44 protein-coding genes (1 of these 44 only partly in view) are annotated in these 57,671 nt (G+C 44.4%); 21 read left to right on the top strand and 23 right to left on the bottom strand.

Features of this window, described 5'->3' with window-relative positions; translation table 11 throughout:
• Window positions 1-936, top strand: the 3' portion of a protein-coding gene (locus tag L3V33_RS04830) for a L,D-transpeptidase family protein (protein ID WP_237289437.1). Its footprint begins 60 nt before the window's first position; only the last 936 of its 996 coding nucleotides appear in the window; the start codon falls outside the window, past its left edge; the stop codon is at window positions 934-936.
• Window positions 937-1,082: 146 nt separating this feature from the next.
• Here the strand turns inward: L3V33_RS04830 and L3V33_RS04825 are convergent, their stop codons facing one another.
• The gene (locus L3V33_RS04825) at window positions 1,083-1,349 is read right to left on the bottom strand and encodes an Lpp/OprI family alanine-zipper lipoprotein (RefSeq protein WP_004732066.1); all 267 of its coding nucleotides are present in this window, start codon (window positions 1,347-1,349) and stop codon (window positions 1,083-1,085) included.
• 361 nt (window positions 1,350-1,710) lie between these two features.
• Between L3V33_RS04825 and L3V33_RS04820 the strand changes: the two genes are divergently transcribed.
• On the top strand, window positions 1,711-3,042 hold the full coding sequence (locus L3V33_RS04820; RefSeq protein ID WP_171307585.1) for a DEAD/DEAH box helicase: 1,332 nt from the start codon (window positions 1,711-1,713) through the stop codon (window positions 3,040-3,042).
• Between the two features lie 168 nt (window positions 3,043-3,210).
• Here L3V33_RS04820 and L3V33_RS04815 read toward each other — a convergent pair whose 3' ends face one another.
• Window positions 3,211-4,458 (bottom strand): SGNH/GDSL hydrolase family protein, encoded by a 1,248-nt coding sequence (locus L3V33_RS04815; protein ID WP_237290171.1) that lies wholly within the window; start codon window positions 4,456-4,458, stop codon window positions 3,211-3,213.
• Between the two features lie 589 nt (window positions 4,459-5,047).
• On the opposite strand from L3V33_RS04815, the gene L3V33_RS04810 reads away from it, so the two are divergent.
• Window positions 5,048-5,989, top strand: a complete 942-nt coding sequence (locus tag L3V33_RS04810; RefSeq protein WP_237289435.1) for a triacylglycerol lipase — start codon at window positions 5,048-5,050, stop codon at window positions 5,987-5,989.
• 39 nt (window positions 5,990-6,028) lie between these two features.
• Entirely contained in the window at window positions 6,029-6,922 is an 894-nt protein-coding gene (locus L3V33_RS04805; RefSeq protein ID WP_237289434.1) for a lipase secretion chaperone, read from the top strand.
• 165 nt (window positions 6,923-7,087) lie between these two features.
• On the opposite strand, the gene L3V33_RS04800 is transcribed toward L3V33_RS04805, so the two are convergent.
• Window positions 7,088-8,731, bottom strand: a complete 1,644-nt coding sequence (locus tag L3V33_RS04800) for a methyl-accepting chemotaxis protein (RefSeq protein WP_237289433.1) — start codon at window positions 8,729-8,731, stop codon at window positions 7,088-7,090.
• A gap of 461 nt (window positions 8,732-9,192) precedes the next feature.
• On the opposite strand from L3V33_RS04800, the gene L3V33_RS04795 reads away from it, so the two are divergent.
• The 5 genes from L3V33_RS04795 (at window position 9,193) to L3V33_RS04775 (ending at window position 15,254) form a co-directional block, all read left to right on the top strand.
• The gene (locus L3V33_RS04795) at window positions 9,193-10,014 is read left to right on the top strand and encodes a phosphate ABC transporter substrate-binding protein (protein ID WP_004732042.1); all 822 of its coding nucleotides are present in this window, start codon (window positions 9,193-9,195) and stop codon (window positions 10,012-10,014) included.
• A gap of 111 nt (window positions 10,015-10,125) precedes the next feature.
• Window positions 10,126-11,055, top strand: coding sequence for a phosphate ABC transporter permease subunit PstC (pstC, locus tag L3V33_RS04790; protein ID WP_004732040.1), 930 nt, complete (start codon window positions 10,126-10,128; stop codon window positions 11,053-11,055).
• A 15-nt stretch (window positions 11,056-11,070) separates the two neighbouring features.
• The gene (pstA, locus tag L3V33_RS04785) at window positions 11,071-11,934 is read left to right on the top strand and encodes a phosphate ABC transporter permease PstA (RefSeq protein ID WP_004732038.1); all 864 of its coding nucleotides are present in this window, start codon (window positions 11,071-11,073) and stop codon (window positions 11,932-11,934) included.
• A 90-nt stretch (window positions 11,935-12,024) separates the two neighbouring features.
• Window positions 12,025-12,774, top strand: a complete 750-nt coding sequence (pstB, locus tag L3V33_RS04780; RefSeq protein ID WP_004732036.1) for a phosphate ABC transporter ATP-binding protein PstB — start codon at window positions 12,025-12,027, stop codon at window positions 12,772-12,774.
• A 335-nt stretch (window positions 12,775-13,109) separates the two neighbouring features.
• Window positions 13,110-15,254 carry a GGDEF domain-containing protein gene (locus L3V33_RS04775; RefSeq protein ID WP_237289431.1) on the top strand — a complete coding sequence of 715 codons (2,145 nt, stop codon included), beginning with the start codon at window positions 13,110-13,112 and terminating at the stop codon, window positions 15,252-15,254.
• A 137-nt stretch (window positions 15,255-15,391) separates the two neighbouring features.
• Here the strand turns inward: L3V33_RS04775 and L3V33_RS04770 are convergent, their stop codons facing one another.
• From L3V33_RS04770 to L3V33_RS04745, 6 genes are read right to left on the bottom strand one after another with little or no spacing between them, the layout of a single operon-like run.
• The gene (locus L3V33_RS04770) at window positions 15,392-17,074 is read right to left on the bottom strand and encodes a BatD family protein (RefSeq protein ID WP_237289429.1); all 1,683 of its coding nucleotides are present in this window, start codon (window positions 17,072-17,074) and stop codon (window positions 15,392-15,394) included.
• Between the two features lie 2 nt (window positions 17,075-17,076).
• The gene (locus L3V33_RS04765; RefSeq protein WP_237289427.1) at window positions 17,077-19,083 is read right to left on the bottom strand and encodes a VWA domain-containing protein; all 2,007 of its coding nucleotides are present in this window, start codon (window positions 19,081-19,083) and stop codon (window positions 17,077-17,079) included.
• A complete protein-coding gene (locus L3V33_RS04760) occupies window positions 19,076-20,098 on the bottom strand; it encodes a VWA domain-containing protein (protein WP_237289425.1) in 1,023 nt (340 codons plus the stop codon). The genes L3V33_RS04765 and L3V33_RS04760 overlap by 8 nt, the downstream gene beginning before the upstream one ends.
• Window positions 20,091-20,576 (bottom strand): DUF4381 domain-containing protein, encoded by a 486-nt coding sequence (locus L3V33_RS04755; protein WP_146456311.1) that lies wholly within the window; start codon window positions 20,574-20,576, stop codon window positions 20,091-20,093. Before L3V33_RS04755 ends, L3V33_RS04760 begins: the two co-directional genes overlap by 8 nt.
• Complete coding sequence (locus L3V33_RS04750) at window positions 20,573-21,499, bottom strand: DUF58 domain-containing protein (protein WP_237289424.1); 927 nt, start codon at window positions 21,497-21,499, stop codon at window positions 20,573-20,575. Before L3V33_RS04750 ends, L3V33_RS04755 begins: the two co-directional genes overlap by 4 nt.
• Window positions 21,500-21,509: 10 nt before the next feature.
• Entirely contained in the window at window positions 21,510-22,466 is a 957-nt protein-coding gene (locus L3V33_RS04745; RefSeq protein WP_237289422.1) for a MoxR family ATPase, read from the bottom strand.
• Between the two features lie 458 nt (window positions 22,467-22,924).
• On the opposite strand from L3V33_RS04745, the gene L3V33_RS04740 reads away from it, so the two are divergent.
• The gene (locus L3V33_RS04740) at window positions 22,925-24,841 is read left to right on the top strand and encodes a methyl-accepting chemotaxis protein (protein WP_237289420.1); all 1,917 of its coding nucleotides are present in this window, start codon (window positions 22,925-22,927) and stop codon (window positions 24,839-24,841) included.
• Window positions 24,842-25,048: 207 nt separating this feature from the next.
• Window positions 25,049-25,249: a hypothetical protein gene (locus L3V33_RS04735; protein ID WP_017091765.1), complete on the top strand. Its 201-nt coding sequence runs from the start codon at window positions 25,049-25,051 to the stop codon at window positions 25,247-25,249.
• Between the two features lie 250 nt (window positions 25,250-25,499).
• Here L3V33_RS04735 and malK read toward each other — a convergent pair whose 3' ends face one another.
• A complete protein-coding gene (gene malK, locus L3V33_RS04730; protein WP_010431455.1) occupies window positions 25,500-26,612 on the bottom strand; it encodes a maltose/maltodextrin ABC transporter ATP-binding protein MalK in 1,113 nt (370 codons plus the stop codon).
• Between the two features lie 664 nt (window positions 26,613-27,276).
• On the opposite strand from malK, the gene malE reads away from it, so the two are divergent.
• The 3 genes from malE (at window position 27,277) to malG (ending at window position 31,015) form a co-directional block, all read left to right on the top strand.
• Entirely contained in the window at window positions 27,277-28,461 is a 1,185-nt protein-coding gene (malE, locus tag L3V33_RS04725) for a maltose/maltodextrin ABC transporter substrate-binding protein MalE (protein WP_004732013.1), read from the top strand.
• Window positions 28,462-28,541: 80 nt separating this feature from the next.
• Window positions 28,542-30,113 (top strand): maltose ABC transporter permease MalF, encoded by a 1,572-nt coding sequence (gene malF, locus L3V33_RS04720; protein WP_004732011.1) that lies wholly within the window; start codon window positions 28,542-28,544, stop codon window positions 30,111-30,113.
• 11 nt (window positions 30,114-30,124) lie between these two features.
• A complete protein-coding gene (malG, locus tag L3V33_RS04715; RefSeq protein ID WP_004732010.1) occupies window positions 30,125-31,015 on the top strand; it encodes a maltose ABC transporter permease MalG in 891 nt (296 codons plus the stop codon).
• Window positions 31,016-31,596: 581 nt separating this feature from the next.
• Here the strand turns inward: malG and L3V33_RS04710 are convergent.
• The 4 genes from L3V33_RS04710 to L3V33_RS04695 all read right to left on the bottom strand — a co-directional run bounded on the left by L3V33_RS04710 (window position 31,597) and on the right by L3V33_RS04695 (window position 35,783).
• A complete protein-coding gene (locus L3V33_RS04710) occupies window positions 31,597-31,869 on the bottom strand; it encodes a hypothetical protein (RefSeq protein WP_171307599.1) in 273 nt (90 codons plus the stop codon).
• A 272-nt stretch (window positions 31,870-32,141) separates the two neighbouring features.
• Window positions 32,142-32,645, bottom strand: coding sequence for an acyl-CoA thioesterase (locus L3V33_RS04705; protein ID WP_237289411.1), 504 nt, complete (start codon window positions 32,643-32,645; stop codon window positions 32,142-32,144).
• A 427-nt stretch (window positions 32,646-33,072) separates the two neighbouring features.
• A complete protein-coding gene (locus tag L3V33_RS04700; protein WP_237289410.1) occupies window positions 33,073-34,695 on the bottom strand; it encodes a peptide ABC transporter substrate-binding protein in 1,623 nt (540 codons plus the stop codon).
• Between the two features lie 194 nt (window positions 34,696-34,889).
• Window positions 34,890-35,783, bottom strand: coding sequence for a DMT family transporter (locus L3V33_RS04695; protein ID WP_146456291.1), 894 nt, complete (start codon window positions 35,781-35,783; stop codon window positions 34,890-34,892).
• Window positions 35,784-35,881: 98 nt separating this feature from the next.
• Here L3V33_RS04695 and L3V33_RS04690 point away from each other — a divergent pair, with 98 nt between their 5' ends.
• Entirely contained in the window at window positions 35,882-36,670 is a 789-nt protein-coding gene (locus L3V33_RS04690; protein ID WP_054545835.1) for a helix-turn-helix transcriptional regulator, read from the top strand.
• 260 nt (window positions 36,671-36,930) lie between these two features.
• Here the strand turns inward: L3V33_RS04690 and L3V33_RS04685 are convergent, their stop codons facing one another.
• The 4 genes from L3V33_RS04685 to L3V33_RS04670 form a co-directional block, all read right to left on the bottom strand.
• A complete protein-coding gene (locus L3V33_RS04685; protein ID WP_017094616.1) occupies window positions 36,931-37,140 on the bottom strand; it encodes a hypothetical protein in 210 nt (69 codons plus the stop codon).
• A gap of 204 nt (window positions 37,141-37,344) precedes the next feature.
• A complete protein-coding gene (locus L3V33_RS04680; RefSeq protein ID WP_237289408.1) occupies window positions 37,345-38,478 on the bottom strand; it encodes a lipocalin-like domain-containing protein in 1,134 nt (377 codons plus the stop codon).
• Window positions 38,478-41,012 (bottom strand): ABC transporter permease, encoded by a 2,535-nt coding sequence (locus L3V33_RS04675; RefSeq protein WP_237290170.1) that lies wholly within the window; start codon window positions 41,010-41,012, stop codon window positions 38,478-38,480. Before L3V33_RS04675 ends, L3V33_RS04680 begins: the two co-directional genes overlap by 1 nt.
• 8 nt (window positions 41,013-41,020) lie before the next feature.
• The gene (locus tag L3V33_RS04670) at window positions 41,021-41,719 is read right to left on the bottom strand and encodes an ABC transporter ATP-binding protein (RefSeq protein WP_237289406.1); all 699 of its coding nucleotides are present in this window, start codon (window positions 41,717-41,719) and stop codon (window positions 41,021-41,023) included.
• 518 nt (window positions 41,720-42,237) lie between these two features.
• Between L3V33_RS04670 and L3V33_RS04665 the strand changes: the two genes are divergently transcribed.
• Complete coding sequence (locus L3V33_RS04665) at window positions 42,238-44,187, top strand: methyl-accepting chemotaxis protein (RefSeq protein ID WP_171327922.1); 1,950 nt, start codon at window positions 42,238-42,240, stop codon at window positions 44,185-44,187.
• A gap of 89 nt (window positions 44,188-44,276) precedes the next feature.
• A complete protein-coding gene (locus L3V33_RS04660) occupies window positions 44,277-46,061 on the top strand; it encodes a GGDEF domain-containing phosphodiesterase (RefSeq protein WP_237289404.1) in 1,785 nt (594 codons plus the stop codon).
• 353 nt (window positions 46,062-46,414) lie between these two features.
• Here the strand turns inward: L3V33_RS04660 and L3V33_RS04655 are convergent, their stop codons facing one another.
• Entirely contained in the window at window positions 46,415-48,319 is a 1,905-nt protein-coding gene (locus tag L3V33_RS04655; protein ID WP_237289402.1) for a 5'-nucleotidase C-terminal domain-containing protein, read from the bottom strand.
• Between the two features lie 371 nt (window positions 48,320-48,690).
• Between L3V33_RS04655 and L3V33_RS04650 the strand changes: the two genes are divergently transcribed.
• From L3V33_RS04650 to L3V33_RS04640, 3 genes are all read left to right on the top strand, one after another.
• Window positions 48,691-49,533 (top strand): ABC transporter ATP-binding protein, encoded by an 843-nt coding sequence (locus L3V33_RS04650; protein ID WP_237289400.1) that lies wholly within the window; start codon window positions 48,691-48,693, stop codon window positions 49,531-49,533.
• Window positions 49,530-50,492, top strand: a complete 963-nt coding sequence (locus L3V33_RS04645) for an ABC transporter substrate-binding protein (RefSeq protein ID WP_237289398.1) — start codon at window positions 49,530-49,532, stop codon at window positions 50,490-50,492. Before L3V33_RS04650 ends, L3V33_RS04645 begins: the two co-directional genes overlap by 4 nt.
• A gap of 101 nt (window positions 50,493-50,593) precedes the next feature.
• Window positions 50,594-51,541, top strand: a complete 948-nt coding sequence (locus L3V33_RS04640; protein ID WP_237289397.1) for an iron ABC transporter permease — start codon at window positions 50,594-50,596, stop codon at window positions 51,539-51,541.
• Between the two features lie 21 nt (window positions 51,542-51,562).
• Here the strand turns inward: L3V33_RS04640 and L3V33_RS04635 are convergent, their stop codons facing one another.
• Entirely contained in the window at window positions 51,563-52,552 is a 990-nt protein-coding gene (locus tag L3V33_RS04635) for a zinc-dependent alcohol dehydrogenase family protein (protein WP_237289395.1), read from the bottom strand.
• Window positions 52,553-52,572: 20 nt separating this feature from the next.
• A complete protein-coding gene (locus L3V33_RS04630) occupies window positions 52,573-53,361 on the bottom strand; it encodes a phytanoyl-CoA dioxygenase family protein (protein ID WP_237289393.1) in 789 nt (262 codons plus the stop codon).
• A gap of 595 nt (window positions 53,362-53,956) precedes the next feature.
• On the opposite strand from L3V33_RS04630, the gene L3V33_RS04625 reads away from it, so the two are divergent.
• Window positions 53,957-55,147: a GGDEF domain-containing protein gene (locus tag L3V33_RS04625; protein WP_237289392.1), complete on the top strand. Its 1,191-nt coding sequence runs from the start codon at window positions 53,957-53,959 to the stop codon at window positions 55,145-55,147.
• On the opposite strand, the gene L3V33_RS04620 is transcribed toward L3V33_RS04625, so the two are convergent.
• On the bottom strand, window positions 55,134-56,015 hold the full coding sequence (locus L3V33_RS04620) for a DMT family transporter (RefSeq protein WP_237289390.1): 882 nt from the start codon (window positions 56,013-56,015) through the stop codon (window positions 55,134-55,136). The genes L3V33_RS04625 and L3V33_RS04620 overlap by 14 nt on opposite strands.
• 185 nt (window positions 56,016-56,200) lie before the next feature.
• Entirely contained in the window at window positions 56,201-57,532 is a 1,332-nt protein-coding gene (locus L3V33_RS04615; RefSeq protein WP_237289388.1) for an MFS transporter, read from the bottom strand.
• Between the last annotated feature and the right edge of the window lie 139 nt (window positions 57,533-57,671).

The raw sequence follows: 57,671 nt of genomic DNA, 5'->3' as shown, positions 1-57,671 counted from the left end.
GCTTTGCTTACTGTGAGAAAGACTTTGTTCCCTCTGGTAACAACTCTACTCGCAGGCGCGATGATTCCGTCGTGGGTGTCTGCTGCAACTTTTGAGTTGCCACCAAAAGAAAGTCGCATTGTCGGAAGAATACAACAACATGAAGTGGCTGCGGGCGAAACGTTGGCCATCATTGCTAAGCAATACGACATTGGTTTTCTCTCTTTAATGGCGGCAAACAAAGGCGTCGATCCTTTTCTTCCTGCTGAAGGTTACGTATTAAGTATTCCTAGCCGCTTGATTCTGCCGGATACACCGAGAAAAGGCATTGTGATTAACCTTGCCGAGTTGAGGTTATACTACTTTGAACCTGAGAAAAATCAGGTGCATGTATTTCCTGTTGGGATTGGTCGAGTGGGGCGAGATACGCCTGAGATGATCACTAAGATAAGCCAAAAAAGACCCAACCCGACCTGGACGCCTCCAAACTCAATTCGTAAAGAGTACTTAGAGAAAGGGATCGAGCTACCAAGAGTCGTTCCTGCTGGGCCGGAAAACCCTCTGGGCGAGTATGCGCTGCGGCTTGCTTATGGCGCTGGTGATTATCTGATACACGGCACCAATAAAGATTTTGGGATTGGCTTACGAGTCAGTTCCGGGTGTATTCGTATGGAACCTAAAGATATTGAGTGGCTTTTTGCACAGGTTAGTCGTGGTGAGAAAGTCACAATAATTGATGAGCCGATCAAAGTGTCTTTAGAGCCAGATAGAAGTGTGTTTGTTGAAGCTCACGAACCATTGACGCGAAGCGACGGCTCTAAGAAGTTATTGCAAATCCCCGTTGAATTAAAATGGTGGCTTGAAGATGCAGACCTACCAAATTCAAAAGCGAAAGCAGTCATCTTTGCTCAAAATGGTGTGCCTGTTGAAATTGCGCCACCTGTGATTGAGTTCTAATTTGCTCGGTTGTGAGTAAAGCCCCATAGCCTTCTTTTTCTTTTCCCTCAATAAAAAAACACCACCTCGAAAGAGGTGGTGTTTTCAATTTACTGCATGTATATACGTCTTTTGAAATCTACAGCTTCATTGAGTTTCTATCTCAATTACTTAGTGTAAGACTCAGCAATGTTATCGATACGGTCGTTAGCACGATCCGCTTCTTCTTTTGCTGCCATAGCCGCAGCCGATGCTTCTTGAGCTTTCATTTCAGCAGCCGCTTTGTCACTCTTAAGTGCTTCTACTTCGCTGCTTAGCTCAGCAACTTGGTTAGTTAGTTGGTCCATTTCTGATACTGCTGCTTCTTCAGGCTCTGAAGAACAACCAGCTAAAATAAATACTGAGGCTGCAGCTGCGATTAACGTCTTATTCATAAGAACTCCTTGCTTATTTATCATCAAAAGATGCGCTATACATTCTTTATCATATAGTCGCTTCATTAATGATTGTAGCGACTAATTTTTTAACTGCAAAAACAATAACTAAAGAAACTGCTTAATCTTTGAGGTAATTAGCTAAGCGTCACGTTCTGTCTCACTTCTGAGAGTAGGGGGTTCGAGGCCGTTTTGATACTACTTTGGAGAGTGCTCCCTTTGTTAGCAACGCATACAATGTTCTAGTTAACATCAGATAAAAGGATAAATTTACTGTGATCTCTATCCTTATAAAGTACTTTCGCGGTATCATGTCACGTTAAATTAATTTTATTCAATACCATCATGACTGGAGAGTCCTTTGCACTTTAAAGATTTAGGCTTAGATAACCGCTTACTGAAGAACTTAAAACATTACGACTTCAAGAAGGCGACAGAGATCCAATCAAAAGCGATCCCTGTTGCTATTGCTGGTAAGGATCTATTGGCTTCATCAAAAACGGGATCAGGTAAAACATTGGCGTTTGTGTTGCCGATGATACATAAAGCATTAAAAACAAAAGCGTTTTCTGCTAAAGATCCTCGTGGTGTAATTTTGGCTCCTACTCGTGAGCTAGCAAAACAAGTTTACGGCGAGCTGCGTAGCATGCTTGGCGGTCTGTCTTACGAAGCCACACTTATTTTGGGTGGTGAAAACTTTAACGACCAAGTTAAAGCCCTGCGTAAGTACCCTCGTTTTATTGTTGCGACTCCAGGTCGTCTGGCCGATCACCTTGAGCACCGCTCACTGTTTTTAGATGGTGTTGAAACGCTAATTCTTGATGAAGCTGACCGTATGCTGGATTTAGGCTTCGCGCCTGAATTGCGTCGCATTGCGAATGCAGCTAAGCACCGTCGTCGTCAAACGTTGATGTTTTCTGCGACGCTTGATCACGCTGAAGTGAATGGCATTGCAAATGAAATGCTAGACGCACCTAAGCGTATCTCTGTTGGTGTTTCTAACGAGCAGCACCTTGATATCACTCAGAAATTCTACCTTTGTGACCATCTCGATCATAAAGAAGCGATTTTGGATCGTGTGATTGAAGAAGCTGAATACCGTCAGGTGATGATCTTCACTGCAACTCGTGCCGATACTGATCGTTTAACGGATAAGTTAAACGAGAAGAAGCTTAAAGCCGTTGCATTGAGTGGCAACCTAAACCAAACGCAACGTAACGCGATCATGAGTCAATTTGAGCGTGCGGTTTACAAGATCTTGGTAACAACCGATGTTGCTTCGCGTGGTATCGATATTCCAAACGTAAGCCACGTTATCAACTTTGATATGCCTAAGCATACAGAAGAGTACGTGCACCGCGTTGGTCGTACTGGTCGTGCGGGTAACAAAGGTGATGCAATCTCTTTGGTTGGTCCAAAAGACTGGGACAGCTTTAAGCGTGTTGAGCTTTACCTTCAACAAGATCTTACTTTCTCTGTGCTTGACGGTCTAAAAGGTAAATTCAAAGGTATTAAGCCTCGTAAACCTGCTTTTGCTAAAGGCGGACCTGCGAAGAAGAAGACCAGCACTCAAGTTAAGAAAACGCCGAAGAAACCAGTTAAGCGTGATAAGAGCTTCCACCAAAATGTGGCAGTGGGTGATACCGTGTTTATCCCTAAGAAGAAAGTCGCACCAAAAGTGGATGACGAGTAATCAACTTGCGTGACCCAAAAGCTGATGTTTATAAAACTGATCTTTATAAAAGTTAACGTAAATAAAAACCGCCAATGATGGCGGTTTTTTTGTACCTGAACTTCGTGTAAGCCCTTAGCTTCTGGTACTTACAGACGGTATTTGATGATACTCGACGAGGTTTCCTCGTTAGAAATCAAAGGTAGAGAATGAGTACGCCAAGATATGGTCTGCGATGTATTTATGAGTAGCCGTCGTTGGATGCGTAACTCCCCAGAACACATAACTATCAGAGCCGTATGTGGCACAGTCATTGGTTAAACTATGACTGCGTAAATAGTCGGTTGATGAGCTTCTGTTGATATTTAGGCAAGCGTCACTCGCATTTCTAAAGCCATGCTGCTCAGGGTTATCGGTAATACTCGCGAAGAGTGCACTTGCATCGAATAACACCACGTTTTTCCCCATACCTTGATAATATTCGGCTTGGGCTTTGATGAATTGGTTGAATTCTAATATCTTGCCACGAACTTTAATGATCTCTTGCTCGGTCGAGTATTTAAATTGCGGCGCTTTGGTCGCATCGGGCAATGTGAACAACAAGATATTGTTCGCTCCAGACTCTGTTAATCGAATCAAAGCGCTGCTGAAATCAGCTTTTACATCAGCGACTTCTCGGTCGTAGTTCATGAAATCATTCAGACCAAACTCCAAAGTGAATAACGAGTTCTCAGGGCGATAATTTTTAGCCACTTTCATGTAGGTTAAGTAAGACGTGACTTGATCATAGACGCCAGTCAGTGCGACGTATTGATTGGTTCCTGCTGCGCCACCCACGGCCCAGTTATAAAGAGGAACGTCTTTCGCTTTGGCTAAATATTCGGTCCAGACTAAACCGTTTGAAAAGTGTCCTAGAAACCATGAGTTCGCATTTGGGAAAACCCATTGAGAGCCATTAAATAGGTTGCCAGTGTCAGAGAGGCTATCACCAAAAGTGACAATGCGATTGATGGTATTGGTTTGAACAGCGTTATCGTTGGTCCAGATGGAGTGATTGTAAGAGAAGCGATTGTCTGCGGCAAAGTAGGTAATGTCAGCGGCGTCATGTTGGATGCCGAGAGTCTGCTCACAACGCTGTTTGATTTCAGACTGTGGGGTATCACTGTAGAACATGTTCTTGAAAGAAACGGAAGACCACCAATATCCGTTGACCGTGTAATCGTCGCCGTTTTCTTTTTTCGCCCATTTCCAATCGGTGGCTGCAGAGTCGTGCGATGCATCGGTTCGATACCAACATCGAACATAAGAATAAGTTTCTGAACCTTGTGTGCTGAGCACTTGTGCTGATGTCATCGATTCTGGTGTCGGTATCGAGTCATCTGCAGCATAAGCCCCAAATGGTATGGTTAACGCGAGTATTAAAGCCGTATTTTTCATCACTGTATTCTCTTTGATATTTAGTGAGCCAAACAAAAACGTTGTTACTTGTTGTCTATTGCTTGTTACCTATTGTTTGTTGCCTCTTGCCTCTTGCCTCTTGCTTGTTGATAAGTGGATAAGTAAATAACTGGTACGACCTATATCGAAAATCAATAATTATCGTCAATACATTCAGGTTGTTGGCGTTCCATAATTGGTATAAGTATCAACTTTCCAACGACTTTCTAATTGAAAAATAATCAACTCGAAGCGAGAGATTTATCATTTAATATTCGATTTCTGAGAGCTACTACTCGCCAGTTTGTCGGCGTAGATCTAAAAGAGGTGAGCCGTTTTCGTGAATGTCGGGCTTATCTTTGGTCAAGATAATTGAAGTTTTAGCATCATTGGTTTTCGTTAAATGTTAATTTAATCAATAACTTATGGCGTGGACGTTTGGGCTGGTTCTAATTTGTCTAATGTTCATCACAACTGTTTAATTCAAGTTCAATATCACAAATATCAAGTTGTTATTTTCTGTTTTATAAAATCATCTACTACGGTTCTCCTTACTCATCAGAGGTCTAATCTGTTTAAGGAAAGAGCATTGAAAAAGATATTAATTTGGACGATAGCCTGCCTATCCAGTTTTGGTGTCTATGCCGGAACGAGCGCATCGGCGTTAGAAGCCAGCGGATACACGGAAACGAAATATCCCATTATGTTGGTACATGGTTTGTTTGGTTTCGATACATTAGCGGGTGTCGACTACTTCTATGGCGTACCTGAATCCCTAACCAAAGATGGTGCGAGCGTCTATGTCGCTCAGGTATCAGCGACCAACAGCTCTGAAGTGCGTGGCGAGCAATTGCTAGCTCAAGTTGAAACACTGTTAGCCGCGACCGGGGCAAGTAAGGTGAATCTGGTCGGTCACAGCCATGGCGGACCGACAGCACGTTATGTAGCATCAGTTCGTCCTGATCTGGTTGCCTCGGTGACAAGCATTGGTGGCGTCCATAAAGGATCTAAAGTTGCCGATTTCGTGCGTGGAAGCGTATCAGAAGGCTCAGCTGCGGAAGGTATTGCGGTTAAGTTGGCTGGTGGATTGACTACGCTCATCAACCTGTTATCTGGTGGAACGGATCTTGATCAAGATGGCCTTGCTTCCCTTAAAGCGTTGACCACTGAAGGTTCGCTTGCATTCAATCAGTTTTACCCTGAAGGCGTTCCGACGTCAGCGTGTGGTGATGGTGAATGGCAAGCAAACAACGGTGTTTATTACTATTCATGGACAGGATCTTCCACTTTTACCAACCTTCTTGATCCTACCGACGGAGCGATGACAATCCTTGGTCTAGCCTTTAATGAACCTAATGACGGGTTAGTGGGAGCGTGTAGCGCGCATTTGGGCAAAGTGATTGGTGATGATTACAAAATGAACCACCTAGACGAGATTAATGGGTTGTTGGGTATCCATCATCTCTTTGAGACTGATCCCGTGACGCTATATCGCCAACACGCAAATCGATTGAAGTTGGCTGGCCTGTAAGTCGCGCTGCCCATAAGTTAAGATCATAAGGAAAATATAATGAAAAAGACCGCCATTTTGTCGATAACCACGATAGCCCTGATGAGCACAGCGGCGGTCTTTTTATATCTAAAGAAGGAAGATACAAGTTCATATAATAACAACGAACAAAGCGCTTCTTCATTGAAGGTTAGCTCTCAACAAGATACCGAAATCGATAGTGCGTCAGCCAAAGACATGATGGAATATTTCGTGTCAGGCAATACCGAATTAACCCTTGAAGATATTCGTGACAATGTGGCAAAACACCACGAGCAATCCCAAGCTACGACTGTCGATGAAGCACTGTTTGCCAAGTATCTTGAGTACAAGTCGGCACTGACATCATTAGACGTGCAATTTGACACCACATCAATATCCGCTGAGGACCTACGCGCACTGAATCAAGCGTTGCTCGATCTCCAATCTCAATTTTTCAGTGAGAGCGAGATAAGTATTCTATTTACCCATGACAACAGAATGAGGGAAATCGCTTTAGAAAAGCTACTTCTAAAACAAGAAGGGCTAGACGAATCAGAATATCAGCAAAGGCTTGAGTCTTATCTATCTGAGCAGCCAGATTACGTTCAAACGAGCCATCAGAATCAGGTATTGCTCCCACAGCTATCCAGTTCAGAGGGTCTAGACGAACAAGGTAAATACTTGAAGAGAAATGAACTGGTCGGCGAAGAAGCGACGCAGCGGCTGGAAGCGCTTGATCAACAAAGAGAGAGCTTTGAAGGAGCTTTAGAAATTTACTTTGTTGAACGAAATGACATTTTGAATGACTCAGCACTCTCAGAAATTGAACAAAAAGAGACGATTGCCCAGCTTAGAGAAGCTCATTTTCAGCCACAACAGCTTAGAAGGGTAGAAGCGATTGAAAGAATCAGAGCTGCTGAGCTCGGTCAGTAAGGTTTGCTGAGTCAGTAGAGGGTCTATCAAAAATAAAAAACCAGTCACGAGGACTGGTTTTTGTTATGAGGTGAGTTGTAACGTAAATAAAGCTAAGTGTCTTTATTTCTCAAACCCTAAAATTTATGCGTTAAACCTTACTCCCTTAACTTAATACCTTAAACCCTATACCTTAAAATAATCCAACTGCTGCTTTTGCTGCTCGGCAAGGTTAGATAGCTCGTGGCTTGCTGCAGCGGCTTGGGTAATGCCGGTTACGTTTTGGCTTACTAGGCTGTAGATATTTGAGATATTACGGTTGATGTCTGCAGTGACTTGGCTTTGTTCTTCTGCGGCAGAGGCAACCTGAGTGTTGATTTCTGTCATGTCGGTTACTGAGTTAGCAATACCAGAAAGGGCTGCGCTCACCTCGCCTGAGAGCGTTTGGTTGTGTTCTAACATAGACAGTGAACTGCTCATGCTTTCATTGGCGTTGCCCGATTGAACTTGCAAACCTTCGATGATCGCTTGGATCTCTTTGGTTGAATCTTGTGTGCGGGCCGCCAGCATTCGAACTTCATCGGCTACAACTGCGAAACCACGGCCACTTTCACCAGCACGAGCTGCTTCGATTGCTGCATTAAGCGCAAGGAGGTTAGTTTGCTCTGAGATGCTTTGAATCACCTCTATCACTTTACCTATTTGCTCTGAGTGCTCTTTTAGCGTACCTACAACGTTTGCCGCTTCGCTAAGCTGAATCGCCATTTGCTCGTTTGCTTGGTTGCTCTCATTAAACAAGCTCATGCTTTGCGTCGCCATTTCATCCGCTTGCTTAGACGCTGAATCGGCTTGTACTGCGTTCTCGTTAACGTGTGCAGCTGTGCTCTCAAGTTGGTTCACGGCAGAAGCAACTTGCTCCACTTCTTGCTTCTCTTGGTCTGAGTTAGCGCTTGATTGCGTCATTACTGCTGCCAGTTCTGTAGAAGCAGATGCCACTTCGATACTGATTCGAGAAAGCGAACTTACCGTGTCGCGCAATTGCTCAATCGACTTGTTGACGTCTTGGGCAAGGCGAGAGATCTCGTTATCGCCATACTCTTCAGCTTTAACCAGCAGGTTGCCTTTGGCTACTTCACGCATGGTTTCTTGGATATTGCTAAGCGGCTTAACAATAATGCCAGCCAGCGTCCAACTGATGATTAATGCGATAGAAAGAATCACTAGAAGGGCAATGGTTGCCGTATTTAGTGTGCTGGTGTGTTGTTGGCCATTGATGTCGACTTCTTGAGTGGCAAGCAAGTTGAGCTTTTTAGAAAGCGTGTTGATTGCTTGCACCATGTCATTACCCGCGTGACGGTATTGGTCAATTGCGATCTGATAGCGGTTATCAAAATCTGAAGCGAGTGATGCATCGCCGTGTTTCGCTCTTAATAGAGGAAGCATGGTGGTGCGAGAAAAGTCAACGTAGTGATTCATCGCTTTGCTCATTGCGGCTACTTCATCTTGCATGCCTGGTACGGTATCAAGCGAGTTCAGTAGACGAGTATTTTGGTCACGTTTTTGATTTAGCGTTTCGACAAGCGTTTTGACGTCGTCAGGATTAAATAAGCTATAGATAGCCTTGATGCGCATGCCGTAGCTGTTGTCGACGATTTCGCTAAGTTCTTCTTTATGTAGAATCAGTTGATCTGTTGCTGTTGATACATCTTTAAAAGCATTTTCCAGTTTGTCACCACCGATAATGACACCCGTCAAAAGTAGTACGACGGAAAAGAGTACTGGAATCAGAATTTGTATTTTGATTGATAAGCCACTGAGAAGTTGGCGCATGTATTGTCCTTCTTTGAATAAGTAAATGAGCAGAAGCAATTGTTATTATTGTTATTAACCAGTGATTCTAACTATTGAGAATGACAATTCAATCAGTAATAGATGCTATTTTTATATATGCGATAGATATTTCATAAATTCTGATTATTTATCGTACAAACAAGGCTTTAGCCATTTTTAAGATAGGGTTATTTGACGAGGAACCTTGTGCGGTATTAGGTAATGACAGGGGGCGAGATATTGAGCGGTTTGGCTTAAATAAGTTGGAATGAATATTCAGTGCCTATGAGTGAGGCTAATTTATTGCTTCAAGGCTATTTGGTAGGGGGAAAACAAGAAAATAAATTGTAGTTGTCATATAGGCTTCAATTAAGTGAAACACAACTGTCACATTCGGATTCTAAAGTAGGCCTCGTTCAAGCAAAACATTACGGCAATAACGCCACTAAAGGAAATTTGTGATGAAAAAGACAGTTATCGGTGCAATCGCACTACTAGGCGCTCTAACAGTGAATACAGCTTCAGCTAAAGAAACTATCTCTGTAGTTGGCTCTAACAGTGCTTCTCCACTGGTTGAAGTTTTTGCAGAAACCTACATGAATAAAGGCGAACCAGTGTTCATCGAAATTCAAGCACCAGGTTCTTCTGCAGGCATCAAAGCAGCAAAAAATGGAAGTGCTGACCTTGGTATCTCTTCTCGTGACCTAAAAGAAGAAGAGAAAACAGCTGACCTGAAAGAGCTCGTCATCGCTCGTGACGGTATCGCAGTTGTTGTTAACCCAAATAACGAAGTATCTGCTCTTACAGCTGAGCAAATCACTTCAATCTACAAAGGCGACATCACTAACTGGAAAGATGTTGGTGGTGCTGACAAGCCAATCGTAGCAATCACTCGTGATACTGCATCTGGTACACGTGGTGCATTCGAAGACATCATGAAGCTTAAGAAGAAGATTGGCGACAAGAAAGTATCGGCTATCTCTCAACGTGCACAAGTTGCAAACGGTAACGGCGCACTTAAAGTTTCTGTAGCAAGCAACCCATACGCTATCGGCTTCATCTCTCTTGGTACTGTAGATAACACAGTTCAAGCTCTAACTATCGATGGCGCAGCAGCATCAGTTGAGAACGTAAAGAACGGTTCTTACAAAGTTGCTCGTCCTTTCCTAGTTCTTTACAAAGCCGGCGCTCCAACAGCTGAAACTCAACAATTCCTAGATTGGATGGTTGCAGATGAAGCTCAAGCTATCGCTGACAAGAAAGGCTACATCACAGTTAACTAATCTTAACTGACCAACACTTAATTATTGCTCAGCCTAACTTAGGCTGAGCCTTTTCTTTCAACTTTGTCTATTTCGAGCTCTTGTTGAGCCACAAAGTTTGAGATTTTATATATGACCATCGCAAATAGTGAAAAGCTTATGAATACTGAAGCGACTCAAATCAACAAGCCAAGTCTACGTGCTAAGAAGCGCATCGACTGGAGAGAAAGAATCTTCCACGGCTTGTTCTTATCGAGTGCTGTAATCGGCATCGTATCACTAGCCGTTATCGCTTACTTTATCGTTGCAGAGAGTATCCCTGCATTCCAAGAGGCTGGTGTTTCTGGCATCGTTCTGGGTGTGGATTGGTTACCTCCAGCTCTATTCGGTGTTGCAACAATGATTGTTGCATCGATTGTTTCGACACTTGGAGCTGTAGTTGTTGGTGTACCAGTTGGTGTATTAACCGCTATTTTTATTGCTGAGATTGCTCCAAAGCGTCTTGCCGATATTATTCGACCAGCAGTTGAGCTTCTAGCGGGTATCCCGTCGGTAGTTTACGGCTTCTTCGGTCTAGTAATCATCGTTCCTATGATTCAGAACATCTTCCAAGTACCAGCGGGTAACACTATCTTCGCGGGTATCATTGTTCTGGGTATCATGATTCTTCCTACCGTTATTACGGTTTCTGAAACTTCGATCCGCGCTGTACCTCGTACGTACAAAGAAGGTTCACTGGCACTGGGTGCTTCGAAAATCTACACGATTTTTAAGTTACTCGTTCCTGCTGCACGTTCAGGCATTATGACGGGTGTGATTCTGGGTATCGGTCGCGCACTTGGCGAAACGATGGCAATCATCATGGTGATGGGTAATGCGCCAGCAATGCCAGAAGGTATTTTGGATTCGGCTCGTACGCTAACCGCAAACATTGCTATTGAAATGTCTTACGCAAGTGGTATTCACGCGAGTGCACTTTACGCAACCGGCGTTGTGCTTCTGGTATTCATCATGATGTTAAATGGTGCTCTGCTTTATCTTAATCGTGAAAAAACGAAGTAGGCGAGGATAAGTAATATGGATCGCGTAAAACTAAAACAAGCACGTCAAATGAAAGATAATGTCTTGAAAGGCTTTATCTGGGCGGCAGCAGCAGTCACCGTTGGTTTCTTATTCTGGATCATTTGGTACATCTTATCGAATGGCCTGCAATACGTAGACTGGAACTTCATTACCGACGACTACACTCGTACCGGTGAAGAACGTGGTATTTTCCCAATGATCATCGCCACGATCTACATGGTTATCGCATCGATTGCAGTGGCGGCGCCACTCGGCATTATGACGGCGATATACCTAACCGAATACGCTAAAGTGGGCAGCAAACTGGTTAAAGTGATTCGTTTCTGTACCGAATCTTTAGCAGGTATTCCGTCGATTATCTTTGGTCTGTTTGGTATGACCTTCTTTGTTTCGATTCTCGGTCTTGGCTTCTCGATTTTGTCGGGTGCATTAACGCTGAGTATTCTAATTCTTCCTGTAATCATTCGTACTACAGAAGAAGCATTGATGTCAGTACCACAAACTTATCGTGAAGGCTCATACGGCCTTGGCGCTTCAAAAATCTACACTATCTGGCGTTTGATCTTACCAAGCGCAATGCCAGGTATCTTAACTTCGGTCATTCTTAGTATTGGTCGTGTAATTGGCGAATCAGCACCTGTGTTCTTAACAGCAGGTATGGTGGCACGTGTTCCTGAATCGGTATTTGATTCTGGCCGTACACTAACGGTTCACCTATATAAGCTGACAACAGAGCTATTTACTATCGATGAGTGGAACCAAGCCTACGGCACGGCAACAGTCCTAATCGTATTGGTTCTCTTGATCAACATGGTTACAAAACTGATTGCGAGACGCTTCAACACGGCAACTTACTAAGCTCATTAGCTGGCTCAACAATAAAAAGAGCCTCCGTGATAAAGAAAGCATCAAGTTAGACACGAATTTAAGAATTTAGAGAAGACGAAAATGAACAAATTTGATATTGAGAACCTAGATCTGTTTTACGGTGACAACCAAGCGCTTAAGTCTATTAATCTGCCAATTCCAACACGTCAGGTAACGGCTTTGATTGGCCCATCTGGTTGTGGTAAATCGACACTGCTACGTTGTTTAAACCGCATGAATGACCTAATTGAAGGCGTTACTATTAAAGGTAAGCTGGATATGGATGGCACGAACATCTACGGTAACATTGATGTGGCTGACCTGCGTATTCGCGTAGGTATGGTATTCCAAAAGCCAAACCCATTCCCAATGAGCATCTACGAGAATGTAGCTTACGGCTTACGTGCTCAAGGTATCAAAGACAAGAAACACATTGATGAAGTAGTAGAAAGCTCACTACGCAGTGCGGCACTTTGGGATGAAGTGAAAGACCGTCTTAAAGCACACGCGTTTGGTTTGTCTGGTGGTCAACAACAGCGTCTATGTATCGCTCGTACCATTGCAATGGAGCCGGATGTAATCCTGATGGATGAGCCTACATCGGCACTCGATCCAATCGCGACACACAAAATTGAAGAGTTGATGGAAGATCTGAAGAAAGACTTCACTATCGTTATCGTAACGCACTCAATGCAGCAAGCGCGTCGTATTTCAGACCGCACGGCTTTCTTCCTAATGGGAGAGCTTGTAGAGCACAACGAAACGAGTGTTATCTTCAGCGAACCAAAAGATGATCGTACTAAAGGTTACGTAAACGGTGACTTTGGTTAATTCGATTAACTCAGTGCTGTTTTAGGTTTTTAAAGGGCAGCACGCTAACTGAAACGCAGGTTAGATAATCGAATAGATCGACAGAATTATCACTATAACTATAAGCGATGGAAGTTTTGCCCCACTCTAATGTGGGGCTTTTTTATGTCGTTAAAAAAGTCTTAATGTCGATGAAATTTTGGGCAGGAAATCCCATTTTTGTCGTCCTTCTCATGCTTGTGATAATGTAAAAAGTGAAATTGCGACCCGCTTAACATCTCATTTTTAGTTACATTGATTGCATATCAAGGCTTCGGTATTTTTGCTTCAATCTCATTAGCCAATGGACGGAAGCTGTGCCTGTTAAAGCCTTTGCAAAACAAATATCTGCTACTCGCGACCATCGTCTGTTGGCTGAATCTCTTTTTGGTTACCTTGTTGAGGTACTTTCTCCAAAAGGGATAGGAGTATTTGCCGAGCCAACACCAGAAGGCGATTCGTTACCTTTGTTTTCTTGCGGTAAGCTAACCTCCCTCGACAAGTATCCCTCAACCTTTTGGCCTTGGGTTTCGCAGTTTGATACCGCGGATGGTGTGCTTCCAATGTCTATCAATACTTGTAAGTGGGAACACATGGAGGTGCTGGGTGGTGAGTCGTTCATCATGATGCTCGACAACGCGTCTGCCTGCAGAACTTATTTAATTGTTCAAAATTGCAATGCTCAGCAGATAAACCAAACCTTCGACCAAGATCTTGATGTCCTTCAGCTAGCCGCAGCTCGCTGGCAGTGTATTCGTGCGGAAAAGAACGCTGCGCTGGAGATAAAATACAGAGACACACGTGAAGCGCAGTATCTTGATGAGATAAAGCTACGTGAGCTATTTGTAGAGAACATGAAGTTGGTTCATCAGGTTGCGTTAGAGCTTTCTAATCCTGAGTCGTTGGATGCATTGTATAAAGCGTCAGTAGAAGCCGTGCGCGACCGTCTAGGCTTTGACCGTGCGATCTTCATGTTACTCGATATGAAAAAGCGTTGCTTTAGCGGCACTTATGGTACTGATGAGGCTGGTAAAACCAACAGCGAACATCATACTCAGTACGACTTACATCAACTTGAAGCCGAATACATTGAGGCGTTGTCTGACAATCACATCAACCTAGTTATTATTGAGAAAGCGCCGCTATACACCGAAGGCAAAGTCGTAGGGCAAGGTTGGAATGGCATGTTGATCTTACGTGAAGGAGATAAACCCGTCGGTTGGATTGCAATGGACAATTATATTCACCGTTCACCCATCACTAATTATCAAAAGCAGATGCTTGAATCATTCGGATCTCTGCTTTCTCAGATCTACATTCGCAAGCGTCAAGAACAAAACATACGCATGTTGCACTCAAGTATGGTGGAGCTGTCTCGTTGCGATAGCGTCAGTGAAGTGTGCAAATCGGCGGTAAGCTTTGCGATTCAGCATTTAGGCATTGATCGATTGGCGGTTTTCCTCACCGATAAAAATTGCAGTTACATGCAAGGCACGTGGGGCACTGACATAAAAGGCGACATTGTCGATGAATCTTATTATCGCTCTGAGCTGGTGGAGCGTGACATTGTTGCAGCAGCTCGCGCTTGTCCTAATCAAGTCGCCTTTGAAGAATCGGTGCCTATCTATCACGATTTCAATATTGTGGGAGTCGGTTGGACGGCAATGACGATGCTCACCACCAATACGGGTGAGCCGATTGCGTTTATAGCCGCGGACAATTTGTTAACTCGCAGCCCTTTAACCTCACAACTGCGTGAAGTGATACGTATCTTCGCTTCTAGTTTAGCTGAGGTGCTACAGAGAACCATGGCGCAAGAGGAGCTCAAAAAGCTTAATGAGACGCTCGAGCAAGAGGTCAGTAAGCGCACTCAAGAACTTGAACGAGCCAATGAGCAGTTGGATATCATCTCTAAGCTTGACCCTCTGACACGTCTTGGAAATCGGCGTATGTTGTCGCAGGTGTTAGATGATCTAAATTGCGACGATCAAGGGGCGTTTGCCATACAAAATGAAGTCACATTCGGATTGATTCTTGTCGACCTTGATCATTTTGGTTTGTACAACACGGTTTATGGGCATACGGAAGGTGACGCTGCTCTGCGCACTATCGGCAAGATACTTAATGCCCATGTTCATAGCGATAAGGAAACCTTTTGTCGTATTGGCGGTGAGGAGTTTATGTTGTTGATGATCGGCACTCATCACTCTGAAACTAAACAGCGTGCAGAGTCGATCAGAAAATGCATTGAAGAGGCGAAGATCCTTCATTGTGAAAGCAGCACTAGCCAATACTTAACCGCATCTGTCGGTTATGCTTCAATCACCTCTGATCAACGCCAATTCGACTTCGATCTACTGTATGGCAAGGCAGACAAAGCTTTGTATCAAGCCAAAGATTCAGGGCGAAATCGAATTGTCTCTGCTCTAAAGCGAAGAAAGGTCGCGACGCCACTGATTTAATCTGGCGTTTATTTTTCCCTATCTCAAAAACGACTGAAGCCGTGATGTTCACAATGTGGTCATCACGGCTTCGTTCTTTTTTGTTTACTTAGATTTTCTGCTTAATTAGCTTTCTGCTTACTTAGAACGCTGGTTAATTAAAGTCTTTCTAATGTGCTCTTGTGTGCTTTGTTCGTGATGCGTTTTGGTTTCTTAACCGCTTTGATTGCCTCAGAAGGATCCCATGACTGACTTGGTGAGCCAGCTTCAGCATAGAGGCTCTGATTTAGCTTGGTGAGCTCAGCTTCGATCACTTCTATTGTCTCGTCACTCAAGTCTGGATTTTCTGCTTTCCATTGCTCAAACAAGGTTCTCGTCTTCACACCGTCTTTCATTTTCAGAGCGGCAATAAGCGCTTCTGCCGTATCGGATTGACGTTCATCTTTTTGCTTTGGTTTTACTGCTGTACCGCGGCGTGACCAGAAGTAAAAAGCAACCGCAGAGCTAATTATCCATAAAGCAGCAAATAGCGCAGTTAGGTAAGGCCACATTCCAGGGGTTTCAACGGTAACAATCGTCGGGCTAGCTTGCTGAGTTGGTGTCTCCATAACCGGCGTTGGCGAGCTTGAGCTAGCGCGTTCACTTGCCTGAACCGACAACTCAAGACCAAGAGCTTTACTGGTTTCTTGTGATTGTGAGTATGTGTTAAACCAAGCTTGAGAAACATCAGGAAGCGAGATATTTCCAGCCTCTTTCGGAATCAAGACTTGCTTGTAAACAACGACAGCATCACCGGATTGGGTGGTGCCAAATTGCGGTTTTTCTTCATAAACACGCACCGTTTTAGGGTAGGTGATATTCAGTTTTGGCAGTTGGTGCTGCGTTAAGTTGCTAGCCGTCATAGTAATGGTTCGAGTTAACGAATCACCGGCTTCCATTTCAATCTTCTGTTTGTCGTCACCTAAAGCATTGTCATCCGTGAGTTCATTGCCTTGGCTGTCTGACCATTTTTGAATCAGCTTGAAGTTCGATGTTGGTAACCACTCACCTTGATAGCCTTTTGGTACCGGATTCACTGTGACATCTAAGGTTTCAACAGGCGTGTCGAGCTGGAAAAGGCGCGTCGTGCTTGAGTTGTTGGTTGAGTAAACAACAGCACCGGTTAACTTTGGCCCTTGAAGCTGAAATTGTCCTGCTTGCTGTGACGATATATGGAAAAATTGCTGAACAACCGTGACTTCTTGCCCGTTGATAACATCTTGAAATTGCTTAGACTCTCCAATCGGTTCCACGTCTAATTGCGCTGAACTTGGTGGCGCAATTTTAGGATCTTGCAGTCTTCTAGGATCAGCCTTAATGATGAGTTTTACATCAAGCTCCGCGACCTCTTGAGGGTATAGCGAGTCTTTACTCAGATTAAGTTGAAACTCGGCCATATCACTCTGCTTTGGAGCGGCTTTATTAACCGCAACGTGGATGGTGATCGGCTTAGTTTTAGCGCCTTCAATATCAAAGCTAGGAATATCTAATCGGCCTAATCGAAGTGGGGCAAGAGTAATATTCCATTCGCTAGACACAGTGCGGCTACCATTGACGATTCGCATCGATGACCCAAAGCTTGGGGTGCCGACGTAGAAATTCTTCTGAAGGGAGGTCAGGTCTAAAGCACCGGACGATACTTTTTCATCGGTAGCCACTCTAAGTAGGAAGACTTCATCTTTGGTAACACTGTTTTGCGAAACACTCGCCACAGCGGTCGCCGCGAATACAGAGTGTGACGAGAAAACACCGATTAGCAGTGTCAGTAGCATTGATAAAAATGGCTTGTTTAAAAATCGCATGGTTACCACTTTTTGTTTTGGTTGTTAGGGGCACTTTTTTGTCGTGCTTGTAGAATCATTTGCGCTTTAAGCAATTGGCTCGGATCACGAGCGCTTTCTACTTGCTCAAGTTTTCGCATATCAGGATCGCTCGACATAGGTTGACCTGATACTTGTGCTGCAGCTTGTTGAGCGTTGTTATCAGTGTCTTCCTTAGCAGCCTCTTGTTCTTGGGCTGCCTGAGATACTGAGTCACCCTTGTCCTGTGGCTGTTTATCTGCTTGATCCGCTTTGTTTTGTTGCACAGCTTGCTTGTCGTTTTCTTCATCCGCCTTGGAGTCAGGGCGGCTATCAGCTTGGCTTTCACTTTGATCTTGTTTGTTGCTTTGATCTTGGCTGCCGCTTTGATCTTGCAACTTCCCATTGTCAGCTGAGCTTTGTTGTTGATCCTGCGAGCTTTGCGAAGAATCATTTTGCTGACCTTGCTGACCTTGCTGACCTTGCTGACCTTGCTGACCTTGCTGACCTTGCTGGTCTTGTTCATTTTGGTCTTTGGACTCAGAATCGTCTTGCTGTTGCTGTTGCTGTTGCTGTTGCTGTTGCTGTTGCTGTTGCTGTTGCTGTTGCTGTTGCTGTTGCTGTTGCTGTTGCTGTTGCTGTTGCTGTTGCTGTTGCTGTTGCTGTTGCTGTTGCTGTTGCTTCTGAGCTTGTTCGACAATCTCTAGATTCTTCTTCGCATAAGCATGTTCAGGGTTGCTTTCGAGAATGCGTTGATACTCTTTTATCGCTTGGTCGTACTTACCTTGCTTTGCTTGTGCATTGGCGAGGTTGTAGCGAGCATCTTCGCCAGAAAGGCTTTGTAGCGTCTGTTCGGCCGCTTCGAAATCACCGGCTTTGTATTGCGCTATGCCTTTCCATTCTTGCTGTTCGAACTGTTCTGCGGCTTGTTGAAAGTCCTCATCTTGATACAACTGATAACCCACTTGGTCATCGGTTTTCCAAGGATTTGCAAACGCAGTATTCGGTTGGGTGAACGAGACAAGTACAGCTAGGCCACACCAAATAACCCCTTTTCGAAATAGCCCAAGTGCAGGAAGTAACAGAAACGGCAATAACCAGAAACCGTTGTTCACTCTGGTGTTGAGCGAGTTATTGGTTTTAGTCACTTCTGATGTCGTTGCAACTCGGTCGAGGTAACTTGCGATGTGTTCAACGTCTGAGTTATCAAATTGAACTTCAGTGAACGTACCACCAGAGCGACGAGTCAGGTCGCGCATATTGCCTACGTTGGTTTTCGCAACCACGGTTTGTCCTGAGTCGGTCTGTAACATCGAACCTGTAGGTAACGAGATCGGCGCGCCGCTTTCCGTACCTACAGCCAAGACTGATAATGTCCAATTACTACCAGAGAGTAGTGAGTCGATATCTTTCTTCTCTTGACCATCAATATCATCAGCAATCAGTACCAGATCGCCTTTATAGATATGAGCACGAGTCATCATCTCAATCGCAAGCTTAACTGCCGATACTGCATTGCCGCCTTGGAAGGGCATGATATCTGGTGACAGGTTGGGTACGAGGTTCTTGATGGTGTTGATGTCAGATGTTAGCGGACTGATGGTGTAAGCATCTCCGGCGTAGGCCACCATTCCCGTTAGGCCTTCTTTCCAGAGTGATAGTAGATCCAAAGCCTTGTATCGCGCCTGTGTTAAACGGTTTGGTTTAATGTCAGTGGCATACATAGACATCGACATATCCATGATCACAACTCGCGCCTGTGTTTTTTCAAAGCTCGGCTGTTCATTTTTTTCAAAGCTTGGACCGGCCAATGCGATGACACCGACCAACCACCAAACACCGAAATAAGTGCTGCGGTTTTTCGAGGGTTTGTTCGATTCTGGAGCCAAATAACGGGCGATGTGTGACGCCAATAACCCTTGCTTGGATTGTCTCTTGCTAAGCCACCAAATAGCGGGCAGCACGGCAAGAGCCAAGAACCAATATGGGTAGATAAAAGTAAAGTTAGACATTGTTTCTCCTAATGGCTAACAGCATAAATGCGAAGAACATTGCCGCAGACAGAGGCCAGACAAACCACTCTTGTTGTGGTCGCCATATCTTAGTGGCATTCGTCACGGGCTCTAACTGGTTGATGGTGTCGTAAATCGTTGCCAGCTCTTTGCTGTCTCGCGCTCGGAAGTACTGACCGCCAGTGCGTTTGGCTATTTCCATTAGAGTACGTTCATCCAAGTCTTGAGCGGTATTGACCTTACGAGTCATGAAGAACTCTTTGACCATCATTTCACCCGCACCGACACCTACGGTGTAAATCGTCGCGTCGTACTTCTTAGCAATATCCGCGGCTTCTAGTGGATCTAATACGCCCGCAGTATTACTGCCGTCACTGAGTAGAATCATTACACGCTGAGGAGCGTCGCTGTCGACAAAGGTTTTGGTGGCAAGGCCGATACCATCACCGATCGCAGTTTGAGTACCGATAAGCTTTAACACCGCTTGATTGAGCTGTTGTGAAAGCGTGTCTCTATCTAACGTCAGTGGCGTCTGCAAGTAGGCGTGATCAGCAAATAGCACCAATCCGACTCGGTCGCCTTTTCGTCGCTCAATAAAGTCACTCAATACATGTTTCACCGCAGATAAGCGATCGATGTATTCGCCATTGAACTGCATGTCTTCTTGGCTCATCGAGTAGGAGAGGTCGACAACCAGCATCAAGTCTCGGTGTTTTGGTTGAAACTCAACCGGTTCACCGTACCAAACTGGGCGTGCCATCGCCGTTACCAATAAAAGCCAGATGATGACCGACAAGGTTTTGGGTAAGCGGCTGCTCGGCGTTTTGGTATTGCTGTCCTCGGGCAAAAACGGAAGCCTTAGAGCGCTGCTTGATTCTGATTTTGGTGAGAATAGGTAAACGAGCAACGGTAGTGGCGCGAGGAAGAACATCCACCACCAAACGAACTCGATGTTTAGTAAGCTCTTGCTTAGAAACATAGTGCTTAGAAAACCAAAGCTTAAAAGATCAGTCATAACGACCTCGCTTTGGAGGAAGGGCTTTACGAAGCCAGATTTCGCAGTCATTAACCAATTGCTGTTGAGCCTTTTTCTGTTCGTCGCTCATTAAGGCTGTATCTTGGTAGAGCGCTTGTTGCCATTGCGATTGTTTTGCGGCGAATAACGGCTTCGCCAATTGCGCATCTAAGAACGCCAACCAATCATCGCCAGATAAGCCTGCCACTTTTTCGCGTGGGAAATAGCTTAGTGCTGCCTGACGAACGATGTCTTGAGCTGCACTCGGAGACAAGGTATTTGAAGGCTGACTATTACGAAAGCAAGCAAGTGCTTCGTTCTTCGCGTATTGGTTCTTTTGTCTCCGTTTTACAATGAAAAATACTATGGCGATCAGAACGATGGCCGTGATAATGATTAACCACCAACCCCATGCCAAAGGCCACCACGATGGTGCGCTTGGCGTAATAATAGGGCTCAAGTCGAGAGATTGATTCATGACTGAACTCCTGACACTTGGCTCATTAACGATTGCGCACAAGACAATGAACTGTATGGGATCGCCAAAGAAAGGCTCATTTCCATAAGCTGTTGTTGCTTCTGATCAAATGCGTGACTGAGCTTTTCCTTTTCCTTGCTTGATGAAAAGTTAAACCATTGGGTTTTATTGCCGTCGGTGATCTGTTTTGAACCTTTGAAAGCAGTGACACCTTGCTCTAATGGATCGTAAAAATGCACCAAGCGAACTCGATTATGTCGACGTATTTGATTGATAAGTGAGTAATTACTTTCGTTATAACGGACGAAATCACTGAGCATAATGATATCGCTTCCTTTCGGGCAAAGCTGGTGAAGAGATTTCAGCCCATGCTCTAAGGTTGTGTCGCTGTTATTGCCTGGGTTGGTCAGCGCTGCGTTATTGATTTCTATGACTTTTTGTAAAATACGTAGCGGAGCATGGTTGCTAGCACTGGGTTTAATCTCAATGATCTCTTGGCCAGTATCTATCACTGCGCCAATACGGTCTTTTTGAGCGACGGTTAACCAGCAAAGTTGGCTGGCAAAGTGCGCGAGTTGAACCGATTTAAGCAACAAGGTTGACCCGAAAATCATACTACTTGATAGGTCCAAGAACAAAATCACAGGTTGCTCTCTTTCTTCAGAGAACAACTTGGTATGCGCCTTGCCTGTTCTCGCCGTGACGCGCCAATCAATGCTGCGGATATCGTCGCCCACCTGATATTGACGAACCTCAGAGAAATTCATCCCGCGACCTTTACGATTGCTCTCGTGTTGCCCGTTTAGTTGCGACCAAAGACTCTTGGCTGGAGGCAACCAGCGAACAGACTGCGCTTTGTATTGCAGCAGTTCGTCCAGATTTAACGTGACACCGTCACTATGGTTAGGTAATTGATTATTCATGCGCGTATCCCTATGCGCTACCAACCAACGAGATAAGGTGTGCGATCACTTGGTTTGCAGTGACCCCTTCAGCTTGTGCGTGGTAACTGCGAAGTAGACGGTGGCGTAATACAGGGAATGCCATCGCTTGAACATCTTGCGGTGTTACGTAATCGCGGCCTGCTAGCCATGCGTGCGCTCGGGCACATCGGTCTAAAGCAATAGTTGCACGTGGGCTGACCCCCATATCTAACCATTGATCAAGTTGGTCGCTGTATTGCTTAGGTTGGCGAGTCGCCATAACCAGTCGAATAATGTACTGCTCGATGGTGTCTGCCATGTGAATGTTGAGCACTTCTTGGCGCGCTTCAAAGATCGTTTGCTGAGATATCTCTTGTGGCTGAACAGATTCGTTGCCTTGAGCTTCGCCTCTGTTTAGGCGCAAGATCTCCAGCTCACTTTCCATGTTTGGATAAGCCACTTCTAAATGCAGCAAGAAACGGTCTAATTGAGCTTCTGGTAGCGGGTAAGTGCCTTCTTGCTCAATCGGGTTTTGCGTTGCCATCACCAAAAACAGATCCGGTAGCGCATAGGTTTTTCGACCTGCAGTCACCTGTTTCTCGGCCATTGCTTCTAACATCGCGGCTTGTACTTTCGCCGGAGCACGGTTGATCTCATCCGCTAGAATAAGCGAGTTAAAAATAGGCCCAGATTGGAAGGTGAACTCTCCGGTTTCTGGACGGAAAATATCGGTGCCCGTCAAATCAGCTGGTAATAGATCGGGAGTGAATTGAATACGGTGAAAATCTCCCTCGACACAGTCAGCCAGTGACTTTACGGCACGGGTTTTTGCCAACCCTGGAGGTCCTTCAACAAGAATATGACCATCTGCCAATAAGGCGATCATCAGTTGTTTAACGAGCTCTTGCTGACCAATGATTTGAGACTCTAGGTAGTTTTGAAGGATTTCGAAGTTATTTTTATGCATTTTTGGACTCTCTGGGGGCCATTTGATTCTTATTTTGAGTATTGGTCACTGATTACCAGGAAAAAGTTCCAGTACATTTGCGGAATTTATTTTTTCAAAATTGGAAAGATTTACAAGTGTTTAGCTAGAAAAATCACTGAACAGTGAATTTTCATCATATCAATCGCTTTTTATACAATAAAGCTCAAAGGTGTGATGCTGCCTGACTCAGATAAAAACTAAAGGGTTTGATAATAAGGATGAATATCAATAAGGGGGCGTATTTAGCTAGTTAATCTCAACCCCACAAGAAATGATTGAGTCGTTACATCATGTTTGCAGTTTTTTGAGATAAAAGTCTCTAGTTTTATTGGTTTTGGCCGATACATCACTCAGATTGTGCATTGCTTGTTGGAGTGCACTAAAAAAGTCCTGTTCAGGGTATACCAATAACGAGCGATTCTTTTAAAGGTCCAAATATGTTTAAAACTAACTCTCTGAGTATCAAACAAAAAGTTGTACTTGGAATTACCTTTGCGGTTCTTGCATCGACAGTGATTGTCGGCGCGATGGCACAACAGCAAGCAAGAGATGTATTGAGCCACCGTTTGGTTGATATTGAGCTTCCCGGTATGTTGGAGCGAATCAATGGTGAAATTGATCGTGAAGTCTCTCAGCTATTGTTAGCGGCGGAGCAAATTGCTTCAAATGAATTCATTTCTGATGCAATCGAATCGACCGATCGTGATGCTGAGCTAGAAAATAAACTGGTTAAACAACTGAACAATGTTCGTAACCAATATCAGCTGAATGATGCCTCGGTAGCTAACCGTCAAACAGCTTACTACTGGAACCAAGATGGTTTTTTACGCCAGCTAAACCAACAACAAGACGGTTGGTTCTTTGGTTTTACTCAGTCAGGCCAGCCAACCATGGTGAGCATGTTCCAAGAAGCCAATGGTGAAGTGAAGATGTTTGCTAACTACCAACAGCCTTCTGGTTTGGCGATGTCAGGTTTATCAAAATCGATGGATGACATGGTTAACCTGCTGAACGGTTTCAAGATTGAAAATACAGGCTTTGTATTTTTGACCGATAGCCAAGGTGATGTACAGATTCACCGTGAGCGTTCTCGCAGTGATTCTTCACTTCAACAACTTTACGGCCCTCAATCAAGCCAACTATTGAACAAGTCGGGTTTCAATCTGATTACCACTGAAAGCCAAGGACAAGAACTGTTTGTGGCGAGTTTGTATGTGTCATCAATGGACTGGTTCGTTATTGGTGTGGTTCCAACCGATGAAGTGTTTGCTGAGCTTGATGCGACTGCGCAAAAGATGCTGATCATGACGGCTGTTGTGGCTTTGGTGTTTATCCTAATGGGCGTAGTGTTAGCAAACAGCATTACTCAGCCAATTAAACTTCTGGCTAAGCGATTCGGTGACCTTGGCGAAGGCGATGGTGATCTTGCACAGCGTATCGAAGTTAAAGGCAACGATGAAATTGCACAGCTTTCAAAGGGCTTTAATGGATTCATTGAAAAGATTCACGAGTCTATGAAAGAAGTATGCTCGACAAGCCAAGCGCTTCAAGTGGCGGCAGAGAGTGTTTCTAACAAAGCACACATCACCCACGATAATAGCCAAGAGCAACGTGATCAAACCCTTCAAGTGGTTGCTGCCATTAACCAAATGGGCATGACCATCAGCGAGATTGCATCAAACGCGGCAACGGCTGCGGAAACGGCCACTCAAGCTTCGGGCAATACGGAAGTGGGTCGCTCTGTTGTAAATAAAGCAAAAGATGCAATTAGCCGCTTAGCTCAAGATATTGAGAGCACGGGCCAAGTGGTTGAACAACTTGCTTCAACAACACAAGATATCGGCTCCATTCTGGGTGTTATCCGTGATATTTCAGAGCAAACCAATTTACTTGCATTGAACGCAGCGATTGAAGCAGCGCGTGCCGGTGAGCAAGGCCGTGGCTTTGCCGTGGTAGCAGATGAAGTACGAAATCTAGCAAGTCGCACGGCAGACTCAACGGAAGAGATTCAGAAGATGATCAACCAGCTGCAAAGCGATGCTAAAGATGCAGTAGCAGCAATGAGTACAGGTAAAGTCATTACCCTTGAAGGTGTAGCTGCATCGGATGAAGCCGTAGATGTACTGGGTGGCATTTCGGACCGCATCGTAGACATCACCGATCGTAACACGCAAGTCGCAACGGCAACGGAAGAGCAATCAACCGTAGTTCACACCATCAACCAGAACATTGAAGAGATTAACGCAATCAATGAAGTGACAACGGGTACCGCTGAGCAGCTTGCTGAAGCGAGCCAAGAGCTTCGTGACCTTTCTTCTCGCCTAGATAAGATGGTTGGCTCGTTTAAGCTTTAAATTCTTTAAGCTGTAGCTGGCTTAGAAAGAGACATAGACGAAGAGCTGGATTCATTTAATCGTGAATCCAGCTCTTTTTATTTACGGGCTTGTTTTCTTCTAACTGGCCTTAGCTTGATCTGGTTTCAGGCTTTGCACTTAATCGCTCTAGCATCACAGAGCGTAAATGAGTAAAATCTGATTAGGTTTAATATTTAGGTAAGTATCATGAGCGATTTTGAAAAAGAACTAGAGCAGATGACTCAAGAGATGGGCGATGAGCCAGAAGTACAACTGCCATCAATTGAAGAGCAAAAAGCGATCGTTGCTGAATTTAAGCGACTAGAAGCGGAAGGCAAACTAACACCAGAAGTGTTAGAAAAGCATTTTGGCCAGTTCAACAAAACAAGTGATACGCCAATCCACTAAGTTCTATGCTTAAGGCAATTTCATCTTGTCTAAGATAGAGTGGAATGAGTAGTTGGGCTTAGCCTGACTACACAAATCAAGGTCTAGCCATTGCTAGGCCTTTTTTATTGCTGCGCGATAAGTTAACTGAGCTGTGCGCAAAGTTAAACAATCAAAGCGAAAGTAGTTGGCGCCTTTAAACAAAAAAATCCCCCTTACTTGGTAAGAGGGATTCGATATGGGCAAGTTATATCTTAAAAAGGCGAACCGACTAGTCGGTGCCGTACTCTTTGTACAAGCGACGACATGCTCGACCATCGCTATGGAACAAGTGACAACGGTGCGCAGGAATACCAATCGCTAGTTTGTCACCAGACTCAATCGTCAACGTGTCTGGTTGACGGTAGATAACATCAGCATCAGCACTCTCGAGGTTTAGGTAAACCTGTGTTTCGTTACCTAGTTTCTCTACCATCATCACTTCAGCTTCAATCGTCGCGTCACCTGTTTCAGCAGACAACAAGTGTTCAGGACGAACACCCAGAGACATACGGTCACCAGCATTAACAGTGGTACCATCTACCGGGATCCAGAAAGTCATGCCATTTGAAAGTTGTACCAATACGCGTTCTGCTTCAGCTTGCTCGATGTGAACCGACATAAAGTTCATCTTCGGCGAGCCAATAAAGCCAGCAACGAAACGGTTCTGAGGGTAGTGGTAAAGATCAAGCGGCTTACCGACTTGAGATACGTAACCGCCATCAAGAACAACAATTTTATCGGCCATTGTCATCGCTTCCACTTGGTCGTGGGTAACGTAGATCATGGTGCAACCAAGTTGACGCTGTAGCTTAGTGATTTGCGAACGCATTTGAACACGCAAAGCAGCATCAAGGTTAGATAGAGGCTCATCAAGTAAGAATACGTTTGGTTGAGAAACCAGAGTACGACCGATAGCAACACGTTGACGTTGACCACCAGATAGGGCTTTAGGCTGACGCTCAAGAAGGTGACCAAGCTGAAGGATTTCTGCAGCATGTTCAACACGCTTATCAATTTCAGCTTTGTTTGCGTTTGCTAACTTAAGGCCGAAAGACATGTTGTCGTAAAGGTTAAGGTGAGGGTAAAGCGCGTAAGATTGGAATACCATACCTACGCCACGCTTTGAAGGCTCAACGTCATTCATGCGTTGATCACCAATGTACAAATCACCAGACGTAATGTCTTCTAGACCTGCGATACAGCGTAATAGCGTCGATTTACCACAACCTGATGGTCCAACGAATACTACGAACTCACCTTCGTTGATGTCTAAGGTTACGTCCTTAGAAATCTGTACATCACCATATGATTTATAAACGTTTTTTAACGTGACACTCGCCATCTAGCTAGTCCTCGATCGATCAAATTTTAAGTTTTACTGCTTATCATTATAAGAAATTTTTGGGTCAGCAGTAACTGTAGGAATTGGTAAGTATTGAATGAGTAAGAAAAAAAGTGGGTGAGACTTGGATTCTTTAACCAAGCCCACCCGTCATAGCCAAACTGGTGCCTATTTCCCCCACATCCAGCTAAATCTCCCCCGTGATTCAATCACAGATTTAGCTTGATGCTTAATAAAGACAACAGCGGGCAGTGAAGCCAACTAAATGAACAATGCTTCACGCATAACATTCGCTGGTAAAGGGTTCTTACTATCCACTCTTGGATGGATGCAGTTTCGGTGAATTGGCGCAATCGTACATCCTCCCAATGAAAATTTAACGAGGGGGAGTAGGAGGGGAGGAGTAGATAAATGGGGTTGCTCCCAATTAGCGATCCAGTTCAAATAAATTCACCACATAACGGTGATGTGGATCACGATGAGTATACACTTTGTGACTTCGCTCTCTAATCTGACCGGATGACGATCACGAAATTAAGCCATAATAGCTAGGGCGTAGTGGCTAGGATGATGAGTTAGGGACTGTTTTCTCAGATCATAACCTCGAAAACTGGCTCGTCTTAATTGAATGCGCCCTACGTATAAATATAAAAAGGATATTGACATGAAAAACGCTCTAAGCGCTGTAGCTCTAGGCACAATTGTGGCTCTGGGTTCATTTGGTGCAAACGCTGCTATCGAAGAAGGTCAACTAACTATTTGGGTTGGTGGCGATAAAGCTTATGAAGGAATGGCTGAAGTAGGCAAACGCTTTGAAGAAGACACTGGTGTTAAAGTAACAGTGGCTTTCCCAGATAAACTAGAAGAGAAGTTCTCTCAAGTTGCAGCGGCTGGCGATGGCCCAGACATGATCTTCTACGCTCACGACCGTTTTGGTGGTTTTGCAGAAGCGGGTCTTCTTGCTGATATCAAACCTTCTAAAGAGACTAAAGAAGGTATCGTAGACTTCGCATGGGACGCTGTTTCTTACGAAGGTAAAACAATCGCTTACCCAGTAGCGGTTGAGTCAGTTTCTCTTATCTACAACAAAGCACTTGTTCCTAACCCACCTAAGTCTTGGGAAGAAATCCCAGCACTTAACGCTGAGCTTCAAAAAGACGGTAAGAAAGCGATCATGTGGCCTCTACGTGGCGGCGCTTACTTCACATGGCCTCTACTAGCAGCTGACGGCGGTTATGCATTCAAACAAACAGCCGAAGGTTACGACATTAAAGATGCGGGCGTAGCGACTGATGGTGTTCAAAAGTCTCTAGGTTTCATCGAGAAGATGGTACAAGACAAAGTTATCTCTGCAGACATGGACTACTCAGTCGCTGAGTCTGAATTCGTTGCGGGTAACGTTGCAATGACAATCAATGGTCCTTGGGGCTGGGCAAACATCGAGAAAGCAGGCGTAGACTACGGCGTTGCAACACTGCCTAAGTTCAACGGTAAAGCGTCTAAGCCTTTCGTTGGTGTATGGGCGGGTGGTATCAGCACTGCTTCTCCAAACCGCGACCTAGCCGTTGAGTTCATGGAAAACTACCTACTAACTGATGAAGGTATGAAAAGCTTGAACGATGACAAACCACTAGGCGCAGTTGCTCTTAACTCTTTCCAACGTCAACTAGACAGTGACACGCGTATTGCCGCAACAATGGACAACGCGATGAACGGTGAAATCATGCCTAACATCCCTCAGTTCACAACGTTCTGGTACAGCATGGAAGAAGCGATCGGCAACGTTGTTGATGGCCGCCAAACTGTTGATCAAGCGCTGAAAGGTGCTGAAGCTCGAATGACTAAGTAATACTCAAGTTCTACCTTTAAGGAGGGGGCAACCTCTCCTTACTTTTCTATTTTTTATCTATATCGTTAGCAGGTTCCTCTATGCAGTCAGTTCAAGGTTCAGATGCGATCCCGGCACCATCAAGCCTTCCAAGCAGTAAAAGCGTCTTCATCAAATGGGGGTTGCTTGGTAGTGTTGGCTTAATTAATGGCTACGCTACAATTCTAATGTATTCTCGCGGTGAGCTCGCATTTGCGTTGCTTACTGTGATCTTAACGGCTTTGGCACTTTACATTTTTGGTAGTAAGAAAACTTACGCCCACCGTTATATTTACCCAGGTATTGCCGGAATGATTTTATTCATTCTTTTCCCACTGGCATACACCGTCGGGCTTGCGTTTACTAACTACAGCGCAAAAAACCAGCTCTCTCTAGAGCGTACTCAAACCGTTCTTTTAGACCGTTCATTCCAAAGCGGTGAAAGTTACCCATTTACTTTGTACAAAACAGATAACGGTCACCAGATCGTTGTGAAAGATGGCGACCAGCTGTTAGCAACTGATGTATTTTCTCTGGAAGGTATGACAGCAACAGAGATGGACCTATCTGCAATCGAATCTGTACAAGGTGAAAAAGAGAAGATCAAAGCGATCATCCAAAACCGTTCTGCGATCAGTGGTGTAGACTTCCACTTGCCAGATGGTGATGATATCCGTATGAGTGGCTTGCGTAAGTTTGCTGCTGTCGCACCGCTTTACACCCTTCAAGGTGATGGTGAAACGTTAATCAACAATGAATCTGGTGAAGTATTGAAACCAAACATGGAAGTGGGTTTCTACCAACCGGTTGACGAGAAAGGAGAGTTTATTGGTAACACAATATCTCCAGGCTTTGTTGTAGACATCGGTACGGCTAACTTTGAACGTGTTTGGAAAGATGACGGCATTAAAGAACCGTTCATCAGTATCTTCATCTGGACCGTTGTATTTTCTATTTGTACGGTTGTTTTCACGCTTGCCATTGGTCTGATTCTTGCGAATATTGTGCAGTGGGAAGAGCTAAAGGGTCGTTCAATCTACCGTGTTCTACTGATTCTGCCTTACGCAGTCCCAGCGTTTATCTCGATTCTTATCTTTAAGGGCCTATTTAACCAGAGCTTTGGTGAGATCAACATGGTGCTTGAGAGTATCTTTGGCTTAAGCCCGAACTGGTTCTCCGACCCGATTCTTGCGAAAACCATGGTGTTGATTGTTAACACTTGGCTAGGTTTTCCTTACATGATGATTTTATGTATGGGCCTATTAAAAGCGATTCCTGAAGATTTGTACGAAGCGTCAGCAATCGATGGTGCTAACTTTCTTGATAATTTCAAGAGAATCACATTCCCATTGATGATTAAGCCGCTTACACCGCTATTGATTGCAGCATTTGCCTTTAATTTCAATAACTTTGTAATGATTCAACTATTGACGAACGGCGGCCCGAACATGATTGGCACTTCAGAGCCCGCGGGTTACACAGACTTACTTGTAAGCTACACCTACCGAATCGCATTCGAAGGCGGCGGCGGTCAAGACTTTGGTCTAGCAAGTGCTATCGCAACGCTTATCTTCCTATTGGTTGGTGCACTCGCGTTACTAAACCTACGTTTCACTAAACTGACTCAAGATTAAGGAGCACGACAATGGCTATGGTACAAGGTAAAGGCCTTAAATACCGAGTGTGGGCAACGCATGCAGTGTTGTGGTGCTTCTTAGCGCTAATTATCTTCCCACTATTAATGATTATTGCTATCTCGTTCCGTGAAGGTAACTTCGCAACCGGTAGCTTGATTCCAGATAACCCATCTTTGGAACACTGGAAATTAGCTCTGGGCATGTCAGTGACCAACGCTGATGGTTCGGTCACGCCACCTCCATTCCCTGTACTTACTTGGTTGTGGAACTCGATAAAAGTAGCGGGTATTACGTCTATTTTGATTGTGGCGCTGTCTACTACATCGGCTTACGCATTTGCTCGTATGCGCTTCAAAGGTAAAGAAACTATTTTGAAAGCGATGATGGTTTTCCAAATGTTCCCAGCAGTATTGGCTTTGGTAGCGATTTACGCGCTGTTCGACAAACTTGGTCAATACATCCCGTTCTTAGGCTTGAACACGCACGGCGGTCTAATCTTCTCTTACCTAGGCGGTATCGCACTACACGTGTGGACGATTAAGGGTTATTTTGAGACGATTGATAATTCTTTGGAAGAGGCTGCAGCACTGGATGGTGCGACGCCGTGGCAAGCGTTCAGATTGGTTCTATTACCTCTGTCAGTGCCAATCCTAGCGGTTGTGTTTATTCTATCTTTCATTGGTGTTGTTGGTGAGGTACCTGTTGCTTCAATCCTATTATCGGATGTGAACTCTTACACGCTAGCAGTCGGCATGCAGCAGTACCTATATCCTCAGAACTATCTATGGGGCGACTTTGCGGCAGCGGCTGTACTATCAGCACTTCCGATTACGATCGTATTCTTACTTGCTCAACGTTGGCTAGTTGGCGGTTTGACGTCGGGTGGTGTAAAAGGATAAGCTGTACCCTATAAGAAAGACAAAGAGCGACCTTTTAGGTCGCTCTATATTGGCATTTTTATTACATCATTTGGTTTGGCCGCCGATCAGTAATAAAAATAACCCTCAGGTTACGCATAGCTGGCTACTAATCAGGTTCCTTACGCTATTAATGATTAGTGGTTTTTGTAACTCTAACCCAGGTATTTACTTGGGTTTTTTTATGCCTGCTACTTTTTGCTTTCTACTTTGTCTTGATGTTCGTTTACCTGTCAATTCTTGTGCTCATAACGGCTTCATGTTCAAAGCTTCGAGTCACTTCTCTCTCAAACCTTCCCTACCTCATTCCTCTTACTTGAAGACATGAACGAGTCTCACAAATCAGACACTCAGTATAAGGGGCAGTTGCTCTATTGATATATTGCTAATATTTCAATGCGTGATACTTCAATGATTTGTATGCAACGATTAGCCTGATTGCACAGAAAATGTCTAAAACGGCGGGCTACTGTTGATGTGTTGTGAGTAGCTATCACTCGTAGTTATTGGTTTGCTTGGAAGTATCTTTCAATTCAAAGGTAAGAGGGAATCGGATGTTGTGGTTAGAGTTCTCTACTAGAAGGAGCACAGCCAAGATGCTGCAACAGCACATAGATGCTTTCTTGATCGAGTGCCACACGGCGAAATAGATCCGCAAACGTCTGGTCACCACCAAAACAAGTTTGGATGTAGTGGTTAATTTCGTTGCTGTCGTAGCCTTCGACGTACAAAGTTCTAACCCATTGGTACTCAACCGCCTTTAAATTGTTCAGTGTAGATTCGCTAAGAGTGGGGCGTGTGACGCTCAAAAGTGGCTCCAGGAAATTCAAATACATCCATTATGATTGGCGGTATTTAAACAGAGCAAAATGACGACTTTATTACAGTCAAAATAAATCCGCGAACAAGTGTCGATTCATTTCAACCTTTGGCTGGGCATCACGCTATATAAGCTGTATTGAGACAATTCGTATTGAGATAAGAAGTATTGGGTAAGACGCGGCTTTATCTGTGAGAGTGTGAATAGGGGAGTTTAGTTAGATAAGCAAATGCCAAGCATGTGCTTGGCATCGTAGTAAGGTTTTGTAGGGCTTTCTGGGTCGTGACCTTATTTAAGGTACTTCACGTGCGCTTCCATCTCTTCACCGATCTGTTTTCGCATGTTCATTAGGCGAATAGCCGAATCTCTTAATTCGATGTCTTCTGGTGTTTCTGGCAGCCACTCCGGCACCTTAGTCGGGTTACCATTTTCATCAACAGCGACCATAATAACGATGCAGTGAGTCGTTAGGCGGTTGTTGAGTTCTTTAGGGTCGCTGGCTTGAACGTCGATAGCGATGTGCATAGAAGATGAACCGGTATAGATGACCTTCGCACTTACCTCAACAAGGTTACCAACATGGATCGGAGCTACGAATCGAATCCCCCCTGCGTAAGCGGTAATACAATATTTACCACTCCACCCAGCAGAACAAGCATAAGCCGCTAAATCGACCCATTTCATTACTGCGCCACCATGAACTTTACCACCAAAGTTCACATCCCCAGGTTCAGCTAAAAAACGCAGAGTAACGTCTCGTTTACCATCTGGTCGGTTATTGTTACTGCTCATCTATCTTCCTTCATTATTATTGTGCTGTATAACATGCTTGTTACTTGCTAATAACAATATACTTAAGATGACATAAATTAAAGCGGTGTTTCTCACGATTAAGACTATTTTTTCAAACGGGTGACGAACGAATGAATATTGATGTTTAAAGGCGGTAGAGGCGAGTGGCAAACACGGATGAAGCAATATTGAGCAGGTGCCTAGCCATATTGAGTAAGAACCAATAAATGTTGAGCTGACAGCTAGAAAGGTCGATTGCAAAAAAAACACCTAGCGCAGTGCTAGGTGTTTCTAAGCCGTTTGGTACTCATTGCGGTACCTTATTTTGTTTTAGCCAACTAACCGCTGTTTATCTGGTTTAGTTAAATTATTTTAGTCTTTTTACCACTAAAGTGGTAGTTAAAAATATTTGTTATTCAGCTCATTTTTACTCTTGAATAAAGTATAGATCCTTCGCGTAGATATTTCCTTTCGGATTATTGTTAGGGAAGCCTTTGAGAGTATTTCGCACTAATCGGGTGTGATTGTAATGATATAAAGGCATAACTGCTGCAGATTTGTTAAGTAGCGATTCAGCATGCTGGTATAAAGTAAAGCGTTTAGACTGATCTTCCGTTTTACTTGCTTGCTGTAAGAGCTCATCGTAATCGGGATTACAGTAGCCACTTTCATTTGCCGTGTGACCACAAGAGAACGCCTCTAACAGTGCAGAAGGCTCTGGGTAGTCACCAAATGCCCATGAGCGAGCTAGTTGATAGTCGCCACTTCCCTTCGCTGCAACATAGGCTTTCCACTCCATGTTTTCTAACTCAACTTTTACGCCAAGTGGCTTCCACATCGATGCAATCGCAATAGCTATCTTTTTATGATTCTCACTGGTGTTGTATGTCAGGGTAAATTTGAGCGGCTTGTTTTCGTTGTATCCCGCTTCTTCAAGTAGCGTTTTGGCTTTTGTTAAACGCTGCGTGCTGTCTAAAGAATTGAATTCGGATAAAGGAGCTGTGTAGCCAGGAATATTATTCGGCGTCACGCTGTATGCTTCTGGCTCACTTTGACCAGTGACTTTATCTACCAATATCTCACGATTGACGGCCATGCTGAGTGCTTGGCGTACTCTTACGTCATCAAACGGTGCTTGACGTGTATTGAATGAATAAACGTAAGAGCCCAATAGAGCTTGCGCTTTGATTTGTTCAGGACTTTCTTGGATTAATTTTTGGTAGTACTCAAGCTGAACGCGATTGGTCATATCGATCTCACCAGCTTGGTAACGAATCAGTTCGGCATTTTGAGAGGATAGGCCGAGATAGGTTACCTTATTGATGACTGTCGATGTGTCATCCCAATAATTTGGGTTTCTCTCGACTTCAACGTATTCGTTGGGCACCCATTTACTCAAAGTGTAAGCACCGTTGGTCGCGATATTTTCTGCGCGAGTCCATTGGTCACCTTTCTCTTGAACCAACTTAGCAGGCAAAGGGAAAAAGGTCTTGATGCCCATTAAACTCATAAAATAGGGCGTAGGTTTTGAAAGTGAAATCTCAACTGTGCGCTTATCTAATGCTTTGATGCCAAGCTCAGAGGGAGCTTTGTCTCCTGATAGAATCTCGCTAGCGTTCACGATATTAGCCGTCGAAAAAACAAAACCTGTGTTGTTACCTGTTTTAGGAGACACAGCGCGCTGCCAACCAAAGACAAAATCGGATGCTGTGACTGTCTCACCATTCGACCACTTGAGGTTGTCTTTCAATACAAACGTCACGGTTTTGCCGTCTTTGCTGATAGACCACTTTTTGGCTTGCCCTGGGATGATTTTCCCGTCACTGTCCTCAATCACAAAGCCTTCAAACATATCATTGACGATAATGTCACCGGGCATACCTGAGTTTACGAAGCTTGGGTCTAGTGTGTTGGGCTCTGCGCCATTACCACGCACAAAATGTTGTTCCTCAGCTAATGGTGTATCAGCAGGAACAGTGGCAGCAAAGCTTGAAGCAGATGACAAAGTAAGCAGAGACGAGATGATCACAGGGATCGTTGGTTGAGTCATTGTAATTCCTTTTACAACTTAAACGGTACTCAATGCATTAAACCTGAGTCGGTAACATGTTGCAACCACAATGAACGCGTATTAAAAGCATTTGAAAGGCTTGTGAATAAAACAACAGTGCCTACTTCGGAAGTAGGCACTGTGAGAAAAGTGAGTTTGAATATTTACCCTAATGTGAGCGTTGGGTAATGCGTTTAGCCTTGTTGAGGGAGAGGTGTCTCAAGCCTTGGTTTTCTTTTGATTTGAGCAAGGATGACACCGGAAATCACCATCACACCACCAATGATGTGGAACTGGTTAATCTCTTCGCCAAGCCAAGTGGAAGCTAATACAATTGCGATAACTGGCATCAAGTTCATGAACATCGCACTTGAGTCCGCACCAATGGTATCAATCGCTTTCACCCACATCCAAGGTGCCAAAATGGAAGCGGCAACTGCAGCGTAAGCTATCAATGGGATCGCTTGTTGCGGTGGTAAAAGCTGTTCGCTGGTAAGCCAAAGTGGCGCTAGCATTGCGACAGCAAAAAGCCCCTGCATGTAAATCACCACCCAGCTACTGATTGGCATTTTCCAGCGTTTCAATAGCACACAGTAAGAAGCATAAACAAAGGCTGCAATCAGCATATAGCCATCGCCTTGGGTCAATTCTTGATGGATGAAGAACAGAGGATCGCCTTTGCCTAACATCAGAGCTAAGCCTGACAGTGACAATACACCACCCACAATACTCAAACTAGAAATCGACTTGTGCAACAGAGGAACGCTAAGGAACACACTGATCAAGGGCACTAATGAGGTGATCAAAGCCATGTTAGAAGCGGTTGTGGTTAAACCTGCGTAATAGCCTAGAGATTGGTTTAACACCATGCCCAAAAAGCCAAGGAAAGCCAACTTAGACAAGTTAGGTTTAATGATCGGCCATTGCTTGATAACTGAGCGAATACAGAAGGGGGTGAGAATTAACATCGCAAAAAACCAGCGGTAAAAACTCATTGCGCTAGGTTCTATGGTGCTTGCAGCAAGCTTGTTGATGATTGCATTGGCGCCCCAGATACAGACTGTAAAAAATGGTAAGAGATAATGCATGTGAATTCCGTCGCAAATGAGTTGATGCGGCTAGTTTGACAGGTCGTTATACTTACAAGTATCTTTAGAAAGACATCAGGCGCGATAGGAAGACAAGTTTGAAAAAACACTCAAGAAACCTTCACCCATCCTTATCAATTGATAAGGCACCATCCAACGTATTTATGAATTTTGAAGCGTTTCTTTCGAACACGGAAACCCGAGTTCATAGCCACTCATGGGGACAGGTTCAATTGATTAGTGGCGGTATATTAGAGATGGAAGCGGAAGGCACCCGATTTCTAGCGCCACCACATTTGGCGATTTGGGTACCGGCCGGGGTGACGCATTGCAGTTATAACCGTAAGCCTTTGGACTACTGCTCGCTAAATATCGCCCCAGAGCTAACGCAACACCTTCCAGATAAAACCAGCCTTATAAAGATCACGCCGATTGTGTCTTCGATTATTGATGATTTTCGCGATCGTGGAATCAATGTTGCGGAAACAGAACAAGATCAAAGGCTTGTTCAGGTACTACTCGACCAACTTGCGCAGCGTGAAGTTGAACACCACTTCTTGCCTTCAACTGACAATAAGTACCTAGCGCCTATACTGGCTTCTGTGGAAGAAAACCCAACCGATGAAGTGACATTGAAAGATTGGGCTGAACGTGTCCACACCACGGAAAGAACCCTTTCTCGCCACTGCCAGACGGAGCTCGGAATGAGCTTTACAGAGTGGCGGTTACGAGTGCGCTACCTTTACTCGATGGATTTGTTAAGAAACGGCCAATCGGTCAAAGAGGTCGCTCTTACATTGGGTTATAACCAAGCAAGCCCATTTATCACCATGTTCAAACGTTACGCGAACCAAACGCCAGAACAGTATAAGAACCGTTTGTTGTAGCTCGATCTTATTCCCAAAAGAACGGATGTTTTCACTAGTTAGTGAGTAGATAGACCATAAGTGAATACGCGCGGTAGGAGCTTATGGAATCGCCCCTAATAGCCTGTATATTTCGTTATTTTGTTCGGTGACATCCTCATAGTGTTGGTTCAATAGAGCGCTGTTGATGCCGACCTTAAACAGTATGTACGTTTCTCCATCGACCTCAAACCAATTGAACGTTCCATGCTGGTTATACGTGGTCATTGTTTTGTTTATCTTCATGAGATATACATCAGCAGCGCAAGACATGCAGACGTACATAAGCCAAAGAAAGAAAAGAAAAACCACGAGCCTAATACTGTTTTTTCTTTTCCTACCTCTTCATTACTTTGCTGCCAACCAAGTTCACGAACCTGAGCCTTGGTAAGGTTTAAGTCTAGTTTCTCTATGTATCTGTTGAGTTCGTCATTGTGTACTGAGCTAATCATGTTCTATCTCCCCTAAGCTTTTGATTGGTATTTTAGGGGAGCTCAGTGTTTGGTTAAATTAGATATTTTGTAACAAGCGTTTAGATAAATAGAACATGATGAATGGCAAAAAGCCTCCGTGGTAGAGGCTTTGGTTAAAAGTGGTTTAGTTGATGGTTATCGCGATGTATTTGTTGTCAGATTCCACCTTTATTAATACACGACTTAATACCCAGTCAACTCCATATAGCCAGATCCAGAATGCGAACCTTTAATTATGATTGGCCCCTCCCAATAGGGAACCGACAGCGGCATTTTGGCATTTGGATTGAGTGCCGAGACGGTCAGTTCGATTTGTTGAGTTGGAATCGAAACTTGCCACTCTGTTGGGTAGTCACGCCCGTCGATTTTAGTTTGCCTGATGGCGGTTAAGCTGATGTCTTGCTGCTTAATCGTGATGCCGGAGCCATCTTGATTCATCAACCTCGCATGGGAATAACTGGCTTTGCCTGTTGTTGAGTTTCGAAGTTGAAATACCACCAAGCTGGTTTCATCACTCAGCCTTAGCGCAAACCAATCCCAACCTTGTTGCGAGTCGAGTAAAAACTGAGAGCTCCATTCTCTGTCTATCCAACCTTTACCAGACACCTGATGCGTGATGCCATCAATGGTTACTTCGCCCGATACATCGATGAATGGTTGGCTGTAGTAATAGGAAGCCACTTTACCATCGCTACTTTTAGTGCTGTAGCCTTGTTCGCCTTGCTTTTGATAAGGCGCGTTGTTGGTTAACTTAAGCGAGTATCCAAATTGACCCGAGTTAGCGACCAATGTAGCTGGGAACAGGTCATCGGTCGTCGACGTCCATTGCCAGTCATCGAGATAAACACGAAACGGCGAAGTGCTTACACCTGCTAGTTCAGCTTGATCGCGAGACCATTTCTCATCGGCGTAGTGCTTGTCTTTAGTGGTGACAGCGCTGTGTGCCATGTAGATTTGCTGACTTTGCCACGTGGTTTGCTTGGTGCTATTGCCACTTTCCTGTGGTGCAGCCGCAAAGCGAAACTGTGTCCATTGCACGCCTAACGTATTGCTTTCTTCATCAATCAAGTTTGCGGTTAAATACCACCATTCATGACGAAAATCAGGGTGTGCTTGATGGTCGGCAGGGAAGGTGATCTCCACGCCTTTTAATACCGGCGTGAATTGCTCAGTCTCTTTTTGTACTTCATTCTCGGTTTGTGCTCCAGTACCGAGTACCGAACCCATATTTTGAGCTGATGGTTGTGTGGACTCCTCGCATCCTAAAAAGAATAAGGGGGTAAGTGTGAGAACGAAAACTCTCATTGTTCGATTCATCACAACACCTCACTCTGTAAACTGGATACCACGGGTTTACTGACCAAACGCCACAGCGGAATCAAGGTCGCTATCACAGCGACTAAAATGGTGATGGCTGCGATGCTGAGTGCATCACTCCAATTCCATACATAATTTAAACTCCAACCAAAGGCGCGCAGGGTAACGATGTCCGTCAACACATAACCGACCATAGCGCCGAGTGGTAAGGCGATAACCAGAGTAAAAGTAACCAACACGACAATTTGCCCGATCACCATCGCCATCAGCTTCTTGCGGCTCACACCTAGTGCATACAACCTTGCAATAGCGGCTTTACGCGCATCAAGCAACATAAAGCACGCACAGAACAAGCCAATCACTGCGACCATTAAGGTGACTCCATTAAGCGCTCGGGTGATGGCAAAAGTTTGTGAGAAGATATCTAAAGCGATCGATTTGATCTGTGCCTGATCGTAAAGCTGGCTTGGGTGTAAATTGAGTTGTTGGCGTAGCTGTTCGTACACCACTTGTGGGTCGCCAGAGACTTTAACTCCCAAGCTGGTGGGTAAGTCAGTAAATCCGCTTTCGAGCCATAAATTAGGTGCAAGTAACACTTCGCCATTCGGTGAGCCGTAATCGTGGAAAATCGCCCCGACGATGAGTGTTTTGTCTTGGATAGCGTCGAGCTTGAGTTGGCTTCCAAGGGACAAGCCGAGCTTCACCGCAGTGGGTTCACTGATCGCCACGAATTCACCTTGGTAAAAGCGCGTCCAGAAATCATCAAGGTGGGATTGGAACACCATGGTTTGCTCAAGTGTGTCTTTGTCTTTAGTGCCGAGCAAAGTCGGTAAGCCCTGCAAGTTATCGTCGACGTAGTATTGCTTATAGACGGTTTCAATATTATCAAACTGTTCTAACGCACGCTCCACATTGGCGATTTCAGCTTGGGCAGGGCTAACGTAAATATCGGCATGTAAGCGCTGTTCAAGCCATTGCTTTAAAGTGGATTCAAAGCTGCCGACTAAGGTATTCATTCCCATGTTAGCGGTAACCGCTAGAAGCAGCGCCATCATGGCAAGGGATAGGGGAGATATTAGCTCTCTCAGTTCAGCAAAAAGATATTGTATTAACCCCGATTGGGTGCGCTGTTCGCTCCAATTTGCTAACACGCTGAGCGTTTTGGGTAGATGTAAAGGAATCGACACCACTAACATTCCAAGCCAGACCATGGTGAAGCGATGATGTTCGCTAAGCCATAATCCTGCTAACGCGATAACTGTCAGCACCAAACCGATAGTAAACAACTGGTTTTCGTTTGAAGCCTCTGGCGCTTGGTAAAAACCGCCATGGGAAGAGAGTGGTTGTCGAATACGCTGCTTAAAGTGTTGCCAACATGCAACTAACGTAGCCGCTAACGTAAGTAATAAAGCTTGTACCAACCATTGCCACTGCCATGTGCCGGGTAATAGCGTTGCACCATAAAGTTGCTCAAGCGTTATCGCGACGGTTGGATGCAGCCAATGGCTGAGTTGAATGCCGAGAATGAAACCAAGTGATGCGCCTAGTGTGACTAAAAGAATCAGTTCCACTAACAGAGCTGAAAACACGATGCTTGGAGCAATGCCTGCTTGTTGAATTTGTACTAACAGCCGATTTCGCTTGAGCAAACTGTACTTCACACCGTTGTAAGCGATGAATAGGCCAACCAAAAACGCCAACAAACTCATGGCGGTGAGATTGAGGTGAAAGCTGTCGGTAATTGAACCGAGATCCGTGCTTTGGTTGTTGGAAATCCACTGCCCTTGCTCACCTATGAGGCTCTGCCATTTATCCTGAGTATTACTCTTAGTGTCGCTCTTAGTGTCAAAAATAGCGATATAGCTCAGTTGCCCTTGCTTGTTAAGCAATTGCTGAGCGAATCCAATGTCCATCAACATTCGGCTACCCAGTTGCCATTCATCTGGCAGTACCGCAACCTTGGTGAGTACTTCATCCAAAGTGAGCGTGTCCACTTCGTCCAAACTCTGGTGCTGAGATTGACTCATCATCACAATGGGTTCACCCGCTAAGAGTTGCGGCAAAGGTAAGACATTGTCGAACAGGGAAATGTTTGGCTCTTTGGTTTGAGTATTGCTTTTATCGTCGACGCGAGAGTGACGAGTTCTTGAAGTGAGGGCGGCGATCAACTCACTGCCTTGAACTGACCAACGTCGACCTTGTTCGTCTCTTACTCGCCCTTCTATAACGGGTAGCGCTGCGCTTAATCCACTTTGTCTTAAGTTGAAGTAGAGCGATTCCGGCAAATAGTTTTGCCCTGCTGGTGGAATGATAAGGTTCTGCGCTTGAGCGCTAAGTTGCTCGGTCGATTCTGCATAACTGCGCTTGGCATTGAGGTTGATGGCTTGCACTGCGACAAACAAGGTGACCGCTAACACAATGCCGATCAGAATCGCTGCGGCTTGTAGTGGTGATTGACGATAGTGCGCTGCGAATAGATTCAGAGTCAGTTTGGTATGGGTGAGCTGGTTCTGAGCGAAGCCAGTTTGCTTCATTGGATTACTCACAACGCTGCTGCTCTTAGGGTTAGATCCGCGTTCTTTAAACAACCATCATCTAACACCAATTTTGTCTGCATAAAGCTGGCGCATTCTGGGCTGTGCGTAACCAAAAGCACCGCAGTGTTGCCTTGTGTGGTGATTTCACTCAGCAGCTTCATAACCTCTAACCCTGCTTTGTGGTCAAGGTTGCCAGTGGGCTCGTCGGCAAGCAATAGTTTGGGTTTATGGGCTAGCGCACGCGCTATTGCGACTCGTTGTTGTTGACCGCCAGAGAGTGCGGATACATGCCTTTCGAGTAGCTCGCTGATGCCCAATGCGTCAACTAAATAATCGCACCAGTCGCTCCACTTTTGTTGATTTAAATGGAGAGGAAACGCGATGTTTTGTTTTACGTTGAGTGGCGTTAGCAAGTTGAACTGTTGAAAGATAACACCCAATTTTTGATGGCGGAATCGGCTCCACTGTGGGTCTTTCCAATTTGATGTGTTCTCGCCATCGAGCCACAACTCGCCACCAGATAGAGGCTCAAACCCCGCAATGATGTTCAGCAGAGTACTCTTTCCACTGCCACTCGCCCCTGTCAAAGCCACGCTTGCCCCTGTCGCCAAAGCGAAGTCGACACCTTCCAATACGTGATGGGTATCTTTGCCATCAACAAAGCTTTTGCTGGCATGTGTGAGTGTGACAATTGGGCTTTCCATTTCCTTTCCTTATAACCAAAACTTACCATCAAAAGGTGTCGTTACTTGTGGCAATTACTGAAGCGACAAGCTCTATAAAACTGTAGACAACAATTTCAAACAATAGAGCGATTTATATCGAATTATTAATAACTTGTACTTTGGATAAGGGGAAATAGATCATTGGGAGGAGGGAGGCTACAGTTGGAGGGCTATCAGAATGGATCCTAATCTTAGATTTAAGTCTTTCCCTTGGTGAGTGATATTCAATAACTAGGTATGTAATTGGTGTGAACGCAAGACATGTTGACACCCGTGTATTTGTTTTCTTCAAGTGACACCGCAACCGAAAGAAAAGCTCAAACTTAAAAAAAGTTCAAATCTAAATAACGCCCAAGAAAGCGCTTTCTTTATTGATATGCATCAATTTGTAAATGACACCGCCTGTTATCGTTATATAAGAATATCCTTATATTTATCCGTTGAATGTATTTGGATGTAGATCTAGTTAAGTTTCGCACAGCAAAGAAGTGGTGGTTATGTTTAAGAATTTAAGATTAAAAACAAAGATTGGATTGATGTTTGGCTTTGTACTGGCGATGCTTTCTATTGTATTGGGTATCAGCATTAATGCTCTTCAACGAACTGATGAGGGTATATCAGAATATAGAGGACTTGCACGGGACACTAATCTGTCTGGAAGGATCCAAGCTAATATGCTTATGGTTCGTATGAACGTCAAAGATTACATTATCACTAATAGCGAGAAGGACTTACAACAATACAGTGAGTATCTTTCAAAAATGCAAGACCTTCTTAATGATGCAAAGCAGGAGATCCAGCAACCAGATCGGGCATCCTTAATTGCTGATGTCAGTAAAGCGATGGTGAGCTATCAAAATGCTTTTGACAAAACGGTAGACCTAATTGTTGAACGTAAGATTTTATATGACTCTCGCCTCGTGCCTAATGGTGAAAGGATGCGGGTAGCTATCGATGATATTATAAAATCTGCATATCAAGACGGTGACTCTGAAGCCGCTTATCATGCTGGCCATGTTCAGCAAAAGATGCTGATAGGTAGGTTGTTTGTTGTAAAATTTCTTCAATCGAATCTTAGCAGTGACTTTGAGATCGCCATTAAAAATATGCATGTGTTTGTTTCAGAGGAAATTGAAGACCTGAACGGTAAATTGCAAAACCCTAAGCTCAGGGTGCTGTTCAAAGAGTTTTCCGATGCGCATGAAGCTTATGTCCAGGACATGCGTGATATCAATTACCTAATTGTGAAAAGAAACGACATCATTCAAAACACGTTGGATGTACTTGGCCCCGAGGTGGCGAAATACATTGAAGATATGAAGATGTCGATCATGAAAGACCAAGATACGCTTGGGCCTGAACTGAAAGCAAATACCGACGCAAGTGTGATGCTGAGTTTAACCTTATCTGTGATTGCGATTATGGTTGGTATTCTTTCTGCTTACTTCTTAACTAATGCTATTACCCGACCGATTCAAAAAGCGGTCGATGCGGCCAATCAACTTGCTGAAGGCGATTTAACAGTTGACGTTGGAATAACCAGCAAAGATGAAACAGGTAAACTTTTAGATGCGGTGCAAAATACTGCAAATCGTTTAACACAGATGATCTCAACCATCTCAAATGCGAGTAGTGAATTAGCTTCCGCTTCGGAAGAATTGGCGGTGGTGACTGAGCAGACATCCAAGGGTATCAGTCAACAGGAAAAGGAAACCGAAATGGTGGCAACGGCTATGAATGAGATGGCTACAACGGTTCATGATGTTGCTGATAATGCAGTTAAGGCTTCTGACGCTGCCAATCAAGCGGATACGGAAGCAATATCTGGTTCTCAAGTTGTCCAGCAGACCATTGTTTCCATTAACTCTCTGTCTGAAAGAGTTAATGATTCATCTGAAAAGCTCGATGAAGTAGAGCAGGAAGTCGTTAATATCAGCAAAATTCTAGATGTAATCAGAGAGATAGCAGATCAGACAAATTTGCTCGCGCTGAATGCCGCTATTGAGGCTGCCCGTGCTGGCGAACAAGGACGAGGCTTTGCTGTGGTTGCTGATGAAGTTCGTTCTTTGGCTGCAAGAACACAAGGATCTACCTCAGAAATTCAATCTATTATCGAGCAACTTCAGATGGGAACTCAAAGTACGGTAGAAGCAATGAAGCAAGGTCAAATTGAGGCTGATAATTGCGTTAACCAAGCCAATAAAGCAAGCATGGCGTTAGAGGAAATTACCAATGCCATTAGCGTCATTAATGATATGAACATGCAAATTGCGAGCGCTTCCGAACAACAGAGTACCGTTGCTGAGGATATTAACAGGAATGTAGTAAACGTTAAGCGCATTGCAGAAGAAAACTCGATTGCAGCTCATCAAACAAATAGTTCAAGCACAGAGATTGCAAGGCTTGCAGAAGGCTTAGGTCAGCTTGTTTCTGAATTTAAAGTATAGATAAAGCTACTGCTTTAAATTGGTTCATATTACATATTGAATGGCATTAAATAGTGCGACATTCTGTATGTAGCATAGCAGAAGTATATATGAAAATAGATAAAACCATCGTTATGTCAGGTAGTTACCGTCTTATCGATGCACTTAATAAAGGTTACACTGAGTTCCCATTAAGTCCAAATAACAGCGTCTCGATGATGAGTCAACAAGAAAAACTTTCATTTTTTTTCTCTATCGTAAACCAGAGTGAAAACGCCGTTGTCATCACAAACGTTGATAAAAATATTATCTACGCCAATAAAAAATTTGAAGAGTTGAGTGGATATTCACTCTATGAAGTTCTTGGCAAGAACCCAAGAATATTAAAATCAAACAACACCCCAGTTGATAGCTACCGCGATATGTATTGCACATTACAGGCGGGAAGCTCCTGGAAGGGGATATTTTTCAATATACATAGGGATGGCACTGAATATATTGAAGAAGCTGTTATATCTCCGATAACGTGCGATACAGGAGAAGTTATTGGTTACTTGGCAGAAAAAAAAGACATTACTCTTCAAAAAATTGCAGAGGAAAGTGTACGAAAATTGACTCATTTTGATAGCCTAACGGAATTACCTAATCGGGCGTACTTTATCGAAGAAGCTAATAAGCTAATGGACGTCCATCCAACTGAAGAGAACAGCTTTTCAATACTGTTTGCGGACTTAGACCGATTTAAAGAACTTAACGATAGCAGTGGTCATCTTGCTGGTGATATGGCACTAAAAGAAGTGGCTAGACGTCTTGAACAAGCCCTTCCACCAGGTGATTTAGCTGCTAGAGTGGGCGGTGACGAGTTTGTTGTGATTCATCGACGAGCAACTAAAGAAAGTACAGCGAACTTAGGTGCTCAATTGGCAGCAACACTGAGTCGACCTATTTCAATTAATATAGAAGAAGAAGCCTTTCTTGGCGTCAGTATTGGTGCCGCTACATGGCCTTCGGACGGTATAACATTTAATGATGTTCTCTCGCATGCAGATTTAGCCATGTATAAAGCAAAGTCGGCTGAGCAGGACTTTGTCTCCTATACGGACCAGATAGGCACACACTTTTATCGCGAATTTGACTTATCGTGCAGATTAAAGCAGGCAATACACAACACAGACCAATTTCATCTGGTGTATCAGCCGAAATTTTATACAGCGACTGCTGAAGTTGCAGGCGTTGAAGCTCTACTTCGTTGGGAGGAACCTGAACTAGGTATGATTAGCCCAGCAGAGTTCATTCCTATTGCCGAGAAGCATAGAGTAATGTGTCCTATCGGTAAATGGGTCATCAAGGCTGCTTGTAAACAATTGCGTCAGTGGCGATCTGAAGGCAGAGTGCTACCAGGTAGAATGGCTATAAATATCTCCGTTCAACAACTAGAACACCCTGACTTCTTTGAGGGCATCACTAGTATTATTGCTGAGGAGGGGCTATCGCCTACCATTTTTGAACTAGAAGTGACAGAGTCGGTACTGATGAGTAACCCAGAAAAAACAATGCGTGTGCTGCAACAGTTAGAGCATGTTGGATTTTGTATCGCCATCGACGACTTTGGTACAGGGTTTTCGTCTCTATCGTACCTGAAAAGAATTAACGCACAGATACTGAAAATTGATAAATCATTTATTGATAGCTTGGCAACCAGTGTGCATGACAAGATGATAGTGAAATCAGTGGTAGACTTAGCACAGAACCTGGGATTGTCGGTTGTCGCGGAGGGTGTAGAAACTGAGCAGCAAAAGCGCTACCTTGAAGAGGTTGGTTGTGACATGGTACAGGGGTATTATCACTTAAGGGCTGTCACAGCAAATGAACTTGTCAGGAATATCTCATTTTAGGACTTCGCTAGAAGGATGAATCAATACTGATACTCAGTCCTCTTTAAAGGTTTTCCGTTTGCATGTATTGGCTGAGCAAAATTGACCATGACTTTGTGGGCGATTGGAAGTTTTGTGTAGCCGCTGAAGCTATCCGAGTTCACTTAATAATATAAAGTTCGCTACAAAGTATTGTCCAGAAACGTTTGGGATGTTCAATCTAAACCGTTTCACTTGGTGAGGATGAGATGCTTTTGGTCAGTATGTGTATTAAGAGAGCGTAGGAACGCTATAGGACAAGTATAAGATACTATTTTTAACGACTTAACCACGCTCTAAGCGTCGTTAAGTCGTTATTGGTTTGAGGTCAGGGATTAGTTGAGTGCTTTGATCAGAGTGATTTCGCGTTTGATCTGTTTGCTCTCTTGTTCACTAGCTTGCGCCAGTTTCTTTTCGCGTGTGGTTATGGCTGTTTGTTTGGCTTCGTCAGATTTGAACATCAGTTCTTTCACGTTGATAGAAGCGATGTTTGTGTAGCGGCCATCGTCACTGGTGGGGATTGATATGGTTTCATCATTAATCAATGACTTTACGATCTCTCGCTGTTCATTGTAGCGGTTCTCTAACCCCGAAAGTGCCCATCGCTGCTGAGTTTTACCTTCATACTTGCCGTTCTTTTCTTCTTTAAGATACTTGATGGTCATGTTACGGATCGTGCCGGCTTCTTCTCCATACTCTGCTTCTGTATCAAAGAGTACAGGGAACGATTCACCTTCTAGCACGCCGCCTTTCTTGGTTAGATGACCCATTCGATAGCTATTCATACCAATACGGATTTCTGTTTCATCTGTAACTGGAGTGCCATCTGCAAACGCGAGGTTGGTGATGCGTGTACCTGCAGGTTGAGTAAGGTCGATGGTATAAGTCACGCCTGCGAAGAAGTCGTTGGTTGAGTATTTTGAAGCTCTACGTTCAGGGTCAAAGCTGTAGGTGACATCACCGGGTTGTACGGAATTGAAGTAACCAGCAGACCATTCCATGTAGGTTCTCAGCTCTTTACCTGTCATCTGGTAGACAGTGATTTCGCCACCCGCGTATTGGTAGTTGTACGCGATGTCTTTGGCTTTGATTGGGCCCACATCAAGCTCTGCATTGTCGTTGTCTATTTGAAGTGCGATGACATTGGCTTTGGGTGCATAGAAGAAGCTCGCTTCTTGGTATAGCGCACTGATGCCTGTGTCTTGAACGTGGACTCGAGGGATACCGCGGATTTCATTTTCAGGGACTAAATCAACGCCGGTAAGCTGAGCGACAGGTCTGTTCGCCATTTCTCGGAGTTGTTTGTGATAAGGCTGGTATAGCTCGTCCATATTCTGATCAGAATCTATACCTTTAATTTTATAGGTGAAGCTGTCTTTGTTGACGAGAGTGAATGTGCCATCGCGCTCTTCAAATTGAAGATCAATACGAGATAGGGCGCGGCCATATTTGTCGGGTTCAGTAATAATAACGCCATTCACAACGGCTTTATCGATGCGAGTGTGCATGTGGCCAGCGACGATGGCATCGAGCTCTGGGTTTGCGTTGGCAATGTCGGTGACACCGGTGTCAGCAATGTCATTCTCGTTCTCAATCCCCATATGGGCAACCAATACAATGGCATCCACTTTATCATCAATTTCTTTGACGATTTTCTTCACTTCCAAGGTTGGGTTAGTGAAAGTGACGCCTTCTAAACGGTTGGTGCCTTGCGCAAAGACCTCCGTCATTGGGGTATCCATTCCTATCACACCGATCTTAATGCCACCGCGTTCAAGGATGGTGTAACCCGGCAAGAATGGGTTTCCGTTTTTGTTCTTGATGTTGCCGCCGAGAGACTGCCCTTTAAATTGGGTAACGGCTCTGTTGAGCGTTTTAAGGCCAAAGTCGAATTCGTGGTTACCTAAAACCCATACATCGTATTTCATGTGATTAAAGCCAAGCATCATTGGATCAACAGGCTCGTCTTTGAAGGTTTCTACGAAGTTGCCTTGGATGGTGTCGCCAGCATCGACAAGGATAATGTTAGATTGCTCTTTGCGGATCTCACCAACCTTGGTCGCGATTTGGCTCAAGCTACCACGAGTGTTGAGTTTATCTGCCGCGTAATCCCACGCCATAAAATGACCGTGGATATCTGAAGTACCCAGTATCGTGACATCGTGTATGTCGCCATCAGCAGCAAAGGTGGGAAAGGCTAGAGAGAGTAGGATGGCGCTTGATAGTAGGTGTCTTTTCATAAGTATGTTCACATCGTGGTTTTAAGTATGACGCTACCATATAGAATCGAGATTACCTTATGGGTGATCAGTGTCATATTTATAGTGATGTAACTTACTGATGTTTCAAATAAATGTGATTCATGACCATCTCGTAACCACTTAAATTATGGAGAAACGCATTACAACTCTTTGCTGCGTTCTCAATACTCAATTCCTTGAATCAAACTTTCTCAGTGAATCAATTTCCGTAAGCACTTCTGTCTTTGTTTAAGGTGATTGGGTTATCCCGCCATTCCCATTACTTCTTAGCGCGGTCTTAATATTTCTATTATTAACTATATCTTTAACTTATTGTTATGTTATAACGTAACAATAAGTGTTGTTTTTGGATGCTCGGTGGGAATTTGAATAAACCTGTATTGTCTGTGCGCGGGCTCTGCGCTGATGGTTTGGCTAACTGGAGAGCCGTCTCCGACGTGACATTTGATGTGAACGATGGTCAATGCGTTGCCATCATTGGCCCCAATGGAAGTGGAAAGTCCAGTTTGCTGAAAGGCATTACAGGCGAATACAAAACCGTCGCGGGTGAGTTGATGTTGTCTGGTATTGCGCTTGGAAGCCTTGAGCGGCAGCAGATAGCCAAGCAAGTCGCGGTGGTTACTCAACATGAGCATGTTGATCCTCGTTTGAGTGTTGCTGAGTATGTTGGCTTAGGCCGAACTCCTCATACGTTTTGTTGTAGCGCAAAAGAGCACCAACGAGCGGTTCAGCAGGCGATGCAAGATGTCGGGCTTGTTCACAAAAGCCAGCGGTGCTTTGGTGAACTATCCGGTGGTGAACAGCAACGTGCAAGTATTGCTCGCGCATTTGCACAAGAGCCGAGGCTTTTACTCTTAGATGAACCTACAAACCACCTTGATCCTCTCGCTCGCCTTGAACTTCTGAGCCTAATTAAACAGCGCGGCATTGCGTCTGTTGTGGTGCTGCACGATTTACCTTTGGTCGCGCCATTCGCCGACAAAGTCTTGTTGATGTCACACCAAAAGATGGTGGCGTTCTCAGACCCAGAGACCGTGATGCAAGACCGATACATGATCCCTGTTTTTGGATTGCGCGTTCTTACGTTCAATCATCCTGTTATATGCAGCACCATCCATCATTTTGAAGCTGCATCAACTTACTCAACTCACTTAACTCTCTCTAATCACTCTTTAATAGGAGCAGCCCAATGAAGTGGCCTGTAATTTCCAGTCTTTTGTTTCTTTTACCTTTCTCTTTTGCGCATGCGACAAGCACTCAATACCCAGTGACGGTTGATAACTGCGGGAGCCCACTGACCATTGAAAAGCGCCCCTCGCGTGCGGTTATACACGACATCAATATGACCGAGATGGCGTTTGCTCTTGGTCTTCAAAAGGAGATGGTGGGCGTTACGGGTATTACAGGGTGGTACAAGATGTCGAATTCGTTTGAAGAACGTTTAGGAGATATTCCTGAGCTAGCACCTAAGTATCCTTCATTAGAAACATTGATTGCTGCTGATGCTGACTTCTTTTTCGCTGGCTGGAATTACGGAATGAAAGTGGGTGGTGAAGTGACACCTCAAACAGTGAAGCCATACGGGATTGATACCTTGGTACTTTCTGAAAGCTGTATTCATACCCAGAGTCAAAAGGAAGGCGCGACAATGGATCTGCTTTATGGCGACATGCAAAAGCTAGGCGTTATTTTCGACAAGCAACCAGAGGCCGAGGCTTTGGTAAACAACTGGAAAGAGAGAGTTGAAAAAGTAGCAGAAAAGCAAAAAACATCAGGTAAGTCGAGCCCAAAAGTGTTCTTGTTTGATTCGGGTGAAGACAAGCCTTTCACCGCGGGTAAGTACGGAATGCCAAATGCAATGATTGAAGCTGCTGGTGGCCAAAATATTACAGGCAACATGGAAGCAAGCTGGGCAAGAACGTCTTGGGAGAATGTCGCTCGTGAAAACCCAGATGTGATTATCCTTCTTGATTACCAATCGGCGAGTGGTGCCGATTCGTTGCAACGTTTCCTCGAAGCCCATCCGTTAATGAAATACACCAATGCGGTCACTTCTGGTCGCTATGTCAAACTGCGTTATGAGCAACTCACTCCTGGGCCTGCCAATATCGATGCCATTGAGAAACTTGCAGAGGCGTTCGTTTCTGAGTGATCGGGAAGGTAGTCATAGAAAATCTTGTTATTGATAAAAGTAGTAGTTCCTTGATTTTATTTGATAAATATCGATCAGCATGGCTAATAGGTATCACTGCCATGCTGATCGCCTTCATGATGAGTTTACAATTTGGCTCGGTTCCTTTGTCTTTCAAGGATGTGCTCATAGGGTTGAGTTCTTTCAATGATTCAACGCCGGATATGACGAGTCGAATACTGATCGATTTGAGGTTACCGAGAGCATTGTTAGCCGTTATCGCGGGTGCAGGGTTGGCGATGGTTGGGGCGTTACTTCAAACCTCGACACGGAATGATCTGGCGGATCCGTTTCTGTTTGGCTTGTCATCTGGCGCGTCTGCTGGTGCTGTGTTGGTGATCACCAAAGTGGGAGATGCTCTGGGTGTTTGGTCACTGCCACTGGCTGCATTCTCGGGCGGTATTGTGTCGGCGACGGCCGTTCTGATTCTGTTTTCGATGCAGAAGAAAAAAGGCAATGACAACTTGATCTTGTGTGGTTTGGCGATCTCATTTTTATTCGGAGCCATCACGAGTTTTTTGATTTATTCAGGCGACCAGAGAGCGGCGAGTTCGATTTTATTCTGGACGATGGGAGGCTTAGGACTCGCGCGTTGGGATAATTTGATTTTTGCCTTGGCGGGTGTGTTGTGTCTTATAGCGTTGATTTTCAAACGTTATCGGGAGCTCGATACTTTGTTGGTGAGTGAACAGACGACAAGCTCATTGGGGATCAATGTACACCGCCTACAAAGAGAGATTTTTCTTTGTTGCGCGTTTTGCACTGCGTCGATTGTATCGATGACCGGAGTGGTCGGTTTTATTGGCTTGATGGTACCCCACTTAGTACGACCATTTTCAGGTGTCACTCACAAGCGAGCTCTGCCTTTGGTTGCCTTGTGGGGCGCGGTGCTTTTACTGTTTGGGGATGTTATTAGCCGAACCATATTAGCGCCACAAGAACTGCCTGTAGGTATTGTGACGGCGGCTCTTGGCGGGTTGTTCGTTTTGTATCTTGTTTGGCGTAAATAGTGTGCTCTCAATTCCACCAAACTAAACAGGCAGTAAGATGATCTTGCCGTTCAAGCGTGTGGTTTTCGATTCAATGAGATCAATCGCGGTTTGCACTTCATCGAATGGCAGATAGCGGTCGACGTCGAGCTGAATATCGTTTGTGATGAAGTGATCTAGCATGGTCGTGAACTTTTCACGGCGAACATCTTTACCTTCCGCTTCTTCCCAATAACGTAAGAAGAAGGTGCTGAAATCGATGCCTTGGCTTCTCGCGTGCTCAAAAAAGCGTGGTTCGTAAAAATCCAGAGACAGCGTCCCATAGTTGATAAAACGCCCTTTGTTGCCAAGGGTGTGAATAAGGTCGGTTCCGGGTGAACCGCCAATCGCATCAAAGGCAACGGTTGGCATAGGCAAGCCTAACGCCTTAATTTGAGAAACTAGATCAGCGTTCGAATCTAACGCCCAACTAGAAGTGGCTGGGTATTGTTCCGGCTGTGATGTAACGACAATGATTTTGAAGCCGAGTGATGCTGATAACTGGGAAAAGATCTTACCGATGGCTGAGCTACCAGCATTGATGATCAATACATCTTCTTGGTTCAGCTTAGCCACTTCTGTCGTCAACACCCATGCGGTTAGCGCATTAATGTACAACTGACAGGCGTAGCCATTTTCTAGATGCTGAGGAATTTGGAACAGGTCATCTGGTGATACATCGACATAGTTCTGCCACGTTCCACTGGTTGCTACGAGCACTCGCTGATTCACTGCAAACTCAGCATGGCTGGACTCTACAATCCTTCCTACCGCTTCAAATCCCGGCACTCTCGGCGGCTGGTGGCTATGTTTGTATTGGCCCACACCATAAATCGACAACAGATCACTAGGATTAATGTTAGTGGCTTCAATTTGTACGCGAACTTTATCTTTGTCTAGTGCCCCTAAAGTGACATGTTCTAACTTGAGAGATTCTTTTGGCTGACCGAAACGGAACTGGCTAATTCGGGTATTTTGCTTAGTGTCAGTCATAGTTCGGGTACCTTTATGGATTATGAGTACTGCATTGATTTTAAGTGTAGCGTGTTCATAAACAATCTTGGGTCGGTAATATTGCTCAGCATGGCTGGCGTTGGCAGACAATCGTCATCAACGTAGTCGACATAGTCTGCCGCCGAGTCAAAGATCAAAATATCCAAAGCCAAACGATCCAAGCCATAGCGGCCTCGGTGGATCATATCCGCTGAAAACACCAATAAGTCACCGGCGGCTAACGGTATCTGCTTACCGCCAGATATATCATCACTGCTCACTTTGCCGTTTTCTTCTTGGCGAACATTGTATTCTTCTTCGTTGTCCCAACGCTTGTGTGTGCCGGGGATAAGCTCCATACCGGGCTCGTCAAAAATAGGGACTCGCAGGTGCAATACTTGGGTTTCCATGATGACTTTCATCTGGTCATCAACGTCGTAGTCGTATTGACAGTCACGATGCCAGAAGTCTTTTTGTTGCGGGTTCACAGGGTTGAAGAACAGCTGCGTGTTCATGAATGCCGGTTTGTTCGGAATCACTGCATCAACAACGCCCATCACTTGTTTTGAGCTGATGAAGTCAAAAAGCACGCTTCTATCATCGGCAGGCAAATATTCGCTTCCGGTAATTAAAGACGAGTTAAATGCTTCTTCTTTATAGAATTTTTCGTTGTCTGCTTTCCATGATTCATGGAATTTCAGCACGACTTTTCTAAGCGATGCCATTTGAGCTTCATCGAAATAATTTCTGATAACAAAGTAACCATGTTCGTTGTAACGGTCACTTAATTGTTGGCTGTTTTCTACCACTGACTACCTTCATTCATTCTTTACTGTGTAATAACTAGGGGCTGTTGACCTTTCGTGGTTAAGTTTTGTTCGGATGGGGACGCCTAGTCAAATTCGTTTTAGGCGCGGCGAAGAGTATGTAGCCTAGTCATTCTAAGCAAATATTCTTAAACAAAGCATAAAACGATTTTTGCGGGGGCGCCTAGCTCGAACCCTTCGGGCAGCTCTTGTGGTTCATTTCTACTGCGTTATCGGCTTTTCATGTAGGCCAGCTACACGTCAAAGCCTCTTCCTTGAATAAATTTTCCACAAGATGCTGTAAAAGCTAGCTCGAAAGGTCAACAGCCCCTAGAGATTTCTTGGGCGCATAATGCCAGACAGTCGTCATTCGACCAAGTAACGAGTGCAGAAGCCTGTAGATTCCGTGATGCTATGAAGCCATGTGGGCGAGTTTTACATGCCTATCCAGATCATGGACTCATGCGAAAAAAATCTCTGCATATGTGATCTACCCCTTATTTTATAAAATACAAGGATTCATATAGTGAATGTTTCTTTGGTTTGTATGATTATTAACCATGTTGTGATTTGGTTTGCGTATGGAAGATAGAAAATCATGGATGGTTTTTCGCTGGATATGAGAACACTTAATTTCATTATTATTTTGTTCTCTTTCATTTACTGTATTGGCTTATTGTTATTTCAATTCACTCAACAGCCGATTAAAGGGCTTTCAATCTTTTCCATTTCAATATTTGTTATCGGAACAGGGCCGTTGATGTTGAGCCTAAGAGGGGAATTCCCTGATTGGGTCACCGTTATTGGTGCCAATATGGTCATTGCGCTTGGTTTTCATCTCGCCTTGTATAGCTTATGTCTGTTTCGAGAATATTCTCTCAAATGCACCTACCTCAGTAGTCTAATGATGTTGGCTCTTTTGCCATGTTTTATTTACTTCACGTACTATGAGCCTTCCATCAAGGCTCGAATTATCCTCATTAGTTTATATCTGGCTTTTGTGACTTTTTGCACTGCCTTTGCGGTATTAAAGGGCCGGCGTGATGACTTGACCCTAGGTATTCGGATGATGGCCATGTCATTTACGATATATGGCGGGTTTATGGTTTTCCGAGTAATGGTGACGTTGTTTTCAGCTGAGCTGCAGGATTTCATGGCGGCCACTCTCATTCATCAACTTGCCTTTTTAGTGAGCATCGTTCTTATCGTGTCGATGAGCTTTACAATGCTTTGGCTGATTAATGCAAGGTTGCTTAGTTCTATTCACGAGCTGTCCTACAGCGATCCCTTAACGGTACTGGGAAACCGCAGAGCATTAGATGAAATGGTACCAGTCATCATGAAGCAGGCGGGTACTACGCCTGTCAGTGCCATTATGATGGATATTGATAATTTTAAGTCGATCAATGATCAACACGGGCACATTGTGGGTGATCTCGTCATCAAGTCTTTTGCTGAAATGGTTCAAGGTGCGATAAAAACATCGCCCAAAGCCAGTGCGTTTCGTTTTGGCGGAGATGAGATAATGATTTTATTGCCCAATTTTAATTTTCTTCAAGCACAGGCTATTGCCTGCAAGCTGCGATTATCTATTTCAGAGGTATCAGCAGTACAAGAACATGAGATGTTTCTGACATCGAGTTTTGGTGTTGCTCAGCTTCACCCGCATGAGAGTTGGAATGGGTTTATTAGCCGAGCCGACAAAGCGTTATATCAAGCGAAGACAAACGGTCGCAATATGACTTCAATTTGTCCTAGTCATATTAACGAGCTCATCACTGCCACATAACCAATACCGCTGCGATAGAAAGCAAGATGAGCGCAAGAATGTCTTTGCGAGCAATACTTTGCCCCAGCCAGAAGTAGGATATTAAGACCATGAAGATCACTTCGACTTGCCCGAGTGTTTTTACATAAGGCACGGCTTGAAGCGACATCGCGCTAAACCAACCCAGAGAACCGATAACACTCGCTAGGCTTGTCATCACGACCAGTTTAGATTTCTTGAATATCTGGCGCAGCGTGTCTCGCTCTCTGAAAAAGAGATACGTACAGATAATGCATGTCTGAAGAGTTATCACCAGAAACAGTACCCAAGCAGCGCTATGAGGGAAGGGAAGCCCTATGCTCAAGCTTGCTTCACGTACCCAAAGAGACGTTAAAGCAAAAGCGGTACTACACGCCATACCTAACAAAAATACTTTCGGAGACAAGCTTCGCCAACCCGAAGAACTACTCATGATTAGTACGCCTAACGTACCAATAAGAACCCCTATCCAGCCGGTCATCGTTAAAGCGGTGCCAAAGAACAATACAGAAAGAACCGCCGAAACGGGGGCTTCACACTTAGCAAGTCCGGCACCAATCGCATAGTTTTCGAGTTTAAATAGTATCACCATTAACCCTGTCGCAAGGATCTGCATGATCGCTGCTGCAACGATGTAAAAACCAAACTCGCCGGAAAAGTTAGGAATAGCAACTGGCTGCCATTGATAGAGTGCACAGAGATAAATAAGTGCGATTGGGCCTGCCCAGATAAAGCGAGCCAGCGTCACACCTGCCACACTCATGGTGCCAGCTAGTTTACTTTGAAATGCATTGCGCCAAGATTGGCTGAAGGCTGCGAGAAGAGTAAAGGCTATCCAACTAAATGACATGACGCTTCCGTATGTTATATAAAATTATGATTATATTAACAAATTTAACCAATAGAAGAAGGGGCTTGTTTGTTTATTGAGCGTCTATTTTCAGGCGATAGTCTATTTGGGTAAATCAGAACTTTGTGCGAGCTAACCTTTGAAGAGTCAGCTCATTGAACTTCAACACAATATAGCTAACCGCTTCAAAAAATTGGCTCTTTTCGGTTCTTGAAATAGAACAGTGCGCTGATCGAAATGAACAACAGAGTGAAGTAATAGAAAAACGAAGACAGTGAAGCTAAGAAAGCGAAGTTCTGTTCTATTTCTTGAACGGTATAGCCTTGCGACACCAACTTATAATAGTAAGCATACAAAATACCGGTCAAACCGTATCCGAGATTAAACATCAGGCCTTTAAAGCTAAGAACAGTGGCTCGGTTGTGCGATTCGGTCTTTTTGTTTAGGTGGTAACTAATGAAAATGTTCATCGTCATGATGATAAAGATAAGTACCAGTGCAGGGAGCACACCATAGATCGACCAACCTAAGCTGATCCAATAGTAGGTCGCCATGCTCGCTAAACCCATGACCACAATGAAGGTTTTAGGCTCGATGCTTTCTGCCAACCTACGGCTTTGCCCTGCCAATATAATCTTAAGCAAGCTGATACCCGCACCAATAAAACCAAAGTAGATAATTGGAATATCAATGGCCAAGTAGTATTGGCTGTTCATGGTTAGGAACATTCGCGAGGTGTGTTCGAACAGGCTGTAGTAGAGCAATATGAAAAACACATAAGGCGTAGCGAGTACCCACTTACCAGTATCGGCAGTTAGTTTAAGGCTAGCTATAGATGTAGCCAACTTGGTTTGGCCGCTTGGTAGGATCTTTTTCTCTTCTCGCATGTTTATAGCCGCATAAATGGCGATCATCGCGACAAATAGGGTGGCGAACACCGGAATACGCATCAGGTCTTTGGTGCTTTCTGGCTCGGCTAATCCGATGAAATGAAAGATGTTCGTCATAAAGTTCACGTCGTAAATCGCTGCACCAATCAATGTGACAAAGATGCCGACGGTTGAGGTGACACGAAGTTGGATTTGTAACACTCGCGGCCATAACTCTTCATTACCTTGCTCTTTCAAGGTGTCGTAAGCCAATGCCTCGTCGGCCCCGCTAGCCAGTGCCATTGCTAAGCCACTTAATATTCGGTTAATCAAGAAGACGATGAAGACCAGATTAGGATCTCCTGTCGGCACAACGGCGATCATGGTGATTTCAACAAACATCACAATCGAAGATAACACCACAAGTTTCTTACGCCCTAAGGTATCGGCGAATGCCCCTGATGGCACTTCAGCAAGTACGATAGTGGCAGCCCAAACCACGTTAAGCATCGCGAATTGAGAAAGGGTTAAGCCGTAATCTAAATAGAGTAGGGTGAATACAGGGTAATAAAAACGCGCAAAGTAACTGCTTCTAAACATTAAGAAGTAGCGGACGTTGGGGATTTTCAGGATTTCTTTGAGCGTCATGATAATTCAATACTTTTAATAACACATTATTATGTATATACCGTTTAGCCTTTTAAATCATGGGATTGTTGCCAAATAGCTGAAATATCTGTTTTAGATAATTTACGGGCTCAATATTCCTAAACGGTTACCGGTTTAC

The sequence above is a fragment of the Vibrio sp. A2-1 genome (genome assembly GCF_021728355.1).
GTDB classification, from domain to species: domain Bacteria; phylum Pseudomonadota; class Gammaproteobacteria; order Enterobacterales; family Vibrionaceae; genus Vibrio; species Vibrio splendidus_K.
Note: the sequence above shows the minus strand (reverse complement) of the source record. Positions and strands in the feature narration are given on the sequence as shown.

Excerpts from the sequence above, each read along its gene's own strand:
- L3V33_RS04665 (WP_171327922.1), top strand. The coding sequence starts at position 42,238 with ATGTTTAAGAATTTAAGATTAAAAACAAAGATTGGATTGATGTTTGGC.
- L3V33_RS04795 (WP_004732042.1), top strand. The coding sequence starts at position 9,193 with ATGAAAAAGACAGTTATCGGTGCAATCGCACTACTAGGCGCTCTAACA.
- L3V33_RS04805 (WP_237289434.1), top strand. The coding sequence starts at position 6,029 with ATGAAAAAGACCGCCATTTTGTCGATAACCACGATAGCCCTGATGAGC.
- pstC (WP_004732040.1), top strand. The coding sequence starts at position 10,126 with ATGACCATCGCAAATAGTGAAAAGCTTATGAATACTGAAGCGACTCAA.
- L3V33_RS04740 (WP_237289420.1), top strand. The coding sequence starts at position 22,925 with ATGTTTAAAACTAACTCTCTGAGTATCAAACAAAAAGTTGTACTTGGA.
- L3V33_RS04615 (WP_237289388.1), bottom strand. The coding sequence starts at position 57,532 with ATGACGCTCAAAGAAATCCTGAAAATCCCCAACGTCCGCTACTTCTTA.
- L3V33_RS04710 (WP_171307599.1), bottom strand. The coding sequence starts at position 31,869 with ATGTATTTGAATTTCCTGGAGCCACTTTTGAGCGTCACACGCCCCACT.
- L3V33_RS04750 (WP_237289424.1), bottom strand. The coding sequence starts at position 21,499 with ATGAATAATCAATTACCTAACCATAGTGACGGTGTCACGTTAAATCTG.
- L3V33_RS04645 (WP_237289398.1), top strand. The coding sequence starts at position 49,530 with ATGAAGTGGCCTGTAATTTCCAGTCTTTTGTTTCTTTTACCTTTCTCT.
- pstA (WP_004732038.1), top strand. The coding sequence starts at position 11,071 with ATGGATCGCGTAAAACTAAAACAAGCACGTCAAATGAAAGATAATGTC.
- pstB (WP_004732036.1), top strand. The coding sequence starts at position 12,025 with ATGAACAAATTTGATATTGAGAACCTAGATCTGTTTTACGGTGACAAC.
- L3V33_RS04825 (WP_004732066.1), bottom strand. The coding sequence starts at position 1,349 with ATGAATAAGACGTTAATCGCAGCTGCAGCCTCAGTATTTATTTTAGCT.
- L3V33_RS04675 (WP_237290170.1), bottom strand. The coding sequence starts at position 41,012 with ATGAAGCAAACTGGCTTCGCTCAGAACCAGCTCACCCATACCAAACTG.
- L3V33_RS04650 (WP_237289400.1), top strand. The coding sequence starts at position 48,691 with ATGCTCGGTGGGAATTTGAATAAACCTGTATTGTCTGTGCGCGGGCTC.
- L3V33_RS04640 (WP_237289397.1), top strand. The coding sequence starts at position 50,594 with ATGCTGATCGCCTTCATGATGAGTTTACAATTTGGCTCGGTTCCTTTG.
- L3V33_RS04800 (WP_237289433.1), bottom strand. The coding sequence starts at position 8,731 with ATGCGCCAACTTCTCAGTGGCTTATCAATCAAAATACAAATTCTGATT.
- L3V33_RS04685 (WP_017094616.1), bottom strand. The coding sequence starts at position 37,140 with ATGATTAGCTCAGTACACAATGACGAACTCAACAGATACATAGAGAAA.
- L3V33_RS04660 (WP_237289404.1), top strand. The coding sequence starts at position 44,277 with ATGAAAATAGATAAAACCATCGTTATGTCAGGTAGTTACCGTCTTATC.
- L3V33_RS04680 (WP_237289408.1), bottom strand. The coding sequence starts at position 38,478 with ATGAATCGAACAATGAGAGTTTTCGTTCTCACACTTACCCCCTTATTC.
- L3V33_RS04635 (WP_237289395.1), bottom strand. The coding sequence starts at position 52,552 with ATGACTGACACTAAGCAAAATACCCGAATTAGCCAGTTCCGTTTCGGT.
- L3V33_RS04745 (WP_237289422.1), bottom strand. The coding sequence starts at position 22,466 with ATGCATAAAAATAACTTCGAAATCCTTCAAAACTACCTAGAGTCTCAA.
- L3V33_RS04735 (WP_017091765.1), top strand. The coding sequence starts at position 25,049 with ATGAGCGATTTTGAAAAAGAACTAGAGCAGATGACTCAAGAGATGGGC.
- L3V33_RS04765 (WP_237289427.1), bottom strand. The coding sequence starts at position 19,083 with ATGTCTAACTTTACTTTTATCTACCCATATTGGTTCTTGGCTCTTGCC.
- L3V33_RS04705 (WP_237289411.1), bottom strand. The coding sequence starts at position 32,645 with ATGAGCAGTAACAATAACCGACCAGATGGTAAACGAGACGTTACTCTG.
- L3V33_RS04670 (WP_237289406.1), bottom strand. The coding sequence starts at position 41,719 with ATGGAAAGCCCAATTGTCACACTCACACATGCCAGCAAAAGCTTTGTT.
- malG (WP_004732010.1), top strand. The coding sequence starts at position 30,125 with ATGGCTATGGTACAAGGTAAAGGCCTTAAATACCGAGTGTGGGCAACG.
- L3V33_RS04770 (WP_237289429.1), bottom strand. The coding sequence starts at position 17,074 with ATGCGATTTTTAAACAAGCCATTTTTATCAATGCTACTGACACTGCTA.
- malF (WP_004732011.1), top strand. The coding sequence starts at position 28,542 with ATGCAGTCAGTTCAAGGTTCAGATGCGATCCCGGCACCATCAAGCCTT.
- malE (WP_004732013.1), top strand. The coding sequence starts at position 27,277 with ATGAAAAACGCTCTAAGCGCTGTAGCTCTAGGCACAATTGTGGCTCTG.
- malK (WP_010431455.1), bottom strand. The coding sequence starts at position 26,612 with ATGGCGAGTGTCACGTTAAAAAACGTTTATAAATCATATGGTGATGTA.
- L3V33_RS04625 (WP_237289392.1), top strand. The coding sequence starts at position 53,957 with ATGGATGGTTTTTCGCTGGATATGAGAACACTTAATTTCATTATTATT.
- L3V33_RS04695 (WP_146456291.1), bottom strand. The coding sequence starts at position 35,783 with ATGCATTATCTCTTACCATTTTTTACAGTCTGTATCTGGGGCGCCAAT.
- L3V33_RS04760 (WP_237289425.1), bottom strand. The coding sequence starts at position 20,098 with ATGACTGATCTTTTAAGCTTTGGTTTTCTAAGCACTATGTTTCTAAGC.
- L3V33_RS04620 (WP_237289390.1), bottom strand. The coding sequence starts at position 56,015 with ATGTCATTTAGTTGGATAGCCTTTACTCTTCTCGCAGCCTTCAGCCAA.
- L3V33_RS04755 (WP_146456311.1), bottom strand. The coding sequence starts at position 20,576 with ATGAATCAATCTCTCGACTTGAGCCCTATTATTACGCCAAGCGCACCA.
- L3V33_RS04700 (WP_237289410.1), bottom strand. The coding sequence starts at position 34,695 with ATGACTCAACCAACGATCCCTGTGATCATCTCGTCTCTGCTTACTTTG.
- L3V33_RS04655 (WP_237289402.1), bottom strand. The coding sequence starts at position 48,319 with ATGAAAAGACACCTACTATCAAGCGCCATCCTACTCTCTCTAGCCTTT.
- L3V33_RS04815 (WP_237290171.1), bottom strand. The coding sequence starts at position 4,458 with ATGAAAAATACGGCTTTAATACTCGCGTTAACCATACCATTTGGGGCT.